This window comes from Methylobacterium oryzihabitans, assembly GCF_004004555.2.
Classification (GTDB): Bacteria; Pseudomonadota; Alphaproteobacteria; order Rhizobiales; family Beijerinckiaceae; genus Methylobacterium; species Methylobacterium oryzihabitans.
Genome location: NZ_SACP01000036.1, coordinates 1 through 54,324 on the forward strand (window position 1 = coordinate 1; position 54,324 = coordinate 54,324).

The window sequence follows — 54,324 nt, forward strand, 5'->3', positions numbered from 1 at the left end:
GCCACGCCGCGGCTCCGCGCCGCCGGCGGCGCAGGCGGACAGCGCCACGCCCGCGTCCGGGCGCGCCGCGCCGCCGGACGTTCCCGCGGCCCCGGTCGGCACGGCGCCGCCCCAACCCGCGCCGGACGCATCCGCGCCGGCGGTCGTGCGCGACGGCGCGAACCCGCCCCGGCCGCCGGAGCCGCAACCCGCCTCGCACGACAGGCCCGGTGCCGCCTCGCTGCACGATCCCGCCCCCCCGATGCCGCCGGCCCGCGCGGCGGCCCGGACCGAGCCCGCTCCGGAGACCGCTGCCGCCAGGACCGAGCCGCCGGCCCGCGGGCCGGCCGCCGCCGAGCCGGCACCCCGGACCGAGCCCGGCACGCCCCTGGCCGGTCCGGTCCCCCCGGCCCCCTCGGCGCTGCCGCCCGGCACGCTGAGCCGCCTCGCCGGGGCGATCACGGCGGCGGCGGCGCCGGACGCGGCCGGAACCGCACCCGCCGGCTCGGGACCGCTGCGGATCCTCACCCTCCGGCTGACGCCGGACGAACTCGGCACCGTCACGGTGCGGATGCGGCTGCGCGACGGCCGCCTGGAGATGAGCCTCTATCCGAGCCGCGCCGAGACGGCCGACCTGCTGCGCAAGGACACGACCCTGCTGTCCGGCCTGATGCGCGAGGCCGGCTACGAGCCGGACGCGATCACGGTCCAGGCCGCGGGAGCGCCGGCCGCGGCGGCGCAATCCGCGGCGGCGCAATCCGCCGCCCAGGCCCAGCCCGGCGGCACCGGGGATCCGCAGCGGGGCGCCCCGGGCCCCTTCTTCCAGCAGCCCGAGGGCGGCCAGCGGGGCGGCGCGGCGCCCGAGCAGGAGGCCCGACGCCAGCCCGGCTCCCAGCCGGACGGCGAGCCCCGCCCGAGAGGGAACGGACCCGATGACACCACGCCTGCGACCGGTCTTCCTGGCACTTCTGGCGTCTATCTGTAGCGCGCCGGCCGCCCGGGCCACCGTGTGCGAGCGCGAGATGGCGCGGGCCTCGGCCCGCCACGGCGTCCCCCTCGGCATGCTCTACGCCGTCGGGCTGACCGAGAGCGGCAAGCGCGGCTCGCTCCAGCCCTTCGCCATGAACATCGGCGGGCAGCCCTATTTCGGGGCGAGCCTCGCCGACGTGAAGCAGCGCTTCGAGCAGGCCCGCCGCGACGGCGTCAAGCTGATCGATCTCGGCTGCATGCAGATCAACCACCACTTCCACCGCGAGCGCTTCGCCTCGCTCGACAGCATGCTCGACCCGCACGACAACGTCGAATACGCGACGCAATTCCTCAAGGAGCTGAAGGCCCGCGAGGGAAGCTGGACGCTCGCGGTGGCGCGCTACCATGCCGGCCCGAACAACAACCCGGCCCAGAAGCAGTACGTCTGCCGCGTCATCGCCAACATGGTGGCGACGGGCTTCGGCAACTGGACGCCGGCGGCGAAGACATTCTGCCAGTGACACGATTTTCGGACGATTCGTTCCGAAAAGCCGTATCAATCGGATTTCGTCTGAGGGCGGGGAGGCGGCGTTGCGCCGCCCCGGGGACGAATCGCCCTGGTAATTCCGCGGGCTGCCTTCTAACAAGGCAGCCCGACCGCGTTCTCATATCCGGACCATGACCGACACCCCCACCCGCGCCGGCCGCGTCAGCCGGCGCACGGCCGAGACCGACGTCAGCGTGGCGATCGCCCTCGACGGCACCGGCCGCGCCACCATCGCCACCGGCGTCGGCTTCCTCGACCACATGCTGGAGCTGTTCGCCCGCCACGCGCTGTTCGACCTCGACGTCGCGGTGACCGGCGACCTGCATGTCGACCAGCACCACACGACCGAGGATTGCGGCATCGCGCTCGGCCAGGCCTTCGCCCAGGCGCTCGGCGACAAGCGTGGCATCCGCCGCTACGCCGACCTGCACCTGCCCATGGACGAGGCGCTGACCCGCGTCGCCGTCGACATCTCGGGCCGGCCGTTCCTGGTGTTCCGCACCGCATTCGCCCGCGAGAAGATCGGCGCCTTCGACACCGAGCTGGTGCGCGAGTGGTTCCAGGCCTTCGCGATGAATGCCGGGATCACGCTCCACGTCGAGACGCTGTACGGCGACAACCAGCACCACATCGCCGAGAGCTGCTTCAAGGGTCTGGCACGTGCCTTGCGGACGGCCGTGGCGGTCGATCCCCGCGAGGAAGGCCGGGTGCCGTCGACGAAGGGCTCGCTCTGAGCATCACGGGCCGCGCGGCCCGGACCTGCACACCGGACGGCCTTTGGGAGGGGCTTGGATGCCGACCTACACGCTGCACGTTCCCGAGGACGACGATCCGGCGGCGCCGGAGGCCCTCGACCGCGCCAAGCTCGTGGCCGACCGCTTCGTCTGGCCGGCCTTCTGGTTCTCGGCCCTGTGGTTCTTCTGGCACCGGCTCTGGCTCGCCGGACTGCTCGTGCTCGTCGCCGAGGTGGCGGTGTGGGGCATCGGCTTCGCCCTCGGCCTCGCGCCCGTCGCGGGCTTTGCCATCGCGGTGCTGCTGTCGCTGCTGATCGGGTTCGAGGCGTCGTCGCTGCGGCGCTGGACCTACGAGCGCAGCGGCCGGCCGGTGCGCGACGTGGTGACGGCGGCCGACGCCGGCGCGGCCGAGGTCAAGCTCGTCGCCCGCTGGGCCGCCGGCCGCGGGCCGGACTTCCCGCTCGCCCCGGTGGCGGCCGCCGTGGCGCCGCGGGCCCCGGCCTCCCCGGTGGTCGGCCTGTTCCCGGAGGCGGAGGCGCGGCGATGAGCGCCACCGTCGCGATCATCGATTACGGCTCGGGCAACCTGCACTCCGCCGCCAAGGCGTTCGAGCGCGCCGCCCGCGAGGCCGGCCTCGACGACGCCCGCATCGCGCTCACCAGCGAGCCGGAGGTGGTCGCCGCCGCCGACCGGGTCGTGCTGCCGGGCGTCGGCGCCTACGCCGATTGCCGCCGCGGCCTCGACGCGGTGCCGGGCATGGTCGAGGCGATGACCGAGGCGGCGCACGGGCGCGGCCGGCCGTTTCTCGGCATCTGCGTCGGCATGCAGCTCCTCGCGAGCCGCGGCCTCGAGCACGGGGTGACGCCGGGCCTCGGCTGGATCCCCGGCGACGTGGCGCCGATCGCGCCGTCCGATCCCGGCCTCAAGGTGCCGCACATGGGCTGGAACACCCTGCGGGCGCGCCGCGAGACGCCGCTCCTCGACGGGATCCCGACCGGGGAGGGCGGGCTGCACGCCTATTTCGTGCACAGCTACGCCCTCGTGCCGGAGGAACCCGGCGACGTGGTGGCGGTGAGCGACTACGGCGGCCCGGTCACCGCGATGGTGACCCGCGGCACCGTCGCCGGCACCCAGTTCCACCCGGAGAAGAGCCAGCGGCTCGGCCTCGCGCTGATCGCCAACTTCCTGCGCTGGCGGCCCTGATCCGTCCCGACCCCCTCCTCGCACAGCGGTGACGCGCGTGATCCTGTTTCCGGCCATCGATCTCAAAGAGGGGCGCTGCGTCCGCCTCGTCCAGGGCGACATGGCGCAGGCCATCGTCTTCTCGGACGACCCCGCCGCGCAGGCGCGCACCTTCGCCGAGCAGGGCTTCTCCTGGCTCCACGTCGTCGACCTCGACGGCGCCTTCGCGGGCGCGCCGATGAACGCGGCGGCCGTCGACACGATCCTCGCCGCGGTGAACATCCCGGTCCAGCTCGGCGGCGGCATCCGCGAGATGCGCACCGTCGAGGGCTGGCTCGCCAAGGGCGTGTCGCGGGTCATCATCGGGACGGCGGCAGTGCGCGATCCGGCCTTCGTCCGCGAGGCGGCGCGGCGCTTCCCCGGCCAGATCGCGGTCGGCATCGACGCCAAGGACGGCCGCGTCGCCGTCGAGGGCTGGGCCAAGACCTCGACCGCCACCGCCGAGGAACTCGGCCGCCGCTTCGAGGATGCCGGCGTCGCGGCGATCATCTACACCGACATCGCCCGCGACGGCATCCTCAAGGGGCTCAACATCCCGATGACCCTGGCGCTCGCCAAGGCGGTGAGCATCCCGGTCATCGCCTCGGGGGGACTGGCCTCGATCGAGGACGTGCACCGCATCCTCGAGCCCGACTGCGCGCTGCTGGCCGGCGCGATCACCGGGCGGGCGCTCTACGACGGCCGCATCGACCCGAAGGAGGCCCTCGCCGCCATCGCCCGGGCCCGCGCCTCCCAGGACGCCGCCCGACCGTGATAGGATGACGGCCGTCAGGAGGCTCGCATGACGGCCCCGCTCGCCAGACCCGTTCCCCACACCGCCTATTCCGACGACCTCTACACCTGGGCGATGGAGCAGGCCGCCCTGCTGCGGGCGGGCGACCTCTCGGCCCTCGACCGCGAGAACCTCGCCGAGGAGATCGAGAGCGTGGGCCGCAGCGAGTTCAACAGCCTCGTGGGGGCGTGGCGGGTGCTGCTGCTGCACATGCTCAAGTGGGACCACCAGCCGGACCGCCGCAGCCGGTCCTGGGCGCTGTCGATCCGCGCGCAGCGCGATGCGGCGGCCGACGTCCTGACGGACAATCCCGGCCTCAAGGGCCGGCTGGACGAGGCGCTGGAGCGGGCCTATCGCGGCGCCAGGATTCTGGCGGCGCAGGAGACCGGGCTGCCGCTGGCGCGGTTCCCCGAACGCTGCCCCTATGGCCGCGACGAGATGGCGACCCGTCCCTTCCCGGTCGATCCCGACGAGATCGGGGGCACGCCGTGAGCCGTGTCCTGACCCGCGTCCCGCCTCTCGGTCCAAGCTCGACCGCCCATGCCGACGACCTCTACACGTGGGCGATGGAGCAGGCCGCCCTGCTGCGGGCCGGCGACCTCTCGGCCCTCGACCGCGACAACCTCGCCGAGGAGATCGAGAGTTTGGGCCGCAGCGAGTTCAACCGGCTGGTGAGCGTCTACGCCCTGATCCAGCTCCACATCCTCAAGTGGGACCATCAGCCGAACCACCGCAGCGCCAGCTGGGCGATCTCGATCGCGACCCATCGCCAGCACGCCCTCGAGGTGCTGGCCGAGAATCCGGGGTTGAAGTCCCGTTGCGACGAGGCGTTCGCGAAGGCGTATCGCGGCGCCCGCCTCGACGCGATCCGCGAGACCGGCCTCGCCGACGCGACCTTCCCCGCCACCTGTCCCGTCACGCGCGACGCCGCGATGACGCGCCCGTTCCGCTACGAGTAGAGCCAGATCCGTGCTCAAGACCCGCATCATCCCCTGCCTCGACGTCAAGGACGGCCGCGTCGTCAAGGGCGTGCAGTTCGAGGAACTGCGCGACGCCGGCGACCCGGTCGAGGCTGCCAAGGCCTACGACCGGGCCGGAGCCGACGAACTCTGCTTCCTCGACATCACGGCGAGCCACGAGGCCCGCGGCACCCTGCTCGACGCGGTGAGCCGCACGGCGGAGGCCTGCTTCATGCCGCTCACCGTCGGCGGTGGCGTGCGGCGGGTCGAGGACATCCGCACCCTGCTGCTCGCCGGGGCCGACAAGGTCTCGATCAACACCGCGGCGGTGAACGACCCCGACCTCGTCGCGGCGGCGGCGGACAAGTTCGGCGCCCAGTGCATCGTCGTGGCGATCGACGCCAAGCGGGTCTCGGCCGAGGGCGCGGCGCCGCGCTGGGAGATCTTCACCCATGGCGGCCGCCGTCCGACCGGGATCGACGCGATCGACTTCGCCCGCACCGTCACGGCCCGCGGCGCCGGGGAACTGCTGGTCACCTCGATGGATCGGGACGGGATGCGCTCGGGCTACGACCTCGGCCTGACCCGGGCGATCGCCGACGCGGTCTCGGTGCCGGTGATCGCGTCGGGCGGCGTCGGCGGCCTCGACGACCTCGTGGCCGGGGTGCGCGAGGGCCGGGCGAGCGCCGTGCTGGCGGCCTCGATCTTCCATTTCGGCCAGCACACCGTGGCCGAGGCCAAGGCCCACATGGCGGCCGCCGGCCTCGCCATGCGACTCGACGGGTGAGCCCGATGACCGCCTTCACCCTCGCCGACCTCGACGCGATCGTGCGCCGCCGCGCCGCCGCGCCGCCCAAGGAGTCCTACACCGCCAAGCTGGTCGCCGGCGGGCCGGCGAAGCCGGCCAAGAAGCTCGGCGAGGAGGCGGTGGAGGCCGCCCTCGCGGCGGTGCAGGGCGACCGCGCCGGGCTGGCCTCGGAGGCCGCCGACGTGCTCTATCATCTGCTCGTCGTGCTGGTTGCGGGCGGCGTGCCGCTGGAGGACGTGATGGCGGAACTGGAGCGGCGGACGGCCCAGGGCGGGCTGGCCGAGAAGGCGTCGCGGAGGCCCGAGTGAGCGGGGCCGCGGGAGCCGGGGCGGCCTCCGGGACCGGCGCCGCCGCCAATCCGCAGGCCGAACTCGCCGCGAGCCTCGAGGAGGCGACCGACGCGCTCTCGCCCTACCGGGTGTTCAGCCGCGAGGAATGGGCGCAACTGCGCGCCGACACGCCGCTGACCCTCTCGGCCGAGGACGTGCTGCGGCTGCAATCGCTCAACGACCCGATCTCGCTGGAAGAGGTCATCGCGATCTACCTGCCGCTGTCGCGGCTGCTCTCGCTCTACGTCGCGGCGACGCAGGGGCTGTTCAAGGCGACCCAGCGCTTCCTGCTCGCCGAGCGCGAGACCAAGGTGCCCTACATCATCGGCGTCGCCGGCTCGGTCGCCGTCGGCAAGTCGACCACCGCCCGGGTGCTGAAGGCGCTGCTCGCCCGCTGGCCCAACACCCCGAAGGTCGACCTCGTCACCACCGACGGGTTCCTGCTGCCCAACGCCGAACTGGCCCGCCTCGGCCTGATGGAGCGCAAGGGCTTCCCCGAGAGCTACGACACCCCGCGCCTGCTGCGCTTCCTCGCCGACATCAAGACCGGCCGCCGCCACGTCGCCGCGCCGCTCTACTCCCACCTCGTCTACGACGTCGTGCCGGGCGAGGAGACGGTGGTCGACCGGCCCGACATCCTCATCGTCGAGGGGCTGAACGTGCTCCAGCCCGCCCGCCTGCCGCGGGACGGCACCGCGATCCCGTTCGTGTCGGACTATTTCGACTTCTCGGTCTATCTCGATGCCCACGAGGCCGACCTGCACCGCTGGTACGTCAACCGCTTCCTGCGCCTGCGCCACACCGCCTTCCGCGATCCGCTGTCGTATTTCCGCAAGTACGCCGAGGTCACCGAGGACGAGGCGCTCGGCATCGCCGACGGCCTGTGGTCGCGGATCAACCTCGTCAACCTGCGCGACAACGTGCTGCCGACCCGCCAGCGCGCCAGCCTGATCCTCGCCAAGGGCGCGAGCCACCGCATCGAGAGCGTGGCGTTGCGGCGGTTGTGAGGGGAGGGGACCTACTCCATGCAGAAGGTCGTCGGGCAGGAGCGGGACGGCGCGGAGTACGACACCCGATTCCGCCGGGAGGTCCAGATCGGGATCGAGGCGGCGGAGGCCGGTGACGTGATGGAGGCCGACGCCATCGAGGCCGATGCCGCCGCGTGGCGCGTCGAGGTTCGGCGTCGCTTGCCGGACGCTGCGCCATGAGGCTGGTTGGACCCGGCCAGCGAACCGCGACCAAGTCAGAGCCTGTTTGACTCTCGATCTAAAGAAAAAGCTCCCCCTTTCCCGGACGACTGGAACGCAGTGGAAGGAGATCCGGGATCCAGCACAACAAGTCGCGAAGCGTCCATACTCAGCGACAGTGCTGTCAGGCTGAGCCGCTTCGCGGCACTTCCTGTGCTGGATCCCGGATCTCCTTCCGCTATCGCTTCAGTCGTCCGGGAAAGGGGAGCTTCGCGCGGTCAATACGATTGACCATCGCTCAAACAGGCTCTCAGAATTTGGGACTACATCCTGCGGGACGATCCGGCCGCTGCCATCGCTTTCGACAATGGTCATCACCGCATCGGGGGCGAGAACTGATGCAGCGGGTGGGCGTCATTCGCCCGACTCACCCGCGGCCTCGCTCCCGAACGGATACGCCGCCTCGACCACGTACGGCCCGCCGCCGACCGACGCCTTCGCCGAGTACAGGGCCGACCGCCCGGCGGTGAATCCGATCCGCGCGAACGGTCCCCGGAGGGCGAGGTACTGCGCCACCGCGTCGGCGGTGGCCTCGCGGCGCAGGCGCGCCAGGGTGACGTGCGGCGTGAACTTCCGCGTGTCGGGCGGCAGGCCGAGGCGGCGCAGCAGGCGTTCCTGCTCGGCCTGGAGGTCGGCGAGGTCGCGGTCGGGCACGACCCGCGCGAACAGCGAATGCGGCCGGCCGCTGCCGAAGCTCGCCAGGGCGTCGAGCTCGATCGTGACCGGAGCCCGCGGCCGGGCCTCGGCCAGCACCGCCGTCACCTCCTCGGCGAGCCCGCCGTCGACGTCGCCGATGAAGCGCAGGGTGACGTGATAGTCGGACGGCTCGACCCAGCGGGCGCCCGGCAGGCCGCCGCGATGGAGGGCGAGGCGCTCGGCGATCTCGGGCGGGATCTCGAGTCCGGTGAACAGGCGCGGCATCGGTCACGAGCCTTGGTTCAGGAGCCTTGCCTTGGTTCAGGAGCCTTGGCGCAGGCGCTTCAGGAAATCCTCGACGGTCGGCAGGATCCCCTGGACGATCCGCTCGACGCCCGCCCGGGTCGGGTGCAGCCCGTCCGGCAGGGCGAGGCTGCGCTCGCCCGCGACCCCGTCGAGGAAGAACGGGTAGAGCACGAGGCCGTGCTTCTGCGCCAGGGCCGGGTAGATCGCGTCGAACCGCGCCACGTAATCGGGGCCGAGGTTGCGGCCGGCCTTCATGCCGGCGAGCAGCACCGGGATGCCGCGCGCCTTGAGCCGGGTGACGATCCCGTCCAGCGCCTTCTCGGTCACCGCCGGGTCGGTGCCGCGCAGCATGTCGTTGGCGCCGAGTTCGAGGATCACCCCGTCGGTCCCGTCCGGCACCGACCAGTCGACCCGGTCGAGCCCGCCGGTGGCGGTGTCGCCGGACACGCCCGCATTGGCGATCGTCACGGTGGTGCCCTTCGCCGCCAGCGCGCGCTCCAGCGCCGCCGGGAAGGCGGCGTCGGCCGGCAGGCCGTAGCCGGCGGTGAGGCTGTCGCCGAGCGCCACGAGGGACAGCGGGCGCTCCGCCGCGAGCGGGCGGCCGGGGGCGAGGATCAGCGCGGACACGATCAGAAACACCAGCGCCGCGAGGCGGCCATCATGGCGAAGCAGGGGTGAGAGAACCATATCGGGCCGGCGCTCGCCCCGTCGATCGTCCGTTCGTCCCACCGCTCACCTCCGGCGTCCCATCCGACGCCCCACACATCGGCTCCCCGCCCATGACCGACAAGGCCCCGAACCCGGCCACCGATCCGGCCGCGCCGCCGGCGATCGCGCTGCACGGCGTCGAGTTGAGCCTCGGGCGCGGGGCGGCCCGCGTCCACATCCTCAAGGGCATCTCCCTCGACGTCGCGGCCGGGGAGGCGGTCGGCCTCGTCGGCCCCTCCGGCTCGGGCAAATCGACGCTGCTGATGACCATGGCCGGGCTGGAGCGGCCGGATGCCGGAAAGATCCTGGTCGAGGGCACCGACCTCGCCGGCCTCGACGAGGATGCGCTGGCGCGCTTCCGCGGCCGGCGCATCGGCATCGTGTTCCAGTCCTTCCACCTCGTCCCGACCATGACGGCGCTGGAGAACGTCGCCCTGCCGCTCGAACTCGCCGACGCTCCCGACGCCCATGCCCGGGCGGAGCGCGAACTCGCCGCGGTCGGGCTCGGCCACCGGCTGCACCATTATCCGGCCCAGCTCTCCGGCGGCGAGCAGCAGCGCGTCGCCATCGCGCGGGCGATCGCGCCCGACCCGGCGATCCTCGTCGCCGACGAGCCGACCGGCAATCTCGACGAGGCGACCGGCGGGTCGATCGTCGACCTGCTGTTCGGGCTCAAGCGCGAGCGCGGCGCCACCCTGGTCCTCGTCACCCACGATCCCGGCCTCGCCCGCCTCTGCGACCGGACGGTGCGCCTGCGCTCCGGCCGGGTCGAGGCCGCGGCGGCCGCCTGAGACATCCCCCGATGCACGGAAGCCTGCCGTCCCCCGTCGCGCCCGCCGCCTCCGGCGCGCCGGCCTCCCGGTTCCGCCTGCCGCTGATCCTGCGGCTCGCCCTGCGCGAGCTGCGCGGGGGCCTGCGCGGCTTCGCGGTGTTCCTCGCCTGCATCGCGCTCGGCGTCGCCGCGATCGCCGGCGTCGCGTCGATCTCGCGCTCGCTCACCGACGGCCTCGCCCGCGAGGGGCGGCGCATCCTCGGCGGCGACCTCAGCTTCGGGCTGATCCACCGCGAGGCGAGCCCGGCGGAACGCGCCTTCCTGGCGGCGAACGGCCGGGTCTCGACGGTGGCGTTCACCCGCGCCATGGCGACCGCCGCCGACGGCGGGGCGGCGCTGGTCGAGCTGAAGGCGGTCGGCCCGGACTATCCGACCCTCGGCGCCCTCGTCACCGAGCCGGCGCTCGCCCCCGCCGACCTGTTCGCCGAGCGCGACGGCACGTTCGGCGCCGCGGCCGACCCGGCCCTGTTCGCCCGCCTGGGCCTCAAGCCCGGCGACCGGGTGACGGTCGGCGACGCCCGCATCGCGCTGCGGGCGAGCCTCGCCGCCGAGCCCGACAAGCTCGCGAGCGGCATCGGCTTCGGTCCGCGCCTGCTCACCTCCGAGGGCGCCCTGCGGGCCTCGGGCCTGCTCCAGCCCGGCAGCCTCAACCGCTGGGTCTACCGGCTCGCCCTTCCCGACGCCGCCGACGCCCGGGTCGAGGCGGTGATGGAGGAGGCGCGCCGGACGTTCCCCGAGGCCGGCTGGGAGATGCGCTCGCGGCTCGCCGCCGACCCGCGCTTCGCCACGAGCGTCGCGCGCTTCACCCAGTTCCTCACCCTCGTCGGCCTCACCGCCCTGATGGTCGGCGGGGTCGGCGTCGCCAACGCCGTGCGGGCCTTCGTCGAGCGCAAGCGGCCGTCGATCGCGACCCTCAAGAGCCTCGGCGCGCCGGGCGGGCAGGTCGTCGCCCTCTACCTGACCCAGGTCATGCTGATCGCGGCGCTCGGCATCGCGATCGGGCTCGCGGTCGGGGCGGTGCTGCCGTTCCTCGTCGATGCGGCGTTCGGCGCCGCCCTGCCGGTGCCCCTCGACCCGACGATCGCCCCCGGCGAACTCGCGCTCGCCGCCCTCTACGGCGCCCTGACCGCGCTCGCCTTCGCGATCGGGCCGCTCGGCCGCGCCCACGACGTCGCGGTCTCGGGGCTGTTCCGCGACACCGTCGACCCCGACCGGCGCCGGCCGCGTCCGGTCTACCTCGCGGTGCTGGCGCTGGCGCTCGCCGGTCTCGTCGCCCTCGCGGTCGCCTCGGCCTTCGACCGCAGGGTCGCGCTGGTGTTCATCGTCGCGGCCGGCCTCGCCTTCGGGCTCCTGCGCGCCGTCGCCTTCGGGCTGATGGCGCTCGCCCGCCGCCTGCCGCGGCCGCGCCGCGCCGCGCCGCGCCTCGCTCTCGCCAACCTGCACCGGCCGGGCGCGCTCACGCCCTCGATCGTGCTGTCGCTCGGCCTCGGCGTCACCCTGCTGGTGACCCTGAGCCTGATCGATTCGAGCATCACCCGCACCCTGGAGCGCTCGCTGCCGGCCCGCGCCCCGAACCTGTTCTTCCTCGACATCCCGAGCCGCGATGCCGACGCCTTCGACCGCTTCCTCGGAGCCGCCGCGCCGCGGGGCAAGATCGAGCGGGTGCCGATGATGCGCGGGCGGATCACCGCGCTGAACGGCGTGCCGGCGAGCCAGGTCAAGGCGGCCGAGGAGGCCGCCTGGGTCCTCGACGGCGACCGCGGCATCACCTACGCCGAGGACCTGCCGGACGGCTCGCGGGTGACCGACGGCGCGTGGTGGACGCCCGAACAGGGGCGGACCCCGCAGGTCTCGTTCGACGCCGAACTGGCCCGACTGCTCGGCCTCAAGGTCGGCGACACCGTCACGGTCAACGTGCTCGGCCGCAACCTCACCGTGCCGATCGCCAACTTGCGCCATGTCGAGTGGCGCTCGCTCGGCATCAACTTCGTGATGGTGTTCTCGCCCGGCACCTTCCGGGGCGCGCCGCACGCCGACCTCGCCACCCTGACCCTGCCGGAGGGGCCCGACGCCGCCACCGAGGCGCGGATTCTGCGCGAGGCCGCCAGGACCTTTCCCTCGGTGAGCAGCGTGCGGGTCCGCGACGCCCTCGATGCGGTGAGCGACCTCGTGCGGAAGCTCGCGCTGGCGATTCGCGGCGCCAGCAGCGTCGCCCTGGTAGCGAGCCTGTTCGTGCTCGCCGGCGCTCTCGCGGCCGGCCACCGCGCCCGGCTCTACGATGCGGTGGTGCTCAAGACCCTCGGGGCGACGCGCCGCCGGCTGCTCGGAGCCTACCTGCTCGAATACGGCGCGCTCGGCCTCGCCACGGCCGTGTTCGGGCTCATGGCGGGTTCGCTGCTCGCCTGGGTGATCGCCGCGCGGGTGATGAAGATCGGCTTCGTGTTCGATGCCGGCAGTGCGATCCTGGCCGCCCTCCTCGCCGTCGCGGTCGCGATCGGCCTCGGGCTCGCCGGAACCTGGCGCATCCTCGGCCAGAAACCGGCTCCGTACTTACGGAATCTCTGACGATTTAATCCCTCGGCAAGCATGCGGCGTAGGGACATCGATAAACCCGGTGCGAGAGCGGGGCCGGAGCGTGTCCTGCCCTTGTGCCGGGCCGGCGGGCCTCTCATATTCTGCCCATGACGCCGCCACGGCGTCCGAGGTCGCGTGGGCCTCGATCCTGGAACACGCACGCTAGAGAGAGCTCCAGAAGGAACCTCCCATGGCTTTCGAGAACAGTCCGTTCCGGCAGGGCGGCGCCAGCGGCTACGGAGCCCCCACGGGCTACGCCCGCGGCCAGGTCGAGATCGACCAGGGCCTGCGCACGTTCATGCTCGGCGTCTACAACAACATGGTGCTAGGCCTCGCCGTCTCGGCGGTGGTGGCGCTCGGCATCAACAAGCTCGCGGTCGCCGCCTCGCAGGCCGACGCCGTCGCCCGCATCGGGTCGATCCCGCTGACCGCGTTCGGCAAGGCGCTCTACGGCAGCCCGCTGATGTGGGTGGTGGCGCTCGCGCCGCTGGCCTTCATCTTCCTGTTCAGCTTCCGCATGGACCGGATGTCGGCGGCGACCGCCCGCACGACCTTCCTGGCCTTCGCGGCGGTGATGGGCGCCTCGCTCTCCACCCTGCTGATCCGCTATACCGGCGCCAGCGTGGTGCAGGTGTTCTTCGTCACCGCGGCGGCCTTCGGCGGTCTCAGCCTCTACGGCTACACCACCAGCCGCAGCCTGTCGGGGATCGGCTCGTTCCTGGTCATGGGCCTGATCGGCCTGATGATCGCGAGCCTCGTCAACATCTTCCTGGCTTCGAGCGCCCTGCAATTCGCGATCTCGGTCATCGGCGTCGTGATCTTCGCCGGCCTGACCGCCTACGACACGCAGAAGCTCAAGGAGATGTACCTCTACGGCAACCTCGACACCGAGGCGGCCGCGAAGGTCTCGGTGTTCGGCGCGCTGACGCTGTACCTCGACTTCATCAATATGTTCCAGTTCCTGCTCTCGCTGATGGGCAACCGGAACAACTGATGCGACGGGCGGAGCCCCACGGCTCCGCCCTCTGCTCGAGAAAAAGCCCCGGCCGCTGCGAAGCGCCGGGGCTTTTTCTTGACCGGTGTCGGCGGTGGCTATTCGCCGTCGAGCATCCGCACCACGACCTTGCCGCGCTTGGCCGACAGGGCGAGGCGACCGGATTTCAGCGCCAGGGCCTTCTCGCCGAAGAGCTGGCGGCGCCAGCCGTGCAGCACCGGGATGTCGGCGTGGTCGTCGTCGGCGAGGGTCTCGAGGTCGTCCACCGTCGCGATGATCTTCGGGGCGACGCCCTCCTCCTCGCACACCGCCTTGAGCAGCACCTTGAGCAATTCGACCACCGCGCCGTTGCCGCCGCTGCGCGCCCGGGCGCGATCGGGCATCGGCACGGTCGCCGGGTCGCGGGCGAGGCCGCGCTCGACGGCGGCGAGGATGTCGGTGCCGGTCTTCGAGCGCTCGAACCCGGTCGGGATCGCGCGCAGGCGGCCGAGCGCCTCGATGCTGCGCGGCGCCGAGGTGGCGACGTCGAGCACCGCCTCGTCCTTGAGGATCCGCCCGCGCGGAACGTTGCGGCTCTGCGCCTCGCGCTCGCGCCACGCCGCGACCTCCATCAGCACCGCGACCTCGCGCGCCTTGCGCATCCGCCCGGCGAGGCGGCGCCACGCTTGCTCGGGCTCCGCCCGGTAGGTGTCGGGCGAGGTGAGCACCGCCATCTCCTCGTCGAGCCACAGGCCGCGGTCGGTGGCGAGGAGCTGGCGCGCCAGCACCTCGTAGACCTTGACCAGATGGGTCACGTCGGAGAGCGCGTAGGCGAGCTGGGCATCGGAGAGCGGCCGGCGCGACCAGTCGGTGAAGCGCGACGACTTGTCGATCTTCGCCTTCGCGACGTCGTTGACCAGTTGCTCGTAGGAGACCGAGTCGCCGTAGCCGCACACCATCGCGGCGACCTGGGTATCGAAGAACGGCTGCGGCAGCAGCCCGCCGAGCAGCCAGATGATCTCCAGGTCCTGCCGGGCGGAGTGGAACACCTTCAGCACCCGCTCGTCGCCCATCAGTGCGAAGAACGGCGCGAGGTCGATCCCCGCCGCCAGCGGATCCACGAGCGCGGTGGCGCCGTCCGGCGCCGCGATCTGGATCAGGCAGAGCTTCGGGTAGTAGGTCGTCTCGCGCATGAACTCCGTGTCGACGGTCACGAAGGATTGCGTGGCGAAGTGCGCGCAGGCGGAGGCGAGTTGGTCCGTCGAGGTGATCAGCTTCATGAGCTCCGGCTATAGACGAGCGAATCGGCGAGGGCGAGGCGGATGCGACACCGCTCCCCGTCATTCTTCGGCCGCCGGGCTTGCGCGACGCAGGGAGCGAGGTCGGCGCCGAAGACAATGACCTTGGGTCAGACGACCTGTGAGGGCCGCGCCATCCGTGCTATGATGGCGACATGAGTCTGGCGGCCTTCGACACGCTGAAATTCGCCCGCACCCTGCGGGACAGCGCCCACTTCTCCGCCGAGCAGGCGGAGGGGCTGACGGCGGCCATCGCCGAGGCGGTCCAGGAGGGACTGCCGGCGAAGGCCGAGGTGCAGGCTGGGTTCGTGTCCGTCCGGACGGAAATCGGCACACTTCGGACGGAGATGAAGACCGAGTTCGCGGCCGTTCGATCGGAAATGGCGGCCGAGTTCGCGGCCGTTCGATCGGAAATGGCGGCTGAGTTCGTGGCGGTGCGATCGGAGATGGCGGCCGAGTTCGTGGCGGTGCGATCGGAGATGAAGACTGAGTTCGCGGCCGTGCGATCGGAAATGGCCGGCTTCCAGAACGAAAACAGGGCCGAGTTCAGGGCCATCCGCGCCGAGATGAAGATTCTCGAACAGTCGATGACGATCAAGCTCGGCGCCATGCTGCTGGCCATGACCGGCATCGTCGTCGCGGCGATCCGCTACCTGCCCTCGGCGCATTGACGGAGGCGGTCAGGCACTCGCCCGCCGCCGCGTCGTCCGAGACGCCTCGCGCAGGGCCGCCGCCCGACCCTTCCGCGTCGCCTCGGCCCGGCGGATGAGCCAGTCGAGGATGTTGCGCTCCACCCGCTCGCCGCTGTCGCGGTCGGTGAGCCGATGAATGCGGTCGGCCCGGAAGCCGCGATAGCCGTCGCGGTCGCGGTCGGTACCGCCGACCAGCACCCGGCCGGGGCCGATCTTCAACTCGTGCGCCGCGAGGCGCCGCACGCTCCAGGCGCCGTTGCCGTCCTCGTAGACCAGCTCGAACCGGCCTTCGAGCGGCAGCACCCGCCACGCGCCGTCCTGGCGCTCGACGAAGGGCGCCGGGGCCGGCGGTTCCGGCCCGGCGGAGGGAGCGGGAGAGGCCCCGGCAGGGGCCTCGTGGAGGGGGAAAAAGCCGTTGTCGAACATGGGTCTAATATAGATGTTCGCTCTCTGTTCTTAAAGCCCTTTCGCGCGTTCCGGCAGGGGCCGCGGCGGGTTTCCGCCGGTCGTGGGCCGCTTGACTTGGGCGCCGGTGCGTGAATGGGTGCCGCAGCCTTGTCCCGGGAGCCGTGCCGCCGCTCGCGCCCCGCCGCGCCGGATCCCGGTCCACCGAAGAAACCGCCGAAGAAGCCGCCATGCATCGTTATCGTACCCACACCTGCGGGGCGCTGCGCCCGTCCGACGTCGGCGCGACCGCCCGGCTCTCCGGCTGGTGCCACCGCGTCCGCGACCATGGCGGCGTGCTGTTCATCGACCTGCGCGACCATTACGGTGTGACCCAATGCGTCGTGGATGCCGACTCGGCGGCGTTCAAGGCGGCGGAGGGCGTGCGCTCGGAATGGGTCGTGCGCATCGACGGCCGGGTGCGCCAGCGTCCCGCCGGCACCGAGAACGCCGACCTGCCGACCGGCGCGGTCGAGGTCTATATCACCGACCTCGAAGTGCTGGGTCCGGCGGTCGAGCTGCCGATGCCGGTCTTCGGCGATCACGACTATCCCGAGGAGACCCGGCTCAAGTACCGCTTCCTGGATCTGCGCCGGGAGAAGCTGCACGCCAACATCATGAAGCGCGGGGCGATCATCGATTCGCTGCGCCGGCGGATGCGCGAGGGCGGGTTCTTCGAGTTCCAGACCCCGATCCTGACCGCCTCGTCGCCGGAGGGCGCGCGCGACTTCCTGGTGCCGTCGCGGCTGCATCCGGGCAAGTTCTACGCCCTGCCGCAGGCGCCGCAGCAGTTCAAGCAGCTCACGATGATCGCGGGCTTCGACCGCTACTTCCAGATCGCGCCGTGCTTCCGCGACGAGGATGCCCGCGCCGACCGCTCCCCGGGCGAGTTCTACCAGCTCGACATCGAGATGAGCTTCGTCACCCAGGAGGACGTCTTTCAGGCCGTCGAGCCGGTGCTGCGCGGCGTGTTCGAGGAATTCGCCGAGGGCAAGCGCGTCACGAAGCAGTTCCCGCGCATCCCCTACGCCGAGGCGATGCTGAAATACGGCGTCGACAAGCCGGATCTGCGCAACCCGCTGGTCATCGCCGACGTGACCGAGGACTTCGCCCGCGACGAGGTCGAGTTCAAGGCGTTCAAGGGCGTCATCAAGTCCGGCGGCGTGGTGCGGGCGATTCCCGCCACCGGCGCCGGCGGCCAGCCGCGCTCGTTCTTCGACAAGCTCAACGACTGGGCCCGGGGCGAGGGCGCCCCCGGCCTCGGCTACATCGTGTTCGAGGACGAGGGCGGGGTGCTCGCCGGCAAGGGGCCGATCGCCAAGTTCATCCCGGCCGAAATCCAGGCGCTGATCGCCGCCAGGACCGGGACCAAGGCCGGCGACGCGGTGTTCTTCTCCGCCGGCACCGAGGCGAAGGCCGCGGCGCTCGCCGGCAAGGCGCGCATCCGCATCGGCGACGAACTCGGCCTGTGCGACAAGGACCAGTTCGCGTTCTGCTGGATCACCGACTTTCCGATGTTCGAGTGGAACGAGGACGAGAAGCGGGTCGACTTCTCGCACAACCCGTTCTCGATGCCGAACTTCGAGCACGACGCCTTCCTGGCGCTCGATGCCGCCGATGCCGACACGATCCTGAACATCAAGGCGTTCCAGTACGACATCGTCTGCAACGGCATCGAGCTGTCCTCGGGCGCGATCCGCAACCATCGCCCCGACGTGATGGAGAAGGCGTTCGGCATCGCCGGTTACGGCAAGGACGTTCTGGAGGCGAAGTTCGGCGGCATGCTCAACGCCCTGCGCATGGGCGCGCCGCCGCACGGCGGCATCGCGCCGGGCGTCGACCGCATCGTGATGCTGCTCTGCCACGAGCCGAACATCCGCGAGGTCGTGCTCTTTCCGATGAACCAGCGCGCCGAGGACCTGATGATGAGCGCGCCGTCCGAGGTGACCGGGAAGCAGCTGCGCGAGCTGCACATCCGCCTCAACCTGCCGCAGAAGCCGGCCTGACCGGGACCCGCGCCGTGGCGAGCCTCGTCGCGGTCGTGGTCGCGCACGACAGCGCAGCGGTGCTGCCGGACTGCCTCGCGGCGCTCGCCCGCGAGCACGTCCCGGCGATCGTGGTCGACAACGCCAGCCGCGACGCGTCGGCGGCGGTCGCCGAGGCCGCCGGCGCCCGGGTGCTGCGCCTGTCCCGCAACCAGGGCTACGGCCGGGCCAACAATGCCGGGGTGCGGGCGGCGGCGGGCGCCGGCCACGTCCTGATCCTCAATCCGGACGTGACCCTGCGGCCGGGTGCCGCCGACGCGCTGCTCGCCGCGGCGGTGCGCTACCCCGAGGCCGGCCTCTACGCTCCCCGGATCGTCGAGCCGGACGGGCGGTTCTTCTTCCAGGCCCGCTCGCTCCTCGCCCCCTACCTGACCAATCCCGGCGGCCGCCTCGTGCCGCCGGAGGGCGACGCCTGCGCGCCGTTCCTCTCCGGCGCCTGCCTGATGGTCCGCCGCGACCTGTTTCTCGGCCTCGGCGGCTTCGACGAGGAGATTTTTCTGTTCTACGAGGACGACGACCTGTGCCGGCGGATCGCCGATGCCGGCCTCGCCCTCGTCCATGTCCACGGCGCCGAGGCCCTGCACGGCCGCGGCGCCTCGAGCACGCCGCAGCCCGGCCGGATCCGGCGCGCCCGCTGGCACCTCGCCTGGTCGCGCTCCTACGTCGCCCGCAAGTACGGCCTGCCCGACCCGGCGCTCGCCACCTTCGCCACCAACGCCGGCAAGGCGGCGCTCGCCCTGCTCGGCCTCCGGCGCGACCGGATCGAGCGCTATGCCGGCTCCGCCGCCGGGGCGCTGGCGGCGCTGCGGGGCAAGCGCGCGCTGGAGCGCGAGGGGGTGGGGGAGGAGTGAACTACCGCTGCCCCGCGACGACGGCCACCGATGCCGCGACGCCGCGGCGGATCTCGTCCTCGCTCAGGCCGGCATAGCCGAGGACGAAGCCCGCGACGGCGGGGCGCGGCCCGGCCGGGGCGTAGAGCGGCGAGACCGGGTAGAGGCCGATTCCGGCTTCCCGCGCGGCGGCGGCCAGCGATGCCTCGCGGGCGGCGGGAATCGCGTCGAACCACGCCACCACGTGCAGGCCGGTCTCGGCGCCGACGACCCTCACCCCCGGGCCGAACGCCTCTGCCAGCGCCCGCAGCAGCGCCGCCCGGCGCCCGGCGTTGCGCTTGCGCATGACGCGGACGTGCCGCTCGTAGGCGCCGCTCGCCAGCAGGTCGGCCAGCGCCTCCTGCTCGGCGGGCGGGGTGTGCCGGTCGGTCAGGCGCTTGGCCTCGGCGAAGGCCCGCCGCAGGGCGGCCGGCACCACGAGATAGCCGAGCCGCAGGGTCGGCGAGAGCGTCTTCGACACCGTGCCGACGTAGATCACGCGATCGGGGTCGAGGCTGCGCAGGGGCGGGATCGGCGCGACGGCGTGCCGGTACTCGCCGTCGTAGTCGTCCTCGACGATCCAGGCGCCGTGGCGCGCCGCCCAGGCCACCAGGGCGCGCCGCCGCGGCGCCGGCAGGACGCCGCCGAGCGGGTATTGATGCGACGGCGTGACGTAGGCCAGCCGCGCCGCCGGCAGGGCGTCGGTCTGCAGCCCGTCGCCGTCGACCGGGACGGGCGCCGCGACGCCGCCGGCGGCCAGGAAGGCGTGGCGGGCGAGGGCGTAGCCGGGATTCTCGATTGCGAAGCGCTCGCCGGGGTCGAGCAGCAGCCGCGCGCACAGGTCGAGCCCCTGCTGCGAGCCGTTGACGATCACGATGTCGTCGGCCGCGCAGGCGATGCCGCGGGCCCGCCACAGGTAGCCCTGGAGCGCCGCCCGCAGCGCGCCCGAGCCCTGCGGGTCGTCGTAGCGCAGCCGCGCCCCGCGCCGCAGGGTGGCGGCGTTGAGGGCGCGCCGCCACGCCAGGACCGGGAAATCCGCCGCCGACAGGTCGCCGTAGCGGAAATCGGCGACCCGGTGCGTCTCCGTCGCGGCCGGCGGCGGCAGGGCGAGCAGGCGTCGTGCGAACGACGACAGCCGGTCCGGCCGCGGTCCCGGCGGGCCGGCGGGCTGCGCCGGCGCCGCGAGGCCCCCGGCGACCACCGCCCGCGCGCCGGGCCGGGTCGCGAGGTAGCCCTCGGCGATCAACTGGCTGTAGGCCGCCGTCACCGTGGTGCGGGAGGCGCCCCACTCGGCGGCGAAGGCCCGTGTCGACGGCAGCCGGTCGCCGGGCCGGTGGCACCCGGCCTCGATCTGGCGCTTGATCGCCGAAACGATCCGGCGCGCGACGCCGTCCTCCTCCGACTGGCCCATCGGGAACCCGCAGAACTGGCTGTTTTCCGAAGGCCAGATTGCCGGCATTCCTCCCGGCGGATCAAGGAGCTTCGCGATGTACACGCCCCCCGCCTTCCGGGACGACGACCGGGCCGGCCTGCTGGCGACGATGCGCGCGGCGCGGCTGACGAACCTGCACGAGGGACCGAGGTCCGCGCCCTGGGCGGTGAGCGACGCCCCGGCCGGGTTCATCGCCGCGCAGCTGCGCGGCATCGTCGGGCTGCGCCTGCCGATCGCCCGCCTCTTGGGCAAGCGCAAGATGAGCCAGAACCGGAACGCCGCCGACCGGGCCGGCGTGGCTGCCGGACTCGCGGCGAGCGAGCGGCCTTCCGACCGCGCCGCCGCCGCCCTGATCCCGGCGTGAGGGCATGCCCGGTGGAGCCGGGGGACGATCCAACGGGATCGCCCGCCCGACCCTCTCCCTCCGTCGGTTCGTTGGTGAGGCCGGTGCCGGACCGGCATGGACGCGGTGTGATCCCGGGGAGTATGGCTCGCCGCCAGGGAGCCCCGGGGAGCCGCCATGCGCATCACCGCCATCCGCGACGTCGTCGCGCCGATCCGATCCGACATCGCCAATGCGTGGATCGACTTCTCGACCATGACGGCGAGCGTCGTCGCGGTGGTGACCGACCGGGTGGTGGACGGGCGCCCGGTGGTCGGGTTCGGCTTCAACTCCAACGGCCGCTACGCCCCCCAGGGGCTGCTGCGCGAGCGCTTCGTCCCGCGCCTGCTCGCGGCCGAGCCGGATTCGCTCCTCGACGGCGACGGCATCCTCGACCCGCACCGCGCCTGGGCCGCGATGATGCGCAACGAGAAGCCCGGCGGCCACGGCGAGCGCTCGGTGGCGGTCGGCGTGCTCGACATGGCGCTGTGGGATGCGGCGTCGAAGGCCCGCGGCGTGCCACTGTGGCGCCTGCTCGCCGACCGCCACCGCGGCGGCGAGGCCGACCCGACCGCCTGGGTCTACGCCGCCGGCGGCTACTACTACCCGGGCAAGGGCCTCGACGCGCTGAAGGACGAGATGCGCTCCTATCTCGACCGCGGCTATTCCACGGTGAAGATGAAGGTCGGGCTGGTGCCGCTCGACGAGGACCTCGCCCGGATCGAGGCGGTGCTCTCCGTGCTCGGCGGCGACGGCGGGCGGCTGTGCGTCGACGTCAACGGCCGCTTCACCCTGGAGGAGGCGATCCGCTTCGGCCGCGCCGTCGCCCCCTTCGGCCTGCGCTGGTACGAGGAACCGGTCGATCCCCTCGACTACCTCGCCCACGCGGCGCTCGCCACGACCTATGACGGGCCGCTCGCCACCGGCGAGAACCTCTTCTCGCACCAGGATGCCCGCAACCTGATCCGCCACGGCGGTCTGCGGCCGGACCGCGACGTGCTGCAATTCGACCCCGCCCTGTCCTACGGGCTGGTCGAGTACCTGCGCACCCTGGAGACCCTGCGCGCCCACGGCTGGTCGCCGCGGCGCTGCGTGCCCCATGGCGGGCACCAGTTCGCCCTCAACATCGCGGTCGGGCTCGGGCTCGGAGGCAACGAGAGCTACCCGGACGTGTTCGCGCCCTTCGGCGGCTTCGCCGACGCGGTGCCGGTGCGCGACAGCCGGGTGGCGATGCCCGACGTGCCGGGCATCGGCTTCGAGGCCAAGCAGGCCCTCTACGCGGTGATGCGGCCCCTCGCCGAGGGGTGAGACGATCACCCCGTCGCGACCATCCCGGTCCGGGCGACCGCGACGGTCGCGCCGTCGTCGAGCAGGACGAAGCCGATCCCGGCAGCCCGCAGGGCCGCGACGGCGACGTGGCGGCTGCGCGCCGCCGGGCCCTCGCCGCCGTCCTCGAGCCGGCGGATCGTTGACAGCGACAACCCGCTCGCCCGCGCCAGATCGGCCATCGACCAGTCGAGCAGCGCCCGGGCGGCGCGCAGATGGCGGCCCGCGATGCCCTGCTCCAGTCCGCGCCGGATCGTGCCGGAGACCTCCGGCCGGAACCCGTCGGTCCGGCGGGTCATCGTGGCCCAGGCCTCGACCCGGCCCTCGGCATCGCGGACCGGCGCGAACACGCCCCGGAAGTCGCCGTGGCCGCCCCCGGCGAGGCGGAACCGCGTCTCGGTCGAGAACGGCCTGCCCGCCTCGATCTGCGCCCGGAGCCGCGGGCGCAGCCGCGAGCGCTGCTCGGGCACCAGGACGTGGGCCCAGTCGTCCAGATATTCGTCCTGGGTCACCCCCGTCAGCGCCAGCATCTCGCGGGACGCGACGCGGTACGACGTCGTGTAGCGGGAGGTATGGGTCCAGGTCTGGGCGTGCTCGAACAGGATCCGCCGCCGGGTCTCCTCCTCGCGCTCGACCGCGGCGAGCCGGGCGCGGTCGGTGACGTCGAGCAGGAGCCCGGCCGCGCCCCGAGGCCGCCCGTCCGGCGCGTGATGGACCGTGCCGCGCGTCGACAGCACCCGCATCGACCCGTCCGGCCGGGTGATGCGGACGGTGTGGCTGCCGAGCCGACCCTCCCGACGGACCTGTCCGGGCGTCTCGACGCGGGGCTGGTCCTCCGGGTGGATCAGGGCGTGGAGCAGCCCGTAATCGGGCCGGACGATGCCGGGCGCGAAGCCCAGCAGCGCGTAGAGGCTGGGCGACCAGATCTGCTCGCCGGTGGCGAAGACCCACTCCCAGGTCCCCGCGAGCCCGCAGGCTTCGATGAGGAGCAGAAGCTCGCGCGACGCGAAGGCCAGGCTCTCGGCATCCATCCCGCGGCGGCTCCCCGGTTCTCCCGGCCCGAGGCGTCCGGCGACCTAGCATCTTCGACTAAAGGATGAGGCGGCCGGCTGTGAAGCTCCCGCGATGCGCCATCCACTCCACGGGTTGCGCCGCCGGGGCCGGGTTCAGCGCCCGCCGAGGCCGCGCGCCGGCGCCGTGGCGAGGCCGGCCGCCCCTTCGGCGGTCTCGCCGAGGTTGCGGCCGAGGCTGGTCAGGTGGTCGCCGTAGCTCTCGCGGCTCTGCGGGTCGATCACCGCTACCGGCGCCGAGACCGCGAGCCCCGCCGCGGTTCCGACCGTCGCGGCGGCGCCCGTGGTCATCTGGACGATGCGGTCGCCGAGCCCGACGCGGGAATCGGTCATCGTCTGGCCCTGGGCGAGCCGGTTGCCGAGCAAAGCCACGAGCTGCGGGCTGCCGGCGAACTTGCCGTGGTTGAGCGAGTCGGCCGATTGCTGCTTGGTCAGGTTGAGGACCGCGATGTTCTCGCGGGCGAGCTCGCTGCGATAGGGCTCGGCCTCCGGGTCGATGGCGCCGAGCCGGGCGCCGGCGCTGCCCCAGACCAGCCGCGAGGCGGCGAGCGCGTTGTCGTCCTGCGACACGAACAGGCTGAGCTTCGGCCGCGTCGGGCCCATATCGCGAAAGGCCTCGCGGGCGAGGTCCATGTCGACGTCGGGCGCCGCCAGCACGACGTTGCGGATCTTCGGCGCCACCCGGCCGTCGCGGATCGCCATCTGGCGCAGGGATTCGAGCGCGAGCCAGTTGCCCATCGAGTGGGCGAGCACCGTCACCTCGCCGACCTCCGGGCTCCGGGCCAGCCGGCGCAGGACCCCTTCGAGGGCGTTGCGCGAGTAGTTGGTGCTCTCGCGGTCGTAGCCGTAGGCGAGCACGCTGCCGCGCGACGGCCAGGTGAACAGCACCGGCACCACGTCGGCGCCGGTGTCGTGGACGATCTGCGCGAAGCGGAAGACCGCGTCCTCGAAGCGGTTGTTGAAGCCGTGGACGAAGACCAGCGCGTGCCGCTTGCCGGCCCGGGTGCCGCGCCCGAGCCGCCCCGTCGCCTCGATCCCGTCGAGGGGCTCGGCCTTCAGGGTGACGAAGTCGGTGGCCGGGTTGCCCGGCAGCGACTTCGGCCATTGCACGCTGCCCGGCTCGCGCAGGGAATCCGGCGGGATCGACACCGTGATGTCGGCGTAGCTCAGCCCCGGGCCGCGCTCGCCCGAATACATCTCGCCCGGATTGGCCGCGCTCTTGCGGGTGGTGGCGACCAGCATCTCGACCCGGCTCGCCCCCGGCACGGTCTCGGCGACCGGCGCCAGGACCCCGTGCGGGGTGCCGGCGCAGGCCCCGAGCCCGAGGGCCAGCCCGAGCCACAGGCCCCGCACCGGCCCGATGCTCCACCGCGTCGTCCTCGCCCCGGCCATCCGCATCCTTCCCCCGCGTCCCGATCCGGTTTGAGCCCGGCGGATGCGGCACGATTGCGGCAGACGGATCGGCCACGATTGAATCGCCGCCGCAGGGACGGCGTGGCGGCGCTCCTGTGGCCGGCGTGCCATCCCGCCCTTCCCCTTTGGCGCGGCGCATTCTAGACGGGGCGCCCCATCCTCCGCAGGCCGTCCGGCCGTCACCGCCATGGCCGCCCCGCTCCCCCTCTCGATCTTCATCATCGCCCGCAACGAGGCCGACCGCCTCGGCGCGACGATCGCGGCGGTGCGCGACCTCGCCGACGACATCCTGGTGGTCGATTCCGGCTCGACCGACGGCACCCAGGACCTCGCCGCGTCGTTGGGCGCGCGGGTCGTCCACAACGACTGGCCCGGCTACGGCCCGCAGAAGCGCTTCGCCGAGGAGCGCTGCCGCCACGTCTGGATGCTGAACCTCGATGCCGACGAGGTGGTGCCGCCCGAGCTCGCCGGAGAGATCCGGCGGCTGTTCTCCGCCGGCGAGCCGCCGCACCCGGCCTACGCGCTCGGCATCGCCGAGATCTTCCCCGGCGAGACGCGGCCCCACCCCTGGGCCTACACCCTGTGGCCGGTGCGGCTCTACCGCCGCGACCGCGGCCGCTACTCGCCCTCGCCGGTCCACGACCGGGTCGACCTCGAGCCGGGCACGACCACCGGCCGGCTGCGCGGCGTGATCCACCACTTCTCGGTGCGCTCGCTCGGCGACCAGCTCGACAAGCTCAACCGCTATTCCGACCAGCAGGCCGACGACCTCGCCGCCCGCGGGGTGACGATCCCGACCTGGCGCCTGTTCGTCGAGCTGCCGGGCAACTTCCTGAAGGCGTATGTCGGCCGGCGTCACTTCGTGCGCGGCGCCTACGGCTTCCTCACCGCGATGAACTACGCGATCTCGCGCCATCTGCGCGTCGCCAAGCACTACGAGCGCCGCGTCGTCGCCCGCCGGCCCGCGCCCATGGCGGCCGCGATCCGGGACCGCGACGCCCAGCAGAGCTGAGTCGCGCGGCCCCGGCGCAACCAGTCCCGGCCGCGATCGGTGTGGATGATGTCCGGTCACGTTCGGCGCCGACTGTTGCCGTCGTGCCATCATCTGTCCTAACATGCGCTAACGCCAAGCGGAGACGGGCCGATCATCATCGGCCCGGCGCGACAGGGCGCAAGCTGAGCCAAGCTCAGCGGTGAACACCAGGGGGGTTAGACTTGAACGACCGCATCAGCCTGCCGCGGCGGGGCGAGAACCGCTTCACCGCCCGAGAATTCCTCCAGCTCGTCGGCGTCTCGGCGCTGCTCAGCGCCGCGATGGTGTTCTTCCTGCACTGAGCCCATACGCCGGCCACCGCCGGCGCCCCGCAACCGCAGGTTCTTCGCCCGCCGCTGCAACGCTCGCGCGCCTCGGCGGTTCTTCCTGTCCGGGGCCGGTGTCCGGCCCGGTACGGAATGCGTCGGGCGTATCGATGGGACCTCACTCGCTGGCCGTGTCGCAACGGATCGAACCGGACGAGGCGCTGCTCGCCGCGCCGCCGGCGACGAGCCTGTTTTCTCCCGGGCGCAACTGCTGGCGCATCGCCAAGGCCGAGCGTGCCGCCGTGCTGGTCGACGGCGCCGACTACTTCGCCGCCCTGGAGAGCGCCCTGCGCGGCGCGCGGCGCCAGATCCTCATCGTCGGCTGGGACTTCGACGGCCGCATCCGCCTGCGCCACGATGCCGACGAGGACGCCTCGCCGCCGCTCGGGCCGCTGCTGCGCCTCCTCGTCGAGGCGCGGCCCGACCTCGAGGTGCGGATCCTGGTCTGGAGCGTCGCCACCGTGCACGGACCCGGCGCGGCGCTGCCGCTGATCTTCGGCGCCGACTGGCAGGACCATCCGCGCATCACGCTCAAGCTCGACGCCCACCATCCGTTCTACGCCGCCCACCACCAGAAGATCGTCTGCATCGACGACGGGATCGCGTTCTCGGGCGGGATGGACCTGACGGTCGAGCGCTGGGACACGCCCGGCCACCGGCCGGCGGATCCCCTGCGCCACGATCCCGACGGCGAGCCCTACACGCCGGTCCACGACATCCAGATGGCGGTCGACGGCGACGCCGCCCGGGCTCTCGGCGACCTCGCCCGCGCCCGCTGGGCCGACGCGACCGGCGAGACCCTGCCGGTGCCGACCGTGGGCGCCCCGCTCTGGCCCGAGGGCGTGGCGCCGGCGATGACCGGGGTCGAGGTCGCGGTCGCCCGCACGATGCCGGCCTATCGCGGCCGTCCCTCGGTCGAGGAGGCGGCGGCGCTGACCGCCGACATGCTCGCCGCCGCCCGCGAGGCGATCTACATCGAGGCGCAGTACCTCACCGCCCGCTACGTCGGCGACGCGCTCCAGCGCCTGCTCGAAGCGCCGACCGGCCCCGACATCGTGATCGTGCTGACGCGCCGTTCGCACGACCTCATCGAGCGGGTCGCCATGGGCACGCCCCGCGACCGGCTGCTGCGCCGCCTGCGCGCCGCCGACCATGCCGGGCGGCTGTTCGTCGGCTATCCGGCGGTGTGCCGTTCGGATGCGGCGGACGACGAGTGCCAGGTCCTCGTCCACGCCAAGCTCATCATCGTCGACGACGCGGCCCTGCGGGTCGGGTCGTCGAACCTCAACAACCGCTCGGTCGCCCTCGACACCGAGTGCGACCTCGCCGTCGAGGGCCGCGACCCGGCGACCCGCCGGGCGATCCTCAACCTGCGCCACCGGCTGCTCGCCGAGCATCTCGCCGCCACCCCCGAGGCGGTGGAGGACGCGGTGCGGCAGGAGGGCTCGCTGGTGCGGGCGGTGCAGCGCCTCAACGGCGGCCCGCGCGGTCTGCGCCCCTTCGACGTGCCGGAGGAGGACAAGTTGATCGACCCGATCCTCGGCTCCGACGTGCTCGACCCCGAACGGCCGTTCGGGGCCTGAGGGCGCGCGGTTACTGCGCGGTCCAGCCGCCGTCGACCGGCAGGTTGGCACCGGTGATCTGGCTCGCCGCGTCCGAGCACAGGAACACCGCCAGGGCGGCGATCTGCTCGACGGTGACGAACTCCTTGGTCGGCTGGGCCGCCAGCAGCACGTCGTTGATGACCTGATCCTTGGTCAGGTTGCGGGCCTTCATCGTGTCGGGGATCTGGTGCTCGACCAGCGGGGTCCAGACGTAGCCCGGCGAGATGCAGTTGACCGTGATCTTGTGGGTGGCGAGTTCGAGCGCTGCGGTCTTGGTCAGGCCGGCGATGCCGTGCTTGGCCGAGACGTAGGCCGACTTGAACGGCGAGGCGACGAGGGAGTGCGCCGAGGCGGTGTTGATGATCCGGCCCCAGCCGCGCGCCTTCATGCCGGGGATCGCCGCCCGCATGGTGTGGAAGGCCGAGCACAGATTGATCGCGATGATCTGGTCCCATTTCTCGAGCGGGAAGTCCTCGATCGGCGACACGAACTGGATGCCGGCGTTGTTCACCAGCACGTCGACCGAGCCGAAGGTCTGTTCGGCAGTCGCGACCATGCCGGCGATCGCCTCGGGCTTCGACATGTCGGCGTCCGAGTAGAGCGCCTTGACGCCGAACTCCGATTCGAGGGCGGCGCGCTCGCGCTCGATGTCCTCGGGCTTGCCGAAGCCGTTGATGACGACGTTGGCGCCCTGGCCGGCGAGGCCGCGCGCGATGGCGAGGCCGATGCCGCTGGTCGATCCGGTGACGAGGGCGGTCTTCTGCGAAAGGATCTTGTCGCTCATGGGTTGAGCCTCCGGGATGGGAAGAGGGTGGATCAACAGGGCAATCGGGTGAAACCCGATTGTCGATGCGGCGGGCGCGAAGAGCGCCCCGCGCAGCGGGTCCGGGAGGACGAACGTCCTCCCGGACGCAGAGCGGAGCGAAAGCCAAGTGAGCGGATGCGAACGCCGGCGCTTGAGGCCAAGCAACAAACACAGGGCAATCGGGTGACCCGATTGCCCTGTGGTGTGTCAGGCGAGGTAGTCGTGCAGCACCTCGCCGTAGGGCAGGGTGAAGTCGACGACCTGGTGGCGGGCGCGGACGATCCGGCGCACCGGCAGGTCGGCGACGCCGCAATTGACGTGCGGGATCAGGTGGAGCCGGGCGTCGCCCTCCCAGGCGCCGTGGACGTGGATGTCCTTCAGCCGGTAGCCGACGAGCTGCGCGATCTTCGGGCTGCCGTCGACGTCGGGGATCAGCTTCAGGTTGACGTTGAGGTGGCCGATGCCCTCGCGCACCGCGTCGAGCTGGTCCTCCAGGCTGCGGTGCTTGTAGGTCATCGTGCCCATCGCCACCCGCTCGTCGTCGTAGTGCAGGGTGCCGGTCAGCGTGTCCTTCATCACCTTCAGGCGCGGCACGCCGTACTTCTTCGGGAAACCCCAGATCTCGCGGCCGGCGCTGATCGGCGGCTCGTCGTCGAGGTACATCTGGACCGAGTAGTTGCACGGCTCGCCGTTCCAGGTCGCGACGATCGCCGAGCCGCTCTCCTCGTAGTCGCCGAAGCCGGAGGAATCCGGCATCTTCATCCACTCGTAGAAGGCGAGGTTGCCGGGCGCCGGCTGCAGCGGCTCGGGCAGGGCGGCGCGCAGCGCATCCGGGTCGGTCTCGTAGGTGATGATGAGGTATTCCCGCCGCATGAAGCGGTACGGCCCGTGCGGGTAGCTCGGGCAGGTGGCGGGCATCGACGGGGCCTTGAGGATCTCGTCACGGGTCATCGCGGTCTGGCTCCTCGGGGGCAGGGAGATCGTTGATCGGGGATCGGTGTGACGGTGCGGCGACGCCCGGGATCAGTCCCGTGCGTCCCGGGTGAGGTCGAACACCGCCACGCCCTGCTCGGGCCGGCAGCGGGCGATCCAGTCGCGGTGGCGCACGGAGCGCAGCACGTCGCTGCGCCCGGCCGCCCAGTGCTCCTGCATCGTGCGGCGCGAGAACTCGTAGTCCTTCGCGTTGCCTTCGTAGGTCTTGCGCCGGTAGATGAGCTGGACGATCGTGACCGCGTTCTCGTGGCTGGACTCGGTCAGGAAGGCGACGTCCGGGTCCTCGCGCAAGTCCGGCGGCAGCTTCTCGATCAGCCTCCGGAACGCGGCCTTGGCCTCGTGAGCCTGCTTCTGCGCGTCGGTGTTGAGCCGGGTGCGGCTGGAGAACCGGATGTCCTTCTCGCGCTCGCCGGCATCGGCGATGGTCCGGGGCAGCGGGCCGCGGGCGCAGAACAGGTCGACCTGGAAGATCGTCAGGTCGCGCACCGTCTCCTCGTCCAGGACGTGCTGGAGCGGCGTGTTCGAGACGATGCCGCCGTCCCAGTAGAACTCGCCGTCGATCTCGACCGGCGGGAAGCCCGGCGGCAGCGCGCCCGAGGCCATGATGTGCTCGGGGCCGATCCGCTCGTGGTGGTTGTCGAAATACGCGAAGTTGCCGGTGCGAACGTTGACCGCGCCGACGCTGAGCCGGGTCTCGCGCCGGTTGATCCGGTCGAAGTCGACGAGTTCGAGCAGCGTGTCGCGCAACGGCGCGGTGTCGTAGTAGCTCAGCGCCTCGGCGGCGCCGGCCGGGTAGAACATCGCCGGCGGCACCCGCGGCAGGAAGAAGCCCGGCACCCCGAAGGTCGCGCCCCAGGCGGCGCTCCACTCGTTGAAGGCGGCCCGGGCCTGCTCGCCGGGAAACAGCGGCCCGATCTGCACCCCCGACGAGATCCGCTCCCAGAACGTGCGCAGCCGTTCGAGCCGCCGCTCCGGCGGGTTGCCGGCGATCAGCGCGGCGTTGATCGCCCCGATCGAGATGCCGGCGACCCAGCCGGGGGTCATGTCGGCCTCCTGAAGCGCCTCGACCACGCCGGCCTGATACGAGCCGAGGGCGCCGCCGCCCTGGAGCACCAGGACGCGATCCGTCTCCGGCGGATCCGCTTGGGGCGTCTCTGACGTCACCTGAACCTCCGTTCGCGGCCCGTGCCGGCCCCTGTCTGCGAGTGCGCGGATAAAGGCAGCGCCGGGCCGTCCGCGCAAGCCGGCGCGCGCCGCGGCCGGCGCGGTTGCGGCGCTCGAAGGACCGCCCGAGCGCCGCGATGTCGCTGATTCTCCCGCAGGTTCCGCCGCTTCACGGTTCCCTAACGGTGCTCGCCGAATGCCGCGGCGGCCGGGTTCGCCGGAGGGAACCGGCATGGCATCCGCTCCGCTCGGGGCCGTCGTCGTCTCGCCCGAGCCGTGCGCGGCTGCGAAGGAGGGGCGTTCAGGCCGCCTCCGTCGCCTCGTCGTCCCTGTGAAAATCGGTCTCGATCGTGCCGCCCGCCGCGGAGACGACGTACCGGAACGACCGGCTGATCTCTGGCAGCTTGGCGTCGGCAGCGCCGTACCAGAATACGTCGACCCGGAATTCCATGCCGGGTTCCTTCATCAGATCCTGGACTTTCCCCAGGGCTCTCTCCGGCCAGGGAGAAATCTCCCCGATGATGATTCGCTCCAACGCGGCCAGGTGTTGCTTGAGGCTCGTCGATTGCACTCTGTTCTTCGTGCTGTAGATCCAGATCCCGAATTGTCGCTGCAGTGGCTTGCCGGCGACGACATGGTCCTCGCCGCGCCGGTACGAGAGGGTCGGTTCGGTGTCCAGTATCGCGGATATTAACTGGGGGTCCAGGTCGGGGCCCTTGAACACGATGGCCGCATAGGTGGCCGGAAGCGGCCGTGGATCAGTGCTCATCGTGAAGGTTCCCGATCTCGTCGCCGCTGAGTTTGTCGGTCACGTCCCCGTTGTCGTAGATCACCGTATCGTCCTTCGGGCTCAGCCCGGCCGCTTGTTTGATCGTGTGCAAGGCATCGGCGCATCTGTAGGGGTCTATCTTCAACGCTTGGCTGACAAAGGGAATCGGATTGCCGCTCCGGTCCCAGATGATGCGACGTGACAACGCTGTAGCCCGTCCGAGTGTTGCCGCGCGTCCGATGCCGTCCTGCCTGGATCTGGACGGTATCCCATCGCGGACCCGACGCAACCCCCGTGCCGATCCGTTCCCAAGAGGGCCTCGGGTTGACAGCCGCCCGACCCTTCGCCAAGCCTCCGGCCGCTTTCCGGCACCCCGGCCGGAGGGCTTTTCGGCACCGGCCCCGGCGGCGTCCCGCCGCTTCCGCCGCCGCCCACGGATTGCGATGCGCTCCTACCTCGACTTCGAAAAGCCGGTCGCCGAACTCGAGGCCAAGCTGGAGGAACTGCGCGCGCTCGGCGACCGCGACGGCGCCGTGTCGATCAGCGAGGATGTCGGCCGGCTGGAGGCCAAGGCCGCCGCGGCCCTGGCCGAGCTCTACGCCGCCCTCACGCCGTGGCAGAAGACCCAGGTCGCGCGCCACCCCCAGCGGCCGCACTTCGTCGATTACTGCGCCGGGCTGATCGAGGACTTCGTGCCGCTCGCCGGCGACCGCGCCTTCGGCGAGGACGAGGCGGTGGTCGGCGGCTTCGGCCGCTTCCGCGGCCGGCCGGTCTGCGTCATCGGCCAGGAGAAGGGTGCGACCACCGAGGCGCGCATCCGGCACAATTTCGGAATGGCCAAGCCCGAGGGCTACCGCAAGGCGGTGCGCCTGATGGAACTGGCCGGCCGCTTCGGCCTGCCGGTCCTCACCTTCGTCGACACCGCTGGCGCCTATCCGGGCATCGAGGCCGAGGAGCGCGGGCAGGCCGAGGCCATCGCCCGCTCGACCGAGGCCTGCCTCGGCCTGCCGACCCCGAACGTCACCCTGGTGATCGGCGAGGGCGGCTCGGGCGGCGCCATCGCGCTCGCCACCGCCAACACCGTGCTGATGCTGGAGCACGCGATCTACAGCGTGATCTCGCCGGAGGGGGCCGCCTCGATCCTGTGGCGCGACGCCGCCCGGGCGCAGGACGCCGCCACCGCGATGAAGATCACCGCCCAGGATCTGCTGCGGCTCGGGGTCATCGACGGCATCGTGCCCGAGCCGACCGGCGGCGCCCACCGCGACCCCGCGGTGGTGATCGCGGCGGCCGGCGACGCGATGCTGAAGGCCCTCGACGACCTCGCCGGCCGCGACGCCGAGGCGGTGCGCGACCACCGGGCGAAGAAGTTCCTCGAAATCGGCCGCAAGCTGTGACCTTTGCGCCACGGTCGCGGGAATCCGCGATCCGCGGCCGGCGGCCACAGCCGGATCTGGCCGCGGCTTGACGCCTTCGTAAAGGCCGGTCCTGTGCTTGTTGCGATCGCCGCCATCCCCGTCTTGCACAGGTGCGACGAGTGTCGCGGCCATGGTTTCGCCGAAGATGGCGCAGATCTCGGGCCTTGCGAAACCCATCGCCGCGGTCGCGACGGCCGGGCCGCCGCGTTGCGGTAAGGCTTGGTCAAGCCTAACGACGCTATGGGGGTCGTGACTGACGACCCGCCGCGGCGGGCGGTGACGGAAGACGGGGATCCCCATGGCGAAGCGTCCGGTGCTGGCGGCGTGCGTGTTGGCGCTCGGGCTCTCCCTCGGTGCGTGCCAGGACGGCGGCTTCGCCGGGGGCGGCTCGACCAAGCACCTCACCCCGGTCCCGCCCGCGACCCTGGCGCTGATGTCGACCAAGGGCATGAGCGCGAGCGATCCGATCCTCATCCGGGCCTACAAGAAGGAGGCCGAGATGGAGGTGTGGAAGCGCGGCACCAGCGGCCAGTACGCCCTGCTCAAGACCTTCCCGATCTGCCGCTGGTCGGGCCAGCTCGGGCCGAAGATCAAGGAGGGCGACCGGCAGGCGCCGGAGGGGTTCTACACCATCACCCCGGGGCAGATGAACCCGAACTCCTCGTACTACCTGTCGTTCGACACCGGCTTCCCGAACGCCTTCGACCGCGCCAACAACCGCACCGGTCGCTACCTGATGGTGCACGGCACCTGCTCGTCGTCGGGCTGCTTCGCGATGACCGACGAGGCGATCTCGGAGATCTACGCCATCGCCCGCGACGCCTTCAACGGCGGCCAGCGCGGCTTCCAGTTCCAGTCCTATCCGTTCCGCATGACGGCGCAGAACATCGCCAAGTTCCGCCACGACCCGCACATGCCGTTCTGGAAGAACCTCAAGGAGGGCTCGGACTACTTCGAGGCCCTGCACGAGGAGCCGCGGGTCGGGGTCTGCGGCACCCACTACGTGTTCGGCGGCCAGGACGCCGCCGCCGGCTCGTGCAGCCCGCGGGTCGACACCCTGGTGGCCGAGAAGCGCGTCAAGGACGAGCAGGAGGTCGCCGACCTCGTCGCCAAGGGCACCCCGGCGGTGCGGGTGGTCTACCAGGACGGCGGCCAGAACCCGTTCTTCCGCGATCCCGCTCCGTCCTCGGGCGAGACCCAGGTCGCGGAGGCCCCGGTGCGGCGCCCGGCGCTCGGCATGGTGAGCCGGCCCGAGGCCCTGGCGGCCGGGCCGCAGGAACTCGCCGTCGACGTCAGGGGCAAGCCGCTGCTGATGGCCGACACCCGCGAGGCGGTGCCCGCCGCCCGGACGGGCAAGCCGACCCCGCTCGCCTTCGCGGCCCCCGCCACCCTGGCGCCGCCGATCCCGACCCGGGAGGCGGCCCGGGTGCTCGCCGCGACGAAGCCGTCCACCGCGCCCGAGCCGGTCACGACCGCCTCCGCCGCGCCGGTCGCGGTGGCGAGCGCCGACGACGACCCGTCCGCCTACCGCAAGATCCTCGGCAACCTGTTCGCGTCCAAGACCGCCGAGACGCCGGCCCCCGCGGTGGTCGCGGCCGCCCCGGCGGCCGAGCCCGCCGCCCCCGCGCCGCTCGCCGTCACCCGCAAGGTCGCGCCCAGGCCCCATCCGGCGCCGCAGGCCAAGGCGGACCCGGCCAAGGTCGACGCGGGCAAGGTCGATCCGGGCAAGCCGGCGGCAGCCGCGAAACCCGGCTCCGAAGGCCGCGATGCGGCGAAGCCGGCCGAGGCCGGCAAACGCGCCGCCGCCTCGCCCCGCCATCAGGTCGCCGGTGCCCCGCAGCCCCGGCCCGACGCCGCCAACTGACGAGACGCCGGCTCAGCCGGAGACCGCCGGCGCGCGCGTCTCCCGCATCAGCCGCAGCAGGTTCCCGGTCACGGCGTTGGGCGGCGCGCGGTAGACGGCGCTGACGTCGGCGGCCGGCGCCGGATCGGCGAGGGGCCGGTAGACCGCGCCCGGACCGGCCAGGGCGCCGACCTGCGCCGGAACCAGCGCGACGCCGAGACCCGCCGCCGCGAGGCTGACGAGCGAGGCGGATTCGACCACCTGCTGCGTCAGGCGCGGCAGGAAGCCGGCCTCGATGCAGCACCCCCACAGGTAGCGCGCGAACGGCGAGTCGCGCAGGCGCAGCGACAGGTACGGCTCCCCGGCGAGGTCCGCGAGGGCGACCCTGTCCGCGGCGGCGAGGCGGTGGTCCTGCGGCAGCGCGACGCCGACCGGCTCGGGCCACGCCAGTTCGGCGACGAGGTCCGGGTCCTCGGGCGGCCGGCGCAGGAAGCTGATGTCGGTGCGCCGCCCGTGCAGCGCCGCCTGCTGCTCCCCCGGCGGCATCTCGTGCAGCCGCACCGTCACCTCGGGATAGCGCAGCCCGTAGGCGCGGATCAGCCGCGCCAGCGGCCCGGTCAGCACCGAGCCGGTCAGGCCGATGTCGAGGGTGCCGCAGAGGCCGCCGCCGATCGCCCGCGCCTGTTCCGACGCCTGCTCGACCTGGGCCAGGATCGCCCGGGCCTGGTCGAGGAAGGCCGCGCCGGCCTGGGTCAGCGCCACCCGCCGGCTGGTGCGCACGAACAGCGTCGTGCGCAGTTCGGTCTCGAGATCGCGGATCTGCTGGCTCAGGGGCGGCTGCGACACCCCGAGACGCTCGGCCGCGGCGGTGAAGCTGAGCGCCTCCGCCACCGCCACGAAGTAGCGCAGGTGGCGAAGCTCCACGACCCGGCATCCATAGGTTCGACGAACCGATCATGCCGAACAAAATATTGGACGTCTAGGTAACGCCGACCCAGAGTGTGCCGGTTCACCCTGCGTCGCCTCCGGCGAGCGCGGCCGCCGCAGCCGGGATGCACACGCGATGCCACGCTTCTTCACGACCCTGTTCGGCCAGGTGGTGGTGGCGCTGGTGCTCGGCGTCGCCCTCGGCGTGCTGGCGCCGGGCTTCGCGGTGGCGCTCAAGCCGCTGGGCGACGGCTTCATCAAGCTCATCAAGATGGTGATCGCGCCCCTGGTGTTCGGGGTCGTGGTCCACGGCATCGTCGGGGCCGGCGACCTGCGCAAGGTCGGCCGGGTCGGACTCAAGTCGCTGATCTACTTCGAGGCGGTGACCACCCTCGCCCTCGTCCTCGGCATCGTGCTGGCCTACGTCGTGCGGCCGGGCGTCGGCATGAACATCGACCCGGCCAGCCTCGATGCCAAGGCGATCGCCGGCTACACCGCCAATGTCGGGCAGGTCACCAACACCGTCGAGTTCCTGCTCAAGCTGATCCCGACCACGGTGGTCGATGCCTTCGCCAAGGGCGACATCCTCCAGGTCCTGCTGATCGCGATCCTGTTCGGGGCCGGCCTCGCCCTGCTCGGCGAGAGCGGGCGGCCCCTGGCGCAGTCGATCGACCGGATCACCACGGTCCTGTTCAAGGTCATCGGCTTCGTCGTGCGGCTGGCGCCGCTGGGCGTGCTCGGGGCGGTCGCGTTCACGGTCGGGCGCTACGGCGTCGGCTCGCTCGCCCAGCTCGGCGCCCTGGTCGCCCTGTTCTATGCCGGCGTCGCGCTCTTCGTGTTCGGGGTGCTCGGGCTGATCCTGCGCCTCGCCGGCTTCAGCCTCGTCAAGCTGCTGGCCTACCTGCGCGAGGAACTGACGGTGGTGGCCGGCACCGCCTCCTCCGACAGCGTGCTGCCGCAGGTGATGCGCAAGCTCGAAGCCCTCGGGATCAGGGATTCGACCGTCGGCCTCGTCATCCCGACCGGCTACTCCTTCAACCTCGACGCCTTCTCGCTCTATCTCACCCTCGCCACGGTGTTCATCGCCCAGGCGACCAACACGCCGCTCGCCTTCGGCGACCTGATGCTGATCCTCGGCATCTCGCTCCTGACCTCGAAGGGCGCCCACGGCATCCCGGGCTCGGCGATCGTGGTTCTCGCCGCGACGCTCTCGGCGGTGCCGGCGATTCCCGTCATCGGCCTCGTGCTGGTGCTGTCGGTCGACTGGTTCGTCGGCATCGCCCGGGCGCTCGGCAACCTCGTCGGCAACTGCGTCGCCACGGTGGTGATCGCCGCCTGGGAGGGCGACATCGACCGCGAGCAGGCCCGCCGGGTGCTCGACGGCGAGGCCGGCACCTCGACCGAGGCCGTGCTCGCCGCGCCGGCCCGCGACCGCTGATCGAGGAGAGACCCCGATGACGTGCGTTCCGCCCGAGGCCGGCGAGGCCGTGATGCGCCGGCTCGACGCCCTGGCGCGGTTCAGCGCCGATCCCGGCGCCCTGACCCGGCTCTACCTCACCCCCGCCCACCGGGAGGCGGCCGTCCAGGTCGCGGCCTGGATGCAGGAGGCCGGGATGCGGACCTCCCTCGACGCCGCCGGCACGGTGGTCGGCCGCTACGAGGCGCGCGAGCCCGGCGCGCGCACGCTGCTGATCGGCTCGCACATCGACACCATCCGGGATGCCGGCCGCTACGACGGCACCCTCGGGGTCGTGGCCGGCATCGCCGCGGTGGCGGAGCTGAACGCCCGCGGCGAACGGCTGCCCTTCGCGATCGAGGTCCTGGCCTTCGGCGACGAGGAGGGCGTGCGCTTTCCCGTCACCCTGACCTCGTCGCGGGCGCTCGCCGGCACCGTGGCGCCGGACGCCCTCGACGCCCGCGACGGCGACGGGATCGGCCTGCGCGAGGCGCTCGCGGCGTTCGGCGGCGACCCGGACGGCCTGCCGGCCCTGGCGCGGGCGCCGGACGCGATCCTCGGCTACCTCGAAGTGCATATCGAGCAGGGGCCGGTGCTGGAGGCCGAGGGCCTGCCGGTCGGGATCGTCACCGCCATCGCGGGGGCGAGCCGCTTCACCGTGACGGTCACCGGGCAGGCCGGCCATGCCGGCACGGTGCCGATGCGCCTGCGCCGCGACGCCGTCGCCGCCGCCGCCGAGATGGTGCTCGCCGCCGAGGCGGTGGCGGGCGAGACGCCGGACCTCGTCGCGACGGTCGGGGTCGTCGCGGTGCCGCAGGGGGCGGTCAACGTCGTGGCCGGGGAGGTGCGCTTCACCCTCGACGTGCGCAGCCCGAGCGACGCCGTGCGCCGCGCCGCCCTCGACGATCTGATGCAGCGTTTCGCCGCCATCGCGGCGCGGCGCGGCGTCGGCCTCGCGGTGGCGCGGGGCTACGACGCGCCCGCCGCGGCCTGCGCGCCGTGGTTGCAGCAAGCCCTCGCCGAGGGGGCGACGCGGCTCGGCCTGCGCCCATTCCTGCTGCCGAGCGGGGCCGGCCATGACGGTCTGGCCCTGGCGTCCCTGTGCCCGATCGGCATGGTGTTCGTGCGCTGCGCCGGCGGCATCAGCCATTCCCCGGCCGAATCGATCACGGCGGCGGATGCCGGCGTGGCGGTGCGCCTCCTCGTCGACGTCCTGCGCCATCTGGCGCCGTGATCCGCTTCCCCAACCCAGGAGACCCCGATGCAGGAATTGAAGATCAAGGCCGGCCCCTACGACCTGATGGGCCGCCTGGAGATGGAGAAGGCGCCGCAGACCTGCGCCGCCTTCCTGAACGCCCTGCCGTTCGTCAGCGAGATCGTCCACGTCCGCTGGAGCGGCGAGGGCGTGTGGATGCCCCTCGGCGACCTCGATTTCGGCGTCGGCTACGAGAACCACACCAGCTACCCGGCCCCGGGCCAGATGATCCTGTATCCGGGCGGGATCAGCGAGACCGAGATCCTGCTCGCCTATGGCGGCGTGCACTTCGCCAGCAAGGTCGGGCAGCTCGCCGGCAACCACTTCCTCACCATCACCCAGGGCATCGAGCACGTCTACGACCTCGGCCGCATGACCCTGTACAAGGGCGCGCAGCCGATCCGGTTCGAGCAGCCCTAAATAGAAACTCGCTGCAAACGACTGATTTTGCAGTCGAAATTTTAAGCGCGGGATCCCCTCTCCCGGGTGGGAGAGGGGTAGGGGTGAGGGTGGCTCGGGTTCCGTAAGTTGCACCGAGCGTCGAGCTGCGCAGCTCGACCCTTTGCGCTTTCTTCTGAACCGTCTCCACCCTCACCCCCGACCCCTCTCCCACTCGGGAGAGGGGAGCCGCGCCAAGACAAAAACTGTCTTCGATGGCTGTAACGGGTGCAGAAATTCCGCGATCCCGTTTCATCCGCAAGGGACGGCCATGCCGGTGAGCAACTGATACGAAATCCGGAAGATCGCTTCCGGATTTCGTATCATCGGCCCGCGCGGCGCTTGAGCGAAGCCGATTTTCGCATCGCGAAAGCGACCGCTTGCGGTCGCCTGAAGCGATCCATCGAAAATCGTATGAGGCCCGCCGCGGCCCGGCGGCGCCCCCGTCCGTGGGGGCGAGACCGAGCCGGGCCGAGGTACGGAAAAGATCTTTTCCGCCCCGCGCCCCGATGCGATCCGGGCAAGTCGCCGCCTCGGGGGCCGCCGGCGCGGGAGGAGAAAACCGGCCGGCCGCATCATATCTCCGGCGCTCCCGGGTGGCGCGAAAGCCACCCGATCCCCGGCGGTTCGCACAAAACCGTGCGGAAGTGGTTTCACTACTTGTGGTTCGCCTTGTTTTCCGTTGCTTCCCTAACTACACAGGCGCGGCTCAGCACCTTCCAACTCACCGGGGGCCGTCGCGCATGGACGAGAACAGCACAAAGCCGGATCAGTTCGCTACGCTCACCACCGACATCATTGCGGCCTATGTCGGCCACAACAACGTGCAGGCGAGCGATCTTCCGAGGCTCATCGCCGACGTCTTCGCGGCGCTGAAGGCCGCGGCGGACCCGAAGCCGGCGGTGGCCGCTCCGGCACGGGCGACGCCGTCCGAGATCCGCCGGTCGATCACCCACGACGTTCTGATCAGCTTCGAGGACGGCAAGCCCTACAAGACCCTGCGCCGGCACCTGACCCTGCGCGGACTGACCCCGGAGGCCTACCGCCAGAAATGGGGCCTGCCGGTCGATTACCCGATGACCTCGGCGAGCTATTCCAAGCAGCGCTCCGAACTGGCCCAGACCCTCGGCCTCGGGCAGCAGCGCCGCCGCTCCCTGCGGACCGTGACCGAGGCCGCCGACGAGGCGTCCGGGTCGGACGGAGCGGGTTTCGAGGCCGAGGTCGGCGCGGCTCCGGAAGCCGAGGCCTCCGAGGCGCCCGCGGCCCGGCCCCCCCGCCGCGGCGGCCGCAAGGCGGCGGCGCGGGCGGAGTGAAACCCGTCCGCAAGACGAGCGCCGCCCGCGGTCGGACCGGGGCGGCGCTGCCTTGAAAGACGATCCGGTGGACGGAGCGGTCTCCGCTCCGGCCGGCCCCAAGCAGGTTCCGCGAAAGTGGCTGCGGCTTCTGCGAGGACAGACCTGCGGCACGACGACGAGCCGAGCGGACGAAGCGTCGGCCCGTCGACGCGCGTCTGCCTAGAGTCGCGCCTCCTCGAAGGCCCTGACCCATTCCGCGCAGATGCCCGAGCGCACGATGTCGTCGAGGCCGAACTCGACGATCGGGATCGGCATCATCCGGCTCTTCACGAGGTGGATCACCGTGCGCAGGCCCGAGGTCTCGCGCAGGTCGGTCTGCGACACGTCGCCGTTGATGATGACCTGGGTGTCGTCGCCGATCCGGGTCAGAAACATCTTGATCTCGGCCGGGGTGGTGTTCTGGGCCTCGTCGAGGATCACGAGGCAGTTCTTGAAGGTGCGGCCGCGCATCACCTCGAACGGCACCACCTCGATGTCGCCGGCCTTGACCGCGATGTCGAAGGCGCCGGCCCCCATCCGCTCCTTCATGGTCTCGGTGAGCGGCGCGACCCAGGGGGCGATCTTCTCCTCGAGGCTGCCGGGGAAGTAACCGAGCGAGCGGCCCGAGGGAACGTTGGGTCGGGTGATGACGACCTTGGCGATGCGGCGCTGGCGCAACTGGTCGGCGGCGCGGGTTCCGGCGATGTAGGTCTTGCCGGTGCCGGCCGGGCCGAGCACGATGACTTGACTGTGGGATCCGAGGGCTTCGAGATACTCGGCCTGCTTGGCCGTGATCGGCTGAATCGGCGGCGGGTTGCGTTCTTCCTCGAACCGGGTGCGGTGGACCCGGATCGATCGGTCTTCGACCAGCTCAAGTCGTGCGCGTCGTCTCTTCATGGATCAACACTCCCACTGGACTTGTGGTGCCGATTTTCGTGTGCCCTCTCGTGTCCCATGACTCCTTTGTTCTTGAACGATTCAACCGCCTGACCCTGTGCCGGTTCCAGGACCGGCCGATGCGATGGTGGACAAGTCCATCACGATCGGGGGTCAGGGTAGGTCGCCGCCGCACAACGGACAATTACCGCGTTGCACCAATGCCGCGACGATCCCGCGGCTACGATGACGCAGGGCGGAAGTGTGGCCCAAAGCGCACAGGAGGGCGCAGAGCGTTGCAGAAAGCGCACGGTCGCCACCCGAACGACCGTTCGGTCGCGGCCGGGCCGAAATGTGGCGCATCTGCGGCAACAACGAAGGATGTCTTAACTCAGAGGCAGGAACGTTCCTTGACGGCGCTGCCATTCCGGCGGCACGGTCGTTCCAGCCCAGAAACAGAGAACAACGATGAGCACGGTGGCTGTCGTGTTGCCATGGCTCGCCCTGATGCAACGGAACCGGCCGGTCCAGGCCCTGATGTGCTTCCTGCTGCAGATCACCGTCATCGGCTGGCCGCCGGGGGCGCTGTGGGCGGTGACGGTCGTGCACTACGACAACCACCGGCGCCGCACGAGCCGTATGCGCCGGCTCGTGGGGCATCGTTGAGGCATCGTGCCGGCCATAGCCGGCACCGGCTGGCGCCGGCGTCAGGCCGGCTCCACGAAGCTGTCGAGCACCATCTTGCGGCCGGCCTTGTCGAAGGCGACCGTGAGCTTGTTGCCGTCCACCGCCTCGACCGAGCCCGGCCCGAACTTGGTGTGGAAGATCCGCATGCCGGCGGCGTAGGCCGAGGCGGTGCCGGTGGACTTCGCCACCAGCGTGCCCTCGATCTGCTGCGGCCCGCGCCGGCCGCCGCCGCGCCCGAACGGCTCGCGCGAAGGCCCCTGGCCGGCGGTGTTGGCCTGCGCCCGCTGCCAGCCCGGCGTGCCGTAGGACGAGCCGAACGGCACCGCCTGCCGGTCGAAGCGCGAGGCGCCGGCGGTGTAGTGCGCGGGCGCCTCCAGCACCTCGACGCTCGCCTCCGGCAACTCGTCGATGAACCGGCTCGGGATCGTCGACGACCACAGGCCGTGGACCCGGCGGTTGACCGCGAACGAGATCCTCGCCCGCTTGCGCGCCCGGGTGAGGCCGACATGGGCGAGGCGCCGCTCCTCCTCCAGCCCGGCCCGGCCGCTTTCGTCGAGGGCGCGCTGGTTGGGAAACAGCCCGTCCTCCCAGCCCGGCAGGAACACGGTGTCGAATTCGAGCCCCTTGGCGGCGTGGAGCGTCATCAGGCTGACCCGCGCGCCGCCCTCGCCCTCGTTGGCGTCCATCACCAGGGCGATGTGTTCGAGGAAGCCCGGCAGGTCCGGGAACTCCTCCATCGAGCGCACCAGCTCCTTGAGGTTCTCGAGCCGGCCGGTGGCGTCGGCGGAACGCTCCTTCTGCCACATCTCGGTGTAGCCGGATTCCTCCAGCACGGTCTGGGCGACCTCGGAATGCGGCTGGTTCTCGAGAAGCTTCGCCCAGCGCCCGAAGCCCGCCACCAGGGCGCGCAGGGACGAGCGCGGCTTGGGCTTCAGCTCCTCGGTCTCGATCACCATCCGGGCGGCCTGGAGCAGCGGCACCTGCGCCCGGCGCGACAGGCCGTGCAGGGCCTGGAGCGTCGCGTCGCCCAGCCCGCGCTTGGGGGTGTTGATGATCCGCTCGAAGGCGAGGTCGTCGGCCGGGTTGACCGTCAGGCGCAGGTACGCGAGGGCGTCGCGCACCTCGGCCCGCTCGTAGAAGCGCGGACCGCCGATCACCCGGTAGGGCAGGCCGAGCTGGACGAAGCGGTCCTCGATCTCGCGCATCTGGGCCGAGATCCGCACCAGCACGGCGATCTGCGACAGGTCGTGGCCCTTGGCCTGGAAGCCCTCGATCGCCTCGCAGAGCGTCCGGGCCTCCTCCTCGGAATCCCAGGCGCCCGACACCGTGACCTTCTCGCCGGCGACGGCCTCGGTGCGCAGGGTCTTGCCGAGCCGGCCCTCGTTGCGGGCGATGAGCGTCGAGGCGGCGGCGAGGATGTGGCCGGTCGAGCGATAGTTGCGCTCGAGCCGCACCACGACGGCGCCCGGGAAGTCGTGCTCGAAGCGCAGGATGTTGTCGACCTCGGCGCCGCGCCAGCCGTAGATCGACTGGTCGTCGTCGCCGACGCAGGCGACGTTGCGGTGCCACTGCGCGAGCAGCCGCAGCCACAGGTACTGGGCGACGTTGGTGTCCTGGTACTCGTCGACCAGGATGTAGCGGAAGCGGGTCTGGTAGGCGGCGAGGACGTCCGGGTTCTCGCGCCACAGCCGCAGGCACAGCAGCAGCAGGTCGCCGAAATCGACCGCGTTGAGGGTCTTCAGCCGCTCCTGGTAGGTGGCGTAGAGCGCGCCGCCCTTGCCGTGGGCGAAGGCCCCGGCCTCGCCGGGGGGCACCTGCTCGGGGCCGAGGCCGCGGTTCTTCCAGCCGTCGATGGCGTGGGCGAGGCTGCGGGCCGGCCAGCGCTTCTCGTCGATGTCGGCCGCGGCGATGACCTGCTTGAGCAGGCGGAGCTGGTCGTCGGTGCCGAGGATGGTGAAGTCGGGCCGCAGGCCGACGAGCTCGGCGTGGCGGCGCAGGATCTTGGTGCCGATGGCGTGGAAGGTGCCGAGCCACGGCATGCCCTCGCCCGCCGGGCCGATCAGGGCGCCGATGCGCTCCTTCATCTCCCGGGCGGCCTTGTTGGTGAAGGTCACCGACAGGATGTCGAACGGGCGGGCGCGGCCGGTGGCGATGAGGTGGGCGATGCGGGTGGTGAGCACCCGCGTCTTGCCGGTGCCGGCCCCGGCCAGCACCAGCACCGGCCCCTCGGTGGCCTCGACGGCGCGGCGCTGCTCGGGGTTGAGCCCGTCGAGATAGGACGCGCCCTGCGGCGCCACGGCGGCGCGGGCGCGCGCGGCGATCGAGGTGGCGGGGGAGGGCGCCTCGGCCCCTGCGGGTTGGCGAGTCATGCCCTCTCACTGGACCAAAACGCGAACGGCGTCGAGGGTGCGACGCCGCCGGACGGAACCCCCGGCCCGCCTCCGGCGTCGTTCCGCTATAGCGTCGATACCCCACAGGAGAGGATCGCCATGCGTCTCCACGCCCTGCTCGTCACGAGCCTCGCCCTAGCCGCGGTGCCCGCCATGGCCCAGAACCAGCCGACCGTCTCCCGCGCCGAGCGCACCGTCGAGGGCCTCAACCGCTCGATGGAGACCCAGGGCCAGATCCGCAGCATCCAGCAGCAGAACCAGTTCAACACCAACCAGATCCGCGGCGACATGATGCGCAGCCAGAGCATGCCCTCCGCGCCCCCGCCGCCGATCGTGGTGGCGCCGCGCTGAGCGCCGCTGGCCGGCCGCCGTTTCGACGGCGGCCATGGTGCAGGAGCAACGAGCCCGATGCCGTTCTGCTTCGGGCTGGCATGGGCCGGCGGCTGAACAGGCTCCCCTTTCCCGGACGACTGCAACGAAGTGGAAGGAGATCCGGGATCCAGCCGTAAGGCTCGCCGCGAAGCGGCTCCGCCTATCAGCGCTGTCGCTGTGTACGGACGCTTCGCGCCTTGTTGTGCTGGATCCCGGATCTCCTTCCGCTGACGCTTCAGTCGTCCGGGAAAGGGGAGCTTCCTGTGCTCGATGCTTCGACGCACCGATCGAGGAGGCTCCAGGGCGCGGCTGCGTTTCGGGCGCCTGCTCAGGCCGGCGGCCGCGCCGCCGGCTGCGGCTTGGCCGCCGGACGGGCGGCATCGGCGGCCGGCACCGGCCGCTTCGGGATCGTCGCGGTCGTGGTCGGATCCGCGACCGGGCGGACCACCGGCGCCGCGACCGGCTGCGCCGGGGCGGCTGGGCCGCTGTCGAGGCCGTAGACGTCGTCGCGGAAATGCGCCCGGCCGTCCGGCGTGGCGTAGCCGGTCATGTACACGAAGGTGACCGGGACGGGCTTCCCGAGCTTGATGTCCCGGCGCTCGCCGGTGGCGATGCCGGTCTCGATCTCCATCGGTCCCCAGGCGGTGCCGGGGCCGCCCGGGCCGGGGGTGCCGTCGAGCAGCCAGCCGACCAGTTCCTTCACCTCCGCCACCCGCACGCAGCCCGAAGAGTGGAAGCGGACGTCGCGGCTGAACAGCGACTTCGACGGCGTGTCGTGCAGGTACACCGCGTGGCGGTTCGGCATGTCGATCCGCACCTGCCCGAGCGAGTTGTCGAAGCCCGGATCCTGCCGCAGGGTGTAGTTCACCGCCTTCTCGGTCGACCAGTCGACGGCGGTCGGCTGGACCTCGTTGCCCTGCCCGTCGAGCATGCGGATGTGCATTTTGGCGAGGTAGCCCGGATCCTTGCGCATGTGCGGGATGATGTCCTTGCGGATCAGGGACACCGGCACGGTCCAGGTCGGATTGAAGTTGACGTTGGTGATCTTCGTCTCGACCAGCGGCGAGGCGCGGTCGGGCTTGCCGACCACCGCGACGTAGCGGCGGGCGAGCGCGCCGTGCTCCACCGCCTCGACGGTGGCCGACGGGATGTTGACCACGACGTAGCGCTCGCCGAACGGGAAGCTCGATCCCATCAGCCGCGCCGCCGAGGCGGCGAGCTGGCGCTGGCGGGTCGCCGCCGGGACGTTGAGGGCCTTCACGGTCAGCCGGGCGACGAGTCCGGAATCCGGCAGCCCATGCCGGACCTGGAACCGCTTCACCGCCGCGACCAGGGCCGGATCGAGCACGTCGGAGGCCGACGCCTCGGCGGCGAGGTCGCCGGTGAGGACGAGATGGCGCCGCAGGGCCGGCACCGCCGGGTTGCGCTCGCCGGGCTTGATCGTCAGGTCGGCCGGCAGGTCCGGCCAGCCGCCGGCCTCGGCGATGGCCTGATAGCGGTCGGCCATCCGAAGGGTGTCGAGGAAGGTCGCCGGCGTCAGGACCGGGCTCGGATCCTGGGAGATCCGCGCCAGCACCACCGGGGGCAGCTCGCGCGACGGCTTCTTCGCCGGTTCGGCGGCCTTGATGTCGGCGGGCTTGACCGGCTCCGCCGCCCGGGCTGGCTCGGGCGCGCGCGGCGCCGGCTTCTCCGCCTCGACCGTCGTCGGGCGCACCGGCCCGACCGGCAGGGGCGCCGGCTCGGCCGGGCGCGGCGTCTCGACGGGAATCGTTCCGGGCGGGACCGGCGCCTGGGCGAGGGACGCGCCGCAGCCGGCGAGCCACGCGAGGGCGGCGGCGCCGGACCGCAGGGACGAAACACGCTGACGCAGGACCATCGCCCGCCTCCTGTCCGAGGATGCGGGCGGACGATGGCCGGTTAGGGTTACGAAACTCCTGCCGCAGGGGCCGCCCCGCGCCACATCAGCGCCGCGACGGTGCTGGCGAGGCGGGCGGCGGTGAGGGCCGACAGGCCGTCCCGGTCCTTGTCCGGCACCAGCTCGACGAGGGCCGCGCCGCGGATCCGCCCGCGGGCGGCGACCCCGTGCAGCAGCTCGATCACGTCCTGGTAGAACAGCCCGCCCGGCGTCGGCGCGTTGACCGCCGGCATGATCGCGAGGTCGAGGCCGTCGACGTCGATGCTCAGGAAGACGTCGGCGCCCTCCGGCACCAGGGCGGCCACGCCGTCGGGGCCGAGGCGGCGGAACTCCCGCATCGTCACGAGCCGGCTGCCCCAGGCGCGGGCGTCGGCGATCTGGTCGGGGGTGCCGCTGCCGAGCCCCCGGATGCCGACCTGGACCATGCCGGCCACCCACGCCATCTCGGAGGCCCGCCGCATCGGGCTGCCGTAGCCGAGCGGGTTGCCCCGGATCACGTCGCCCCAGTCGACATGGGCGTCGATCTGCAGGATCGTCAGCGGCCCGTGCCCCTCATAGGCCTGGAGCACCGGGATCGGCACCGAATCGTCGCCGCCGAGCACGAGCGGCGCGGCGCCCGCGGCGAGCACCGCCCCGACCGCGGTGCGGATGCGGGTGCGGTTGCCCTCCGGGTCCGACGGGTCGGTGGCGACGTCGCCGCAATCGACCACGCCGCCGTCCGGCGCCGGGAACGGCCCGTCGAGGTCGAAGTCGAGGTGGGACAGCGCGAAGCTCGCCGAGGCCGCCCGCAAGGCCGCTGGCGCCGCCGCGGCATGGCTCTCCTGCCCGATCTCGTAGGGCGAGGCGTTGGCGACGCCGAGGATCGCCACGCCCGTCCCCGCGAGACGGTCGGGATCCCCGGCGGGCAGGCCCGCGAAGGTCGGGCGGGGCGGTGCGGGCATCGGGGGGCGTCCTGCGGCGAAGGTTCGAGTGCTGGACGCGCGGCGCCGCGAAAGGTTCCTTCGCATCTGCGAGATCGGCGCTGCCGGAAACGCCGCCGTGCATCGGCGGGGATGGTCCGGGAGCGTTTTGCAGTGCAGCATGGCGCCTTCCTGTGGGCCTGCGAGGACGGCGATGAGCGTGATCGAACTGGTTCCGGTGGCCGAGGCCGCCGGGTTCACGGTGGGCTGCGTCGCGATCCACTGGGCGCGGGACTGGGCCGACACGCTCACGGCCCTCCTCGCCGTCACCATCCTCAGCCTCGTGCTGCTGATCGTCGTGGTGGCGGGCATCCGGCATTCCGGCGACCCGGAAGGGATGGTCGCCGCGATGGCCTACGCCAGCACGGCGTTCTGACCCGGTCAGGCCGGTCGCGGACCGAGCAGGATGATCCCGGTGCCGAGAAGGCACACCATAGCGCCCACCGTGTCCCAGCGGTCGGGCCGCTGGCCCTCGACGGTCCACAGCCACGCGAGCGAGGCGGCGACGTAGACGCCGCCATAAGCCGCGTAGGCGCGGCCCGCCGCCTCGCTCTCGACCCGGGTGAGCAGCCACGCGAACAGCGCCAGCGACAGCAGGCCGGGCCCGAGCCAGAGCGGCGAGCGGCCGAGGCGCAGCCAGGCCCAGAACGCGAAGCAGCCGGCGATCTCGGCGAGCGCCGCGCCGGCATAGGCGAGGAGGGTGGTCATCGGGTGGGGTCCGTGGCAGCCATGGTCCGCTCATAGCGGCCGGATCCGCCATCCGTCATCCCGGCGGCGAAGCGGGCGCGGTACGCCTGCGGGCCGACCCCGAGGGCGCGCAGGAAGCTGCGGCGCAGGGTCTCCTCGGAGCCGAAGCCGCACCGGGTGGCAACGCGGCCGACCGGCTGCCCCGCCTCCAGCATCCGGCACGCCGCCTCGACCCGCAGGGCCTCGACCGCCCGGGCCGGCGTGCGGCCGGTCGCCTCGCGGTAGTGCCGGCAGAAGCTGCGCGGGCTCATCGCCGCCCGCTCGGCCAGGACCGCCAGCGACAGGTCGGCGGACAGGTTGTCGCAGATCCAGGCATGCAGGCGCTCGAAGCGTCCGTCCCGGCTCTGGAGCGACAGCACGGTGCTGAACTGCGCCTGCCCGCCCGGGCGCTTGAGGAACACGACGAGCTGGCGGGCGACCGCGAGGGCGGCGGCGTGGCCGAGATCGGCCTCGACCAGGGCGAGCGCGAGGTCGATGCCCGCCGTCACCCCGGCCGAGGTCCAGATCGCGCCGTCGCGAACGAAGATCGGGTCGGGATCGAGGCGCACGGCCGGGTACTGGCGGGCGAACTGGGCGCAGCGGTCCCAGTGGGTCACGGCCCGGCGGCCGTCGAGCAGGCCGGCCGCCGCGAGCAGGAAGGCGCCGCTGCACACCGAGGTCGTGCGCTGCGCGGCCGCCGCCCGCCGGCGCACCCAGCCGACGAGGGCCGGGTCGGCGCAGGCGGCATCGACCCCGCGCCCGCCCGCGACCACGAGGGTGTGCAGCGGGCGGTCGGCCGGCGGCAGCGGCGCGGTGCGGAACGGCAGGCCCGCCGTCGCCACGACCTCGTCGGCCGCCGCCACCACGGCGAGCCCGTAGGGCGCGGGGGCGCCAAGCGGCGCGAACTCGTTGGCGCTGGCGAAGACCTGGAGCGGACCGGCGACGTCGAGCAACTGCACGCCGGGGTAGCACAGGATCTCGACGGAGCGGGTCGGTGGGATGGTTGGCAAGAAGCGAGGGGCCTTTGGCGATCGTGCCGCAGGCTGCGCGGCTAGGGTGGCGGCGTCAACCAGGAGCGCCGCCATGACCGTCCGGGTCGGAATCCTCGTCTTTCCGCAGGTGCAGCAGCTCGACCTCACCGGCCCCTACGAGGTGTTCGCCTCGGCCGAGGGCGTGCGGGTCGACCTCGTGGCGAAGTCGCTCGCGCCGGTGCCGTCCTCGACCGGGCTCGCCTTCGCGCCGACGCTCGATTTCGCCGGCTGCCCGCCCCTCGACGTGCTCTGCGTGCCCGGCGGCGGCGGGGTCAACGCGCTGCTGGAGGATCCCGAGACCCTCGACTTCGTGCGCCGGCAGGCGAAGGGCGCGCGCTTCGTCACCTCGGTCTGCACCGGCGCCCTGGTGCTCGCCGCCGCCGGGCTGCTCGCGGGCGTGCGCGCGACGACGCACTGGAACGCCCACGACTTCCTCGCCCGCCTCGGCGCCGTGCCGGAGACCGGCCGCCTCGTGCGCGACGGCCGCTTCATCACTGCCGGCGGCGTCACCGCGGGCATCGATTTCGGCCTCGCGGTCGTCGCCGCGCTGGTCGGCCGGGACGAGGCCGAGACGGTGCAGCTCGCGCTGGAATACGCACCCGCCCCGCCCTTCGACGCCGGCACCCCGCAGACGGCCTCGCCCGCGATCCTCGACCGGGCGAAGGCGCGGCTGGCCGCCTCGCGGGCGGCGCGGGAGGCGATCGTGGGCCGGATCGCGCCGGGCGAGGCCGCGCAGTCGTGAGGACCGCCCGGAGCCGGTCCCGGGCGCCCTGCGACATCCGGTTGATCGCTTGAGGCGATCCCGGCGACCGCTGCGCGGTCGCTGCCGCGAGGCGGACATCCACCGCGCTCGTGCGTGCTGAGCCTCCCGTATCACTTCACCATCGGGCAGCCGCCCTCCGCCATCGGCCGGAACGCCTGATCCGCCGGGACCGTGTCGAGGAGCGTGTAGTAGTCGTAGGGCGCCGTCGACTCGGCCGGCTTCTTCACCTCGAACAGGTAGATCGGGTGGATCGCCCGCCCGTCCGGCCGCACGCTCAGGTCGCCGAACAGCCGCTCGCGCGGCGGCCGGCGCTTCATCTCGGCGACCGCGGTGCGGCCGTCGTCGCTGCCGGCGCGGGCGACGGCGTCGAGATAGGCGAGGGTCGCCGAATACACGCCCGCCTGGTTGCCGCTCGGCACCTTGCCGGCCTGGCCCGGGCGCGCGGCGAAGCGCCTGGCGAAGGCGCGGGTCTCGTCGTTCATGTTCCAGTAGAACGACTCGGTCAGCAGCAGCCCCTGGGCGTCCTTGAGGCCCATGGCGTGGACGTCGTTGATGAAGACCAGGAACGCGACCAGCGACTGGCCGCCGGACTTCAGCCCGAACTCGTTGGCCTGCTTGACGATGTTGATCGCGTCGGCGCCGGCATTGGCGAGCCCGACCACCGACGCGCCCGAGCCCTGGGCCTGGAGCAGCAGCGACGAGAAGTCGGCGGTGCCGAGCGGGTGGCGGCTCGCGCCCTTCACGGTGCCGCCGTGGCCCTCGACGTAGGTCCTCGCCTCCGCCTCGATGCCCTGGCCGAGGGCGTAGTTCACGGTCAGGAAGTACCAGGATGTCCCGCCGCGCTTCATCATCGCGGCCGCGGTGGTGTTGCCGGTCGCCCAGGCGTCGTTGACCCACTGCACGGTGTTGGGCGAGCACGCCTTGCCGGTGAGGTCCGAGGTCGCGGTGGCGGAGGCGAGCAGCGCCATCCGGGTGTCGCGCACCAGCGCGTTGACGGCGAGCCCGACCGACGAGTTCGGCACGTCGACGATGGCGTCGACCTTCTCGACGTCGAGCCACTTGCGGGCGATGGCCGAGCCGACATCCGCCTTGTTCTGGTGGTCCGCGGCGACGATCTCGACCCGGATGCCCTTGCCGCCGCCGGCGAAGTCCTCGGCGGCCATCCGGGCGGCCTCGACCGAGCCCTGGCCGTTGGTGTCCTGGAACGGCCCCGACATGTCGGTCAGCACGCCGACCCGCACCACGCCGTCGGAGACCTCCGCCGCCGCCGCCGCCGCACCGGCGGCGAGCAGCGTCGCGGCCGCCAAAGCCGCCCGCATCGTCCTGCGCATTCCTCGTCCTCCCCCCTGTGTTGTTGGTTCTACTCTCACACCTGCCGGTCGGGCAGGCTCACCACGAGCCCGTCGAGTTCGGGCGTCGCGGTGATCTGGCACGACAGCCGGCTGGTCGGCCGGCGCTCGGCCGCCGCGCCGTCGAGGAGGGCGTCCTCGTCGTCGCTCAGCGGCGGCAGGCGGTCGGCCCAGTCCTCGGCGACGTAGACGTGGCAGGTGGCGCACATCGCGTTGCCGCCGCACTCGGCGACGATGCCCTCGATTCCCTGGGCGATCGCGGCCTGCATCAGGCTGGTGCCCGCGGCGACCGCGAGGTCGCGGCGCGCGCCGTCCGGGCGGATGACGGTGACGGTCGGCATGGGCTCGGTCCTTCAGGCAGCCGTGAGGGTGACGGGCAGGCGCTCCAGGCCCCGGAGCGTGTTGTTGTAGCGGCGCACGACCGGGCCGCCGATCGCGATCGACCCGACCCGGGCGGCCAGCGCCGACAGGATCACCTCGCCCTCGAGCCGGCCGAGCAACTGGCCGACGCACATGTGGATGCCCGAGCCGAACCCGACATGGCCGACCGTCGCGCGGCCGGGGTCGTAGCGGCCGGGCTCGTCCCAGCGGCGCGGGTCGCGGTTGGCGGCGCCGAGGAACATCAGCACCTTGGAGCCCTCGTCGAGCCGCGCGCCGCCGATCTCGACCGGCCGCGTCGTGGTGCGGAAGAACGTCTGCACCGGGCTCTCGAAGCGCACCGCCTCCTCGAAGGCCGCGCGGGCGAGGCCGGGCTCGGCCCTCAGCCGCGCCCAGGCCTCGGGGAAGCGGGCGAGGCAGTAGACCGCCGCGCCGATGCTGTTCACCGTCGTGTCGAGCCCGGCCGTCAGCAGCGAGCGCACGAGGAGCGGCGCCTCGTCGTGGGTGATCGCCCCGGCATCGGCCGCCGCGTGGATCGCCGCGCCGAAGCCGCCCGGCGCGAGGTTTTCGCGCTGGCACTGCTCCATCACCCAGGCGACGTGCGGCGCCGCGGTCTCGAAGGCGCGCCGGCGCAGCTCGTTGGGCGGCCCGAAGGCGTTGAAGGCGAGGCCGGCATAGGGCAGCAGGTGCTCGCGCCCGTCCCGGCGCAGGCCGACCGCCTCCGGGAACACCGAGAGCGGGAACGCCTCGGCGAGGTCGGTGACCGCGTCGATCTCCCGGCGAGCGAGGAGGTCGTCCACCAGCCGGGCGGCGGCGGCCTCGAACCGCCCGCGCAGGGTCTTCATCACGGCGGGCGACAGCACCCGGTTGAGGACCGCGCGGGTGCGCCCGTGGGCCGGCGGATCGGCCTCCAGGATCAGGCTCTGGGGCCGCCACGGCGGCTCCTTGGCGAAGTCGCTCAGCCCGACGCCGCGGCCGGAGCAGAACGTCGCCGGGTCGTGCAGGACGGCCCGGACCTCGTCGTAGCGCGCCACCGCGTGGACGCCCCAGCGCGGCAGCCACACCACCGGGCCGGCCTCGCGCAGGGCCTCGTGGATCCGGTGCGGATCCTCGAAGAACTCGGTCGAGAACGGATCGACGTCGACGACCGGCGCGCCGGTGGAATGGATCTCTCCTGCGAACGGCGCCGGATCGACACTCCCGGGAGAGGTCTCGGACGAGATCAGGCTCATGGTCGGTCCTCCCGTATCTTGGTTCTATTGCATGGTCGGGACGATGAACGGGCGAGACCCGACGATCCGTCGATCGGATTGCTTGCCCGGGCCTCGACGCCCGGCGATGCCTGCGCCATAACCCGGGCCGAGGACACCCACGAGGCGGACATGACATCGGGTCGGGCAGGGCACGCCGCCGGACGGGCGGAGGGGCCTGGGGCGGGGGAGGCCGGGCGGCGCCTCGACCTCGACCGCTACGTGCCGGCGCTCCTGACCTTCGTCGCCAACAAGCTGTCGCACAGCGCCAGCGCCACCTACCAGCGGCGTTTCGGCGTCAACGTCACCGAGTGGCGGATCATGTCGCTGCTCGCCATCGAGCCGGGCATCGCGGCGGCGCGCATCTGCCAGGTGATCGGGTTCGACAAGGGGCCGGTGAGCCGAACCCTCGCCTCGCTGGAGCGCCGCGGCCTCGTCGCCACGCAGGAGGATCCGGGCGATGCGCGCCGGCGCCTGATCCGCCTCGCCGAGCAGGGCGAGCGGTTGCACGACGAGATCATCCTGGTGGCGCTCGACCGCGAGCAACGCCTGCTGGCCTGCCTGACGCCGGAGCAGCGGGAGACGCTGATCGATCTCCTCAACCGCGTCCACGCGAACCTGCCGGCCGTGACCACGCCGTCCGGGTCCGGCACGCGGCGGTAGCCGGGACGCCACGCGCGGGTGGCCGGCCTCGCCCATCGTTTCCTCCGTGGTCGGCGATGACTCGCTCTCGGAGGCAAGCTGTCACGATCCCGTTGCTCGGGCAACCATTATGTTGCCTTGGCAACGAAATCGATGCGTCGCCGGCGGGTGGGGGCCGGCGCGCCGTTCACGCCGCTCCGGCGAGGCTGTCGTGGTGCGCGGCCGGGGCCGGATGCCCGTGCTGCCTCAGCGGCCGGTTGCCGGTGGCGCGGCGCAGCAGCACGTAGAAGACCGGGGTCAGGAACAGCCCGAACGCGGTCACCCCGATCATGCCGGAGAACACCGCGACGCCCATGGCGCTGCGCATCTCGGCGCCGGCCCCGGTGGCGGTGACCAGCGGCAGCACGCCCATGATGAAGGCCATCGAGGTCATCAGGATCGGGCGCAGCCGCAGGCGGCTCGCCTCGATCGCCGCCTGGACCGGGGTCCGTCCGGCGAATTCCAGCTCGCGGGCGAACTCCACGATCAAGATCGCGTTCTTGGCCGACAGGCCGACCAGCACGATCAGGCCGATCTGCGTGAACACGTTGTTGTCGCCGGCCGACAGCCAGACCCCGAACATCGCCGCGAGCAGGCCCATCGGCACGATCAGCAGGATCGCGAGGGGCAGGGCGAGGCTCTCGTACTGCGCCGCCAGCACGAGGAAGACCAGCAGCAGCGCCAGCGGAAACACCCACACCCCGGAATTGCCCGCGATGAACTCCTGGTAGGTCAGGTCGGTCCACTCGAAGGCGAAGCCGCGGGGCAGCGTCTCGGCGGCGATGCGCGCCGCCACCGCCTGAGCCTGCCCCGACGAGGTGCCGGGGGCGGCGCCGGCATTGATGTCGGCGGCCAGGAAGCCGTTGTAGCGCATCGCCCGCTCGGGACCGGCGGTCTGGCGCACGCGGAGCAGCGCCGAGAGCGGCACCATCTCGCCCGAGCCGGCCCGCACCTTGAGCAGCCCGACATCGTCCTGGCGCGCCCGGAACGGCGCGT

Annotated in this window: 55 protein-coding genes and 1 pseudogene (1 of these 56 only partly in view); 33 read left to right on the forward strand and 23 right to left on the reverse strand. The window is 72.3% G+C overall.

Translation table 11 applies throughout. The features are described 5' to 3' along the window. The 12 genes from fliK to EOE48_RS24745 all read left to right on the forward strand — a co-directional run. A partial coding sequence (fliK, locus tag EOE48_RS30320; protein ID WP_187371533.1) for a flagellar hook-length control protein FliK occupies positions 1-964 on the forward strand: 964 nt, incomplete at its 5' end. Beyond that, positions 912-1,469, forward strand: a complete 558-nt coding sequence (locus tag EOE48_RS24695) for a transglycosylase SLT domain-containing protein (RefSeq protein ID WP_187371534.1) — start codon at positions 912-914, stop codon at positions 1,467-1,469. The genes fliK and EOE48_RS24695, both read left to right, overlap by 53 nt. A 157-nt stretch (positions 1,470-1,626) precedes the next feature. Then, positions 1,627-2,229, forward strand: coding sequence for an imidazoleglycerol-phosphate dehydratase HisB (gene hisB / locus EOE48_RS24700; protein WP_127733548.1), 603 nt, complete (start codon positions 1,627-1,629; stop codon positions 2,227-2,229). A gap of 58 nt (positions 2,230-2,287) precedes the next feature. Then, on the forward strand, positions 2,288-2,776 hold the full coding sequence (locus EOE48_RS24705) for a DUF2628 domain-containing protein (protein WP_127733549.1): 489 nt from the start codon (positions 2,288-2,290) through the stop codon (positions 2,774-2,776). Then, entirely contained in the window at positions 2,773-3,432 is a 660-nt protein-coding gene (gene hisH, locus EOE48_RS24710) for an imidazole glycerol phosphate synthase subunit HisH (protein WP_127733550.1), read from the forward strand. The genes EOE48_RS24705 and hisH overlap by 4 nt, the downstream gene beginning before the upstream one ends. Positions 3,433-3,460: 28 nt before the next feature. Further along, a complete protein-coding gene (gene hisA, locus EOE48_RS24715; protein ID WP_187371535.1) occupies positions 3,461-4,225 on the forward strand; it encodes a 1-(5-phosphoribosyl)-5-[(5-phosphoribosylamino)methylideneamino]imidazole-4-carboxamide isomerase in 765 nt (254 codons plus the stop codon). Between the two features lie 27 nt (positions 4,226-4,252). Beyond that, positions 4,253-4,735 (forward strand): DUF29 domain-containing protein, encoded by a 483-nt coding sequence (locus EOE48_RS24720; protein ID WP_127733552.1) that lies wholly within the window; start codon positions 4,253-4,255, stop codon positions 4,733-4,735. Continuing rightward, the gene (locus EOE48_RS24725; RefSeq protein ID WP_246154822.1) at positions 4,732-5,202 is read left to right on the forward strand and encodes a DUF29 domain-containing protein; all 471 of its coding nucleotides are present in this window, start codon (positions 4,732-4,734) and stop codon (positions 5,200-5,202) included. The genes EOE48_RS24720 and EOE48_RS24725 overlap by 4 nt, the downstream gene beginning before the upstream one ends. A 10-nt stretch (positions 5,203-5,212) precedes the next feature. Continuing rightward, positions 5,213-5,989 carry an imidazole glycerol phosphate synthase subunit HisF gene (gene hisF / locus EOE48_RS24730; protein WP_127733553.1) on the forward strand — a complete coding sequence of 259 codons (777 nt, stop codon included), beginning with the start codon at positions 5,213-5,215 and terminating at the stop codon, positions 5,987-5,989. 5 nt (positions 5,990-5,994) lie between these two features. After that, positions 5,995-6,318: a phosphoribosyl-ATP diphosphatase gene (locus EOE48_RS24735; RefSeq protein ID WP_127733554.1), complete on the forward strand. Its 324-nt coding sequence runs from the start codon at positions 5,995-5,997 to the stop codon at positions 6,316-6,318. 110 nt (positions 6,319-6,428) lie between these two features. Beyond that, positions 6,429-7,346 carry a type I pantothenate kinase gene (gene coaA, locus EOE48_RS24740; protein WP_246154836.1) on the forward strand — a complete coding sequence of 306 codons (918 nt, stop codon included), beginning with the start codon at positions 6,429-6,431 and terminating at the stop codon, positions 7,344-7,346. Positions 7,347-7,364: 18 nt separating this feature from the next. Continuing rightward, positions 7,365-7,547: a hypothetical protein gene (locus EOE48_RS24745; protein ID WP_127733556.1), complete on the forward strand. Its 183-nt coding sequence runs from the start codon at positions 7,365-7,367 to the stop codon at positions 7,545-7,547. Between the two features lie 393 nt (positions 7,548-7,940). Here EOE48_RS24745 and thpR read toward each other — a convergent pair whose 3' ends face one another. Both thpR and EOE48_RS24755 read right to left on the reverse strand, forming a co-directional pair. Next, positions 7,941-8,507: an RNA 2',3'-cyclic phosphodiesterase gene (thpR, locus tag EOE48_RS24750; protein WP_127733557.1), complete on the reverse strand. Its 567-nt coding sequence runs from the start codon at positions 8,505-8,507 to the stop codon at positions 7,941-7,943. 36 nt (positions 8,508-8,543) lie between these two features. After that, on the reverse strand, positions 8,544-9,215 hold the full coding sequence (locus EOE48_RS24755; RefSeq protein ID WP_127733558.1) for an arylesterase: 672 nt from the start codon (positions 9,213-9,215) through the stop codon (positions 8,544-8,546). Positions 9,216-9,307: 92 nt separating this feature from the next. Here EOE48_RS24755 and EOE48_RS24760 point away from each other — a divergent pair, with 92 nt between their 5' ends. The 3 genes from EOE48_RS24760 to EOE48_RS24770 all read left to right on the forward strand — a co-directional run bounded on the left by EOE48_RS24760 (position 9,308) and on the right by EOE48_RS24770 (position 13,636). Continuing rightward, positions 9,308-10,027 (forward strand): ABC transporter ATP-binding protein, encoded by a 720-nt coding sequence (locus EOE48_RS24760; protein WP_127733559.1) that lies wholly within the window; start codon positions 9,308-9,310, stop codon positions 10,025-10,027. A gap of 11 nt (positions 10,028-10,038) precedes the next feature. Further along, positions 10,039-12,633, forward strand: coding sequence for an ABC transporter permease (locus tag EOE48_RS24765; RefSeq protein ID WP_127733560.1), 2,595 nt, complete (start codon positions 10,039-10,041; stop codon positions 12,631-12,633). 199 nt (positions 12,634-12,832) lie between these two features. Then, entirely contained in the window at positions 12,833-13,636 is an 804-nt protein-coding gene (locus EOE48_RS24770) for a Bax inhibitor-1/YccA family protein (RefSeq protein ID WP_127733561.1), read from the forward strand. 98 nt (positions 13,637-13,734) lie between these two features. On the opposite strand, the gene rnd is transcribed toward EOE48_RS24770, so the two are convergent. Beyond that, positions 13,735-14,895, reverse strand: coding sequence for a ribonuclease D (rnd, locus tag EOE48_RS24775; protein WP_127733562.1), 1,161 nt, complete (start codon positions 14,893-14,895; stop codon positions 13,735-13,737). A gap of 173 nt (positions 14,896-15,068) precedes the next feature. Between rnd and EOE48_RS24780 the strand changes: the two genes are divergently transcribed. Further along, positions 15,069-15,584: a coiled-coil domain-containing protein gene (locus EOE48_RS24780; protein ID WP_127733563.1), complete on the forward strand. Its 516-nt coding sequence runs from the start codon at positions 15,069-15,071 to the stop codon at positions 15,582-15,584. Between the two features lie 9 nt (positions 15,585-15,593). On the opposite strand, the gene EOE48_RS24785 is transcribed toward EOE48_RS24780, so the two are convergent. Continuing rightward, a complete protein-coding gene (locus EOE48_RS24785; RefSeq protein WP_127733564.1) occupies positions 15,594-16,031 on the reverse strand; it encodes a hypothetical protein in 438 nt (145 codons plus the stop codon). A 209-nt stretch (positions 16,032-16,240) separates the two neighbouring features. Here EOE48_RS24785 and aspS point away from each other — a divergent pair, with 209 nt between their 5' ends. Beyond that, the gene (gene aspS, locus EOE48_RS24790) at positions 16,241-18,055 is read left to right on the forward strand and encodes an aspartate--tRNA ligase (RefSeq protein WP_127733565.1); all 1,815 of its coding nucleotides are present in this window, start codon (positions 16,241-16,243) and stop codon (positions 18,053-18,055) included. A gap of 14 nt (positions 18,056-18,069) precedes the next feature. Then, positions 18,070-18,945, forward strand: a complete 876-nt coding sequence (locus EOE48_RS24795; RefSeq protein ID WP_127733566.1) for a glycosyltransferase — start codon at positions 18,070-18,072, stop codon at positions 18,943-18,945. A 1-nt stretch (position 18,946) separates the two neighbouring features. On the opposite strand, the gene pdxR is transcribed toward EOE48_RS24795, so the two are convergent. Next, on the reverse strand, positions 18,947-20,374 hold the full coding sequence (gene pdxR / locus EOE48_RS24800) for a MocR-like pyridoxine biosynthesis transcription factor PdxR (RefSeq protein WP_127733567.1): 1,428 nt from the start codon (positions 20,372-20,374) through the stop codon (positions 18,947-18,949). 103 nt (positions 20,375-20,477) lie between these two features. Between pdxR and EOE48_RS24805 the strand changes: the two are divergent. Together EOE48_RS24805 and EOE48_RS24810 are read left to right on the forward strand one after the other, a co-directional pair. Then, positions 20,478-20,759, forward strand: a pseudogene (locus tag EOE48_RS24805) (FMN-binding negative transcriptional regulator); the annotation flags it as partial. Between the two features lie 156 nt (positions 20,760-20,915). Continuing rightward, positions 20,916-22,085, forward strand: coding sequence for a mandelate racemase/muconate lactonizing enzyme family protein (locus tag EOE48_RS24810; protein WP_127733568.1), 1,170 nt, complete (start codon positions 20,916-20,918; stop codon positions 22,083-22,085). A gap of 5 nt (positions 22,086-22,090) precedes the next feature. Here EOE48_RS24810 and EOE48_RS24815 read toward each other — a convergent pair whose 3' ends face one another. Continuing rightward, a complete protein-coding gene (locus EOE48_RS24815) occupies positions 22,091-23,134 on the reverse strand; it encodes a PAS domain-containing protein (RefSeq protein ID WP_127733569.1) in 1,044 nt (347 codons plus the stop codon). Between the two features lie 135 nt (positions 23,135-23,269). Beyond that, positions 23,270-24,565, reverse strand: a complete 1,296-nt coding sequence (locus tag EOE48_RS24820) for an alpha/beta hydrolase (RefSeq protein ID WP_246154824.1) — start codon at positions 24,563-24,565, stop codon at positions 23,270-23,272. Positions 24,566-24,773: 208 nt separating this feature from the next. On the opposite strand from EOE48_RS24820, the gene EOE48_RS24825 reads away from it, so the two are divergent. Together EOE48_RS24825 and EOE48_RS24830 are read left to right on the forward strand one after the other, a co-directional pair. After that, positions 24,774-25,598 (forward strand): glycosyltransferase family 2 protein, encoded by an 825-nt coding sequence (locus tag EOE48_RS24825; RefSeq protein ID WP_127733571.1) that lies wholly within the window; start codon positions 24,774-24,776, stop codon positions 25,596-25,598. Between the two features lie 478 nt (positions 25,599-26,076). Then, complete coding sequence (locus EOE48_RS24830) at positions 26,077-27,528, forward strand: phospholipase D-like domain-containing protein (protein ID WP_246154827.1); 1,452 nt, start codon at positions 26,077-26,079, stop codon at positions 27,526-27,528. A 10-nt stretch (positions 27,529-27,538) separates the two neighbouring features. On the opposite strand, the gene EOE48_RS24835 is transcribed toward EOE48_RS24830, so the two are convergent. The 5 genes from EOE48_RS24835 to EOE48_RS24855 form a co-directional block, all read right to left on the reverse strand. Next, positions 27,539-28,333, reverse strand: coding sequence for a 3-hydroxybutyrate dehydrogenase (locus EOE48_RS24835; RefSeq protein ID WP_127733573.1), 795 nt, complete (start codon positions 28,331-28,333; stop codon positions 27,539-27,541). Positions 28,334-28,561: 228 nt separating this feature from the next. Further along, entirely contained in the window at positions 28,562-29,305 is a 744-nt protein-coding gene (locus EOE48_RS24840) for an acetoacetate decarboxylase (RefSeq protein WP_127733574.1), read from the reverse strand. Positions 29,306-29,377: 72 nt separating this feature from the next. Next, positions 29,378-30,511, reverse strand: coding sequence for a patatin-like phospholipase family protein (locus EOE48_RS24845; protein ID WP_246154829.1), 1,134 nt, complete (start codon positions 30,509-30,511; stop codon positions 29,378-29,380). Positions 30,512-30,812: 301 nt separating this feature from the next. Beyond that, complete coding sequence (locus EOE48_RS24850) at positions 30,813-31,280, reverse strand: DUF4279 domain-containing protein (RefSeq protein ID WP_127733576.1); 468 nt, start codon at positions 31,278-31,280, stop codon at positions 30,813-30,815. Then, positions 31,270-31,485 (reverse strand): hypothetical protein, encoded by a 216-nt coding sequence (locus tag EOE48_RS24855; RefSeq protein ID WP_127733577.1) that lies wholly within the window; start codon positions 31,483-31,485, stop codon positions 31,270-31,272. Before EOE48_RS24855 ends, EOE48_RS24850 begins: the two co-directional genes overlap by 11 nt. A gap of 238 nt (positions 31,486-31,723) precedes the next feature. On the opposite strand from EOE48_RS24855, the gene EOE48_RS24860 reads away from it, so the two are divergent. Further along, a complete protein-coding gene (locus EOE48_RS24860; RefSeq protein ID WP_127733578.1) occupies positions 31,724-32,677 on the forward strand; it encodes an acetyl-CoA carboxylase carboxyltransferase subunit alpha in 954 nt (317 codons plus the stop codon). Positions 32,678-32,996: 319 nt separating this feature from the next. Continuing rightward, positions 32,997-34,562: a L,D-transpeptidase family protein gene (locus tag EOE48_RS24865; RefSeq protein ID WP_246154833.1), complete on the forward strand. Its 1,566-nt coding sequence runs from the start codon at positions 32,997-32,999 to the stop codon at positions 34,560-34,562. A 12-nt stretch (positions 34,563-34,574) separates the two neighbouring features. Here EOE48_RS24865 and EOE48_RS24870 read toward each other — a convergent pair whose 3' ends face one another. After that, positions 34,575-35,465, reverse strand: coding sequence for a LysR family transcriptional regulator (locus EOE48_RS24870; protein ID WP_127733579.1), 891 nt, complete (start codon positions 35,463-35,465; stop codon positions 34,575-34,577). A gap of 139 nt (positions 35,466-35,604) precedes the next feature. On the opposite strand from EOE48_RS24870, the gene EOE48_RS24875 reads away from it, so the two are divergent. The 4 genes from EOE48_RS24875 to EOE48_RS24890 all read left to right on the forward strand — a co-directional run bounded on the left by EOE48_RS24875 (position 35,605) and on the right by EOE48_RS24890 (position 39,930). Continuing rightward, positions 35,605-36,906 (forward strand): dicarboxylate/amino acid:cation symporter, encoded by a 1,302-nt coding sequence (locus EOE48_RS24875; protein WP_127733580.1) that lies wholly within the window; start codon positions 35,605-35,607, stop codon positions 36,904-36,906. A gap of 16 nt (positions 36,907-36,922) precedes the next feature. Then, positions 36,923-38,158, forward strand: a complete 1,236-nt coding sequence (locus EOE48_RS24880; RefSeq protein WP_127733581.1) for an allantoate amidohydrolase — start codon at positions 36,923-36,925, stop codon at positions 38,156-38,158. 27 nt (positions 38,159-38,185) lie between these two features. Then, entirely contained in the window at positions 38,186-38,599 is a 414-nt protein-coding gene (locus tag EOE48_RS24885) for a DUF3830 family protein (protein ID WP_127733582.1), read from the forward strand. Between the two features lie 761 nt (positions 38,600-39,360). After that, positions 39,361-39,930 (forward strand): Ros/MucR family transcriptional regulator, encoded by a 570-nt coding sequence (locus EOE48_RS24890; protein ID WP_127733583.1) that lies wholly within the window; start codon positions 39,361-39,363, stop codon positions 39,928-39,930. Positions 39,931-40,131: 201 nt separating this feature from the next. On the opposite strand, the gene EOE48_RS24895 is transcribed toward EOE48_RS24890, so the two are convergent. After that, positions 40,132-40,848, reverse strand: coding sequence for a PhoH family protein (locus EOE48_RS24895; RefSeq protein WP_127733584.1), 717 nt, complete (start codon positions 40,846-40,848; stop codon positions 40,132-40,134). Between the two features lie 447 nt (positions 40,849-41,295). Here EOE48_RS24895 and EOE48_RS24900 point away from each other — a divergent pair, with 447 nt between their 5' ends. Then, the gene (locus tag EOE48_RS24900) at positions 41,296-41,493 is read left to right on the forward strand and encodes a YqaE/Pmp3 family membrane protein (protein WP_187371536.1); all 198 of its coding nucleotides are present in this window, start codon (positions 41,296-41,298) and stop codon (positions 41,491-41,493) included. A 41-nt stretch (positions 41,494-41,534) separates the two neighbouring features. Here the strand turns inward: EOE48_RS24900 and EOE48_RS24905 are convergent, their stop codons facing one another. Further along, on the reverse strand, positions 41,535-43,883 hold the full coding sequence (locus EOE48_RS24905) for an ATP-dependent helicase (RefSeq protein ID WP_127733585.1): 2,349 nt from the start codon (positions 43,881-43,883) through the stop codon (positions 41,535-41,537). 120 nt (positions 43,884-44,003) lie between these two features. Between EOE48_RS24905 and EOE48_RS24910 the strand changes: the two genes are divergently transcribed. Continuing rightward, positions 44,004-44,255: a hypothetical protein gene (locus EOE48_RS24910; protein WP_127733586.1), complete on the forward strand. Its 252-nt coding sequence runs from the start codon at positions 44,004-44,006 to the stop codon at positions 44,253-44,255. A gap of 349 nt (positions 44,256-44,604) precedes the next feature. Here EOE48_RS24910 and EOE48_RS24915 read toward each other — a convergent pair whose 3' ends face one another. Together EOE48_RS24915 and EOE48_RS24920 are read right to left on the reverse strand one after the other, a co-directional pair. Further along, a complete protein-coding gene (locus EOE48_RS24915) occupies positions 44,605-46,152 on the reverse strand; it encodes a L,D-transpeptidase family protein (protein ID WP_127733587.1) in 1,548 nt (515 codons plus the stop codon). A gap of 47 nt (positions 46,153-46,199) precedes the next feature. Then, positions 46,200-47,132: an arginase family protein gene (locus EOE48_RS24920; protein ID WP_187371537.1), complete on the reverse strand. Its 933-nt coding sequence runs from the start codon at positions 47,130-47,132 to the stop codon at positions 46,200-46,202. Between the two features lie 172 nt (positions 47,133-47,304). On the opposite strand from EOE48_RS24920, the gene EOE48_RS29355 reads away from it, so the two are divergent. Then, entirely contained in the window at positions 47,305-47,526 is a 222-nt protein-coding gene (locus tag EOE48_RS29355) for a hypothetical protein (RefSeq protein ID WP_187371538.1), read from the forward strand. 5 nt (positions 47,527-47,531) lie between these two features. On the opposite strand, the gene EOE48_RS24925 is transcribed toward EOE48_RS29355, so the two are convergent. Together EOE48_RS24925 and EOE48_RS24930 are read right to left on the reverse strand one after the other, a co-directional pair. Next, positions 47,532-47,858, reverse strand: coding sequence for a YnfA family protein (locus tag EOE48_RS24925; RefSeq protein WP_127733589.1), 327 nt, complete (start codon positions 47,856-47,858; stop codon positions 47,532-47,534). Next, positions 47,855-48,961, reverse strand: coding sequence for a GlxA family transcriptional regulator (locus EOE48_RS24930; protein ID WP_127733590.1), 1,107 nt, complete (start codon positions 48,959-48,961; stop codon positions 47,855-47,857). Before EOE48_RS24930 ends, EOE48_RS24925 begins: the two co-directional genes overlap by 4 nt. Here EOE48_RS24930 and EOE48_RS24935 point away from each other — a divergent pair. Further along, the gene (locus EOE48_RS24935; protein ID WP_127733591.1) at positions 48,960-49,649 is read left to right on the forward strand and encodes a DJ-1/PfpI family protein; all 690 of its coding nucleotides are present in this window, start codon (positions 48,960-48,962) and stop codon (positions 49,647-49,649) included. The two genes, EOE48_RS24930 and EOE48_RS24935, sit on opposite strands and share 2 nt — an antisense overlap. A 131-nt stretch (positions 49,650-49,780) precedes the next feature. On the opposite strand, the gene EOE48_RS24940 is transcribed toward EOE48_RS24935, so the two are convergent. Genes EOE48_RS24940 through EOE48_RS24950 form a run of 3 tightly spaced genes read right to left on the reverse strand, consistent with a single transcriptional unit; the run spans position 49,781 to position 52,629 of the window. Beyond that, on the reverse strand, positions 49,781-51,001 hold the full coding sequence (locus EOE48_RS24940) for an ABC transporter substrate-binding protein (RefSeq protein WP_127733592.1): 1,221 nt from the start codon (positions 50,999-51,001) through the stop codon (positions 49,781-49,783). A 35-nt stretch (positions 51,002-51,036) separates the two neighbouring features. Continuing rightward, a complete protein-coding gene (locus EOE48_RS24945) occupies positions 51,037-51,360 on the reverse strand; it encodes a 2Fe-2S iron-sulfur cluster-binding protein (RefSeq protein ID WP_127733593.1) in 324 nt (107 codons plus the stop codon). 12 nt (positions 51,361-51,372) lie between these two features. Continuing rightward, positions 51,373-52,629 (reverse strand): cytochrome P450, encoded by a 1,257-nt coding sequence (locus EOE48_RS24950; RefSeq protein WP_127733594.1) that lies wholly within the window; start codon positions 52,627-52,629, stop codon positions 51,373-51,375. Between the two features lie 150 nt (positions 52,630-52,779). Here EOE48_RS24950 and EOE48_RS24955 point away from each other — a divergent pair, with 150 nt between their 5' ends. After that, complete coding sequence (locus tag EOE48_RS24955; RefSeq protein WP_127733595.1) at positions 52,780-53,310, forward strand: MarR family winged helix-turn-helix transcriptional regulator; 531 nt, start codon at positions 52,780-52,782, stop codon at positions 53,308-53,310. A 166-nt stretch (positions 53,311-53,476) separates the two neighbouring features. Here EOE48_RS24955 and EOE48_RS24960 read toward each other — a convergent pair whose 3' ends face one another. After that, a protein-coding gene (locus EOE48_RS24960; RefSeq protein ID WP_127733596.1) for an efflux RND transporter permease subunit crosses the window boundary here: on the reverse strand, positions 53,477-54,324 show its end. It continues 2,347 nt past the right edge of the window; the window shows 848 of its 3,195 coding nt (coding positions 2,348-3,195); its start codon lies beyond the right edge, outside the window; it ends in the stop codon at positions 53,477-53,479.

Bases quoted from the DNA above. Each gene is read 5' to 3' on its own strand.
- EOE48_RS24695 (WP_187371534.1), top strand. From the start codon at position 912: ATGACACCACGCCTGCGACCGGTCTTCCTGGCACTTCTGGCGTCTATC.
- hisB (WP_127733548.1), top strand. From the start codon at position 1,627: ATGACCGACACCCCCACCCGCGCCGGCCGCGTCAGCCGGCGCACGGCC.
- EOE48_RS24705 (WP_127733549.1), top strand. From the start codon at position 2,288: ATGCCGACCTACACGCTGCACGTTCCCGAGGACGACGATCCGGCGGCG.
- hisH (WP_127733550.1), top strand. From the start codon at position 2,773: ATGAGCGCCACCGTCGCGATCATCGATTACGGCTCGGGCAACCTGCAC.
- EOE48_RS24720 (WP_127733552.1), top strand. From the start codon at position 4,253: ATGACGGCCCCGCTCGCCAGACCCGTTCCCCACACCGCCTATTCCGAC.
- EOE48_RS24735 (WP_127733554.1), top strand. From the start codon at position 5,995: ATGACCGCCTTCACCCTCGCCGACCTCGACGCGATCGTGCGCCGCCGC.
- EOE48_RS24745 (WP_127733556.1), top strand. From the start codon at position 7,365: ATGCAGAAGGTCGTCGGGCAGGAGCGGGACGGCGCGGAGTACGACACC.
- thpR (WP_127733557.1), bottom strand. From the start codon at position 8,507: ATGCCGCGCCTGTTCACCGGACTCGAGATCCCGCCCGAGATCGCCGAG.
- EOE48_RS24755 (WP_127733558.1), bottom strand. From the start codon at position 9,215: ATGGTTCTCTCACCCCTGCTTCGCCATGATGGCCGCCTCGCGGCGCTG.
- EOE48_RS24760 (WP_127733559.1), top strand. From the start codon at position 9,308: ATGACCGACAAGGCCCCGAACCCGGCCACCGATCCGGCCGCGCCGCCG.
- EOE48_RS24765 (WP_127733560.1), top strand. From the start codon at position 10,039: ATGCACGGAAGCCTGCCGTCCCCCGTCGCGCCCGCCGCCTCCGGCGCG.
- EOE48_RS24770 (WP_127733561.1), top strand. From the start codon at position 12,833: ATGGCTTTCGAGAACAGTCCGTTCCGGCAGGGCGGCGCCAGCGGCTAC.
- rnd (WP_127733562.1), bottom strand. From the start codon at position 14,895: ATGAAGCTGATCACCTCGACGGACCAACTCGCCTCCGCCTGCGCGCAC.
- EOE48_RS24780 (WP_127733563.1), top strand. From the start codon at position 15,069: ATGAGTCTGGCGGCCTTCGACACGCTGAAATTCGCCCGCACCCTGCGG.
- EOE48_RS24785 (WP_127733564.1), bottom strand. From the start codon at position 16,031: ATGTTCGACAACGGCTTTTTCCCCCTCCACGAGGCCCCTGCCGGGGCC.
- aspS (WP_127733565.1), top strand. From the start codon at position 16,241: ATGCATCGTTATCGTACCCACACCTGCGGGGCGCTGCGCCCGTCCGAC.
- pdxR (WP_127733567.1), bottom strand. From the start codon at position 20,374: ATGGGCCAGTCGGAGGAGGACGGCGTCGCGCGCCGGATCGTTTCGGCG.
- EOE48_RS24810 (WP_127733568.1), top strand. From the start codon at position 20,916: ATGCGCATCACCGCCATCCGCGACGTCGTCGCGCCGATCCGATCCGAC.
- EOE48_RS24815 (WP_127733569.1), bottom strand. From the start codon at position 23,134: ATGGATGCCGAGAGCCTGGCCTTCGCGTCGCGCGAGCTTCTGCTCCTC.
- EOE48_RS24820 (WP_246154824.1), bottom strand. From the start codon at position 24,565: ATGGCCGGGGCGAGGACGACGCGGTGGAGCATCGGGCCGGTGCGGGGC.
- EOE48_RS24825 (WP_127733571.1), top strand. From the start codon at position 24,774: ATGGCCGCCCCGCTCCCCCTCTCGATCTTCATCATCGCCCGCAACGAG.
- EOE48_RS24835 (WP_127733573.1), bottom strand. From the start codon at position 28,333: ATGAGCGACAAGATCCTTTCGCAGAAGACCGCCCTCGTCACCGGATCG.
- EOE48_RS24840 (WP_127733574.1), bottom strand. From the start codon at position 29,305: ATGACCCGTGACGAGATCCTCAAGGCCCCGTCGATGCCCGCCACCTGC.
- EOE48_RS24850 (WP_127733576.1), bottom strand. From the start codon at position 31,280: ATGAGCACTGATCCACGGCCGCTTCCGGCCACCTATGCGGCCATCGTG.
- EOE48_RS24860 (WP_127733578.1), top strand. From the start codon at position 31,724: ATGCGCTCCTACCTCGACTTCGAAAAGCCGGTCGCCGAACTCGAGGCC.
- EOE48_RS24865 (WP_246154833.1), top strand. From the start codon at position 32,997: ATGGCGAAGCGTCCGGTGCTGGCGGCGTGCGTGTTGGCGCTCGGGCTC.
- EOE48_RS24875 (WP_127733580.1), top strand. From the start codon at position 35,605: ATGCCACGCTTCTTCACGACCCTGTTCGGCCAGGTGGTGGTGGCGCTG.
- EOE48_RS24880 (WP_127733581.1), top strand. From the start codon at position 36,923: ATGACGTGCGTTCCGCCCGAGGCCGGCGAGGCCGTGATGCGCCGGCTC.
- EOE48_RS24885 (WP_127733582.1), top strand. From the start codon at position 38,186: ATGCAGGAATTGAAGATCAAGGCCGGCCCCTACGACCTGATGGGCCGC.
- EOE48_RS24890 (WP_127733583.1), top strand. From the start codon at position 39,361: ATGGACGAGAACAGCACAAAGCCGGATCAGTTCGCTACGCTCACCACC.
- EOE48_RS24895 (WP_127733584.1), bottom strand. From the start codon at position 40,848: ATGAAGAGACGACGCGCACGACTTGAGCTGGTCGAAGACCGATCGATC.
- EOE48_RS24900 (WP_187371536.1), top strand. From the start codon at position 41,296: ATGAGCACGGTGGCTGTCGTGTTGCCATGGCTCGCCCTGATGCAACGG.
- EOE48_RS24905 (WP_127733585.1), bottom strand. From the start codon at position 43,883: ATGACTCGCCAACCCGCAGGGGCCGAGGCGCCCTCCCCCGCCACCTCG.
- EOE48_RS24910 (WP_127733586.1), top strand. From the start codon at position 44,004: ATGCGTCTCCACGCCCTGCTCGTCACGAGCCTCGCCCTAGCCGCGGTG.
- EOE48_RS24915 (WP_127733587.1), bottom strand. From the start codon at position 46,152: ATGGTCCTGCGTCAGCGTGTTTCGTCCCTGCGGTCCGGCGCCGCCGCC.
- EOE48_RS24920 (WP_187371537.1), bottom strand. From the start codon at position 47,132: ATGCCCGCACCGCCCCGCCCGACCTTCGCGGGCCTGCCCGCCGGGGAT.
- EOE48_RS29355 (WP_187371538.1), top strand. From the start codon at position 47,305: ATGAGCGTGATCGAACTGGTTCCGGTGGCCGAGGCCGCCGGGTTCACG.
- EOE48_RS24925 (WP_127733589.1), bottom strand. From the start codon at position 47,858: ATGACCACCCTCCTCGCCTATGCCGGCGCGGCGCTCGCCGAGATCGCC.
- EOE48_RS24935 (WP_127733591.1), top strand. From the start codon at position 48,960: ATGACCGTCCGGGTCGGAATCCTCGTCTTTCCGCAGGTGCAGCAGCTC.
- EOE48_RS24930 (WP_127733590.1), bottom strand. From the start codon at position 48,961: ATGGCGGCGCTCCTGGTTGACGCCGCCACCCTAGCCGCGCAGCCTGCG.
- EOE48_RS24940 (WP_127733592.1), bottom strand. From the start codon at position 51,001: ATGCGCAGGACGATGCGGGCGGCTTTGGCGGCCGCGACGCTGCTCGCC.
- EOE48_RS24945 (WP_127733593.1), bottom strand. From the start codon at position 51,360: ATGCCGACCGTCACCGTCATCCGCCCGGACGGCGCGCGCCGCGACCTC.
- EOE48_RS24950 (WP_127733594.1), bottom strand. From the start codon at position 52,629: ATGAGCCTGATCTCGTCCGAGACCTCTCCCGGGAGTGTCGATCCGGCG.
- EOE48_RS24955 (WP_127733595.1), top strand. From the start codon at position 52,780: ATGACATCGGGTCGGGCAGGGCACGCCGCCGGACGGGCGGAGGGGCCT.